The sequence below is a fragment of the Proteiniphilum sp. genome (genome assembly GCF_040307845.1).
Lineage (GTDB): Bacteria > Bacteroidota > Bacteroidia > Bacteroidales > Dysgonomonadaceae > Proteiniphilum.
This window is the reverse complement of sequence record NZ_JAWRIS010000004.1, coordinates 114,154-156,051: the sequence shown is the minus strand read 5'-3', so window position 1 is coordinate 156,051 and position 41,898 is coordinate 114,154. Positions and strand designations below refer to the sequence as shown.

General features: G+C 44.7%; 31 protein-coding genes (1 of these 31 only partly in view). 17 read left to right on the top strand and 14 right to left on the bottom strand.

Annotated elements, in window-relative coordinates; all coding sequences use genetic code 11:
* Positions 1-45 precede the first annotated feature (45 nt).
* On the top strand, positions 46-255 hold the full coding sequence (locus tag ABV001_RS00890; protein WP_352421062.1) for a hypothetical protein: 210 nt from the start codon (positions 46-48) through the stop codon (positions 253-255).
* A 143-nt stretch (positions 256-398) separates the two neighbouring features.
* Here the strand turns inward: ABV001_RS00890 and ABV001_RS00885 are convergent, their stop codons facing one another.
* The 3 genes from ABV001_RS00885 to ABV001_RS00875 form a co-directional block, all read right to left on the bottom strand.
* Positions 399-1,211 carry a KilA-N domain-containing protein gene (locus tag ABV001_RS00885; RefSeq protein ID WP_352421061.1) on the bottom strand — a complete coding sequence of 271 codons (813 nt, stop codon included), beginning with the start codon at positions 1,209-1,211 and terminating at the stop codon, positions 399-401.
* A gap of 155 nt (positions 1,212-1,366) precedes the next feature.
* Entirely contained in the window at positions 1,367-1,837 is a 471-nt protein-coding gene (locus ABV001_RS00880; RefSeq protein ID WP_352421060.1) for a helix-turn-helix domain-containing protein, read from the bottom strand.
* 462 nt (positions 1,838-2,299) lie between these two features.
* Entirely contained in the window at positions 2,300-2,557 is a 258-nt protein-coding gene (locus ABV001_RS00875; RefSeq protein ID WP_352421059.1) for a hypothetical protein, read from the bottom strand.
* Here ABV001_RS00875 and ABV001_RS00870 point away from each other — a divergent pair.
* From ABV001_RS00870 to ABV001_RS00860, 3 genes are read left to right on the top strand one after another with little or no spacing between them, the layout of a single operon-like run.
* Complete coding sequence (locus ABV001_RS00870) at positions 2,535-5,495, top strand: SusC/RagA family TonB-linked outer membrane protein (protein ID WP_352421058.1); 2,961 nt, start codon at positions 2,535-2,537, stop codon at positions 5,493-5,495. The two genes, ABV001_RS00875 and ABV001_RS00870, sit on opposite strands and share 23 nt — an antisense overlap.
* Before the next feature lie 10 nt (positions 5,496-5,505).
* Positions 5,506-6,873 (top strand): RagB/SusD family nutrient uptake outer membrane protein, encoded by a 1,368-nt coding sequence (locus ABV001_RS00865; protein ID WP_352421057.1) that lies wholly within the window; start codon positions 5,506-5,508, stop codon positions 6,871-6,873.
* Positions 6,873-9,368, top strand: coding sequence for an alpha/beta hydrolase family protein (locus ABV001_RS00860; protein ID WP_352421056.1), 2,496 nt, complete (start codon positions 6,873-6,875; stop codon positions 9,366-9,368). The genes ABV001_RS00865 and ABV001_RS00860 overlap by 1 nt, the downstream gene beginning before the upstream one ends.
* A 57-nt stretch (positions 9,369-9,425) precedes the next feature.
* Here the strand turns inward: ABV001_RS00860 and ABV001_RS00855 are convergent, their stop codons facing one another.
* The 3 genes from ABV001_RS00855 to ABV001_RS00845 form a co-directional block, all read right to left on the bottom strand.
* Positions 9,426-9,701 carry a DUF6520 family protein gene (locus ABV001_RS00855; RefSeq protein ID WP_352421055.1) on the bottom strand — a complete coding sequence of 92 codons (276 nt, stop codon included), beginning with the start codon at positions 9,699-9,701 and terminating at the stop codon, positions 9,426-9,428.
* A gap of 28 nt (positions 9,702-9,729) precedes the next feature.
* Positions 9,730-11,253, bottom strand: a complete 1,524-nt coding sequence (locus ABV001_RS00850; protein ID WP_352421054.1) for a DoxX family protein — start codon at positions 11,251-11,253, stop codon at positions 9,730-9,732.
* Positions 11,254-11,586: 333 nt separating this feature from the next.
* Positions 11,587-11,820 carry a hypothetical protein gene (locus tag ABV001_RS00845; protein WP_352421053.1) on the bottom strand — a complete coding sequence of 78 codons (234 nt, stop codon included), beginning with the start codon at positions 11,818-11,820 and terminating at the stop codon, positions 11,587-11,589.
* A 260-nt stretch (positions 11,821-12,080) separates the two neighbouring features.
* On the opposite strand from ABV001_RS00845, the gene gmd reads away from it, so the two are divergent.
* The 9 genes from gmd (at position 12,081) to ABV001_RS00800 (ending at position 21,621) form a co-directional block, all read left to right on the top strand.
* Positions 12,081-13,127 (top strand): GDP-mannose 4,6-dehydratase, encoded by a 1,047-nt coding sequence (gene gmd, locus ABV001_RS00840; protein ID WP_352421067.1) that lies wholly within the window; start codon positions 12,081-12,083, stop codon positions 13,125-13,127.
* 287 nt (positions 13,128-13,414) lie between these two features.
* Positions 13,415-14,716 (top strand): DNA translocase FtsK, encoded by a 1,302-nt coding sequence (locus tag ABV001_RS00835; protein WP_352421052.1) that lies wholly within the window; start codon positions 13,415-13,417, stop codon positions 14,714-14,716.
* 56 nt (positions 14,717-14,772) lie between these two features.
* Complete coding sequence (locus ABV001_RS00830; RefSeq protein ID WP_352421051.1) at positions 14,773-17,640, top strand: bifunctional fucokinase/fucose-1-phosphate guanylyltransferase; 2,868 nt, start codon at positions 14,773-14,775, stop codon at positions 17,638-17,640.
* Between the two features lie 117 nt (positions 17,641-17,757).
* A complete protein-coding gene (gene rpmI / locus ABV001_RS00825; RefSeq protein ID WP_294082979.1) occupies positions 17,758-17,955 on the top strand; it encodes a 50S ribosomal protein L35 in 198 nt (65 codons plus the stop codon).
* A 101-nt stretch (positions 17,956-18,056) separates the two neighbouring features.
* A complete protein-coding gene (gene rplT, locus ABV001_RS00820; protein ID WP_076928400.1) occupies positions 18,057-18,401 on the top strand; it encodes a 50S ribosomal protein L20 in 345 nt (114 codons plus the stop codon).
* Between the two features lie 294 nt (positions 18,402-18,695).
* Positions 18,696-19,802 (top strand): glycoside hydrolase family 43 protein, encoded by a 1,107-nt coding sequence (locus ABV001_RS00815; RefSeq protein ID WP_502929813.1) that lies wholly within the window; start codon positions 18,696-18,698, stop codon positions 19,800-19,802.
* Between the two features lie 3 nt (positions 19,803-19,805).
* On the top strand, positions 19,806-20,279 hold the full coding sequence (locus tag ABV001_RS00810) for a pyridoxamine 5'-phosphate oxidase family protein (protein ID WP_352421049.1): 474 nt from the start codon (positions 19,806-19,808) through the stop codon (positions 20,277-20,279).
* Between the two features lie 32 nt (positions 20,280-20,311).
* Positions 20,312-20,764 (top strand): thioredoxin family protein, encoded by a 453-nt coding sequence (locus tag ABV001_RS00805; protein ID WP_352421048.1) that lies wholly within the window; start codon positions 20,312-20,314, stop codon positions 20,762-20,764.
* A 71-nt stretch (positions 20,765-20,835) separates the two neighbouring features.
* Positions 20,836-21,621 carry a TrmH family RNA methyltransferase gene (locus tag ABV001_RS00800; protein ID WP_352421047.1) on the top strand — a complete coding sequence of 262 codons (786 nt, stop codon included), beginning with the start codon at positions 20,836-20,838 and terminating at the stop codon, positions 21,619-21,621.
* Here the strand turns inward: ABV001_RS00800 and ABV001_RS00795 are convergent.
* From ABV001_RS00795 to ABV001_RS00770, 6 genes are all read right to left on the bottom strand, one after another.
* Positions 21,618-23,045 (bottom strand): Gfo/Idh/MocA family protein, encoded by a 1,428-nt coding sequence (locus ABV001_RS00795; RefSeq protein WP_352421046.1) that lies wholly within the window; start codon positions 23,043-23,045, stop codon positions 21,618-21,620. The genes ABV001_RS00800 and ABV001_RS00795 overlap by 4 nt on opposite strands.
* Positions 23,046-23,101: 56 nt before the next feature.
* Entirely contained in the window at positions 23,102-24,820 is a 1,719-nt protein-coding gene (locus ABV001_RS00790; RefSeq protein WP_352421045.1) for a RagB/SusD family nutrient uptake outer membrane protein, read from the bottom strand.
* A 14-nt stretch (positions 24,821-24,834) separates the two neighbouring features.
* Positions 24,835-28,134: a TonB-dependent receptor gene (locus tag ABV001_RS00785; protein WP_352421044.1), complete on the bottom strand. Its 3,300-nt coding sequence runs from the start codon at positions 28,132-28,134 to the stop codon at positions 24,835-24,837.
* A gap of 303 nt (positions 28,135-28,437) precedes the next feature.
* Positions 28,438-29,412, bottom strand: coding sequence for a FecR family protein (locus ABV001_RS00780; RefSeq protein WP_352421043.1), 975 nt, complete (start codon positions 29,410-29,412; stop codon positions 28,438-28,440).
* 70 nt (positions 29,413-29,482) lie between these two features.
* Complete coding sequence (locus ABV001_RS00775) at positions 29,483-30,061, bottom strand: RNA polymerase sigma-70 factor (protein WP_352421066.1); 579 nt, start codon at positions 30,059-30,061, stop codon at positions 29,483-29,485.
* Positions 30,062-30,113: 52 nt separating this feature from the next.
* Positions 30,114-32,897 (bottom strand): alpha/beta hydrolase family protein, encoded by a 2,784-nt coding sequence (locus tag ABV001_RS00770; RefSeq protein WP_352421042.1) that lies wholly within the window; start codon positions 32,895-32,897, stop codon positions 30,114-30,116.
* A gap of 294 nt (positions 32,898-33,191) precedes the next feature.
* On the opposite strand from ABV001_RS00770, the gene ABV001_RS00765 reads away from it, so the two are divergent.
* Positions 33,192-34,268 (top strand): metallophosphoesterase, encoded by a 1,077-nt coding sequence (locus ABV001_RS00765; RefSeq protein ID WP_352421041.1) that lies wholly within the window; start codon positions 33,192-33,194, stop codon positions 34,266-34,268.
* 22 nt (positions 34,269-34,290) lie between these two features.
* Here ABV001_RS00765 and ABV001_RS00760 read toward each other — a convergent pair whose 3' ends face one another.
* Entirely contained in the window at positions 34,291-34,635 is a 345-nt protein-coding gene (locus tag ABV001_RS00760) for a type II toxin-antitoxin system HicB family antitoxin (RefSeq protein WP_352421040.1), read from the bottom strand.
* 612 nt (positions 34,636-35,247) lie between these two features.
* The gene (locus ABV001_RS00755; protein ID WP_352421039.1) at positions 35,248-35,469 is read right to left on the bottom strand and encodes a helix-turn-helix domain-containing protein; all 222 of its coding nucleotides are present in this window, start codon (positions 35,467-35,469) and stop codon (positions 35,248-35,250) included.
* 410 nt (positions 35,470-35,879) lie between these two features.
* Here ABV001_RS00755 and ABV001_RS00750 point away from each other — a divergent pair, with 410 nt between their 5' ends.
* The 3 genes from ABV001_RS00750 to trpB all read left to right on the top strand — a co-directional run.
* The gene (locus ABV001_RS00750; protein WP_352421038.1) at positions 35,880-38,951 is read left to right on the top strand and encodes a SusC/RagA family TonB-linked outer membrane protein; all 3,072 of its coding nucleotides are present in this window, start codon (positions 35,880-35,882) and stop codon (positions 38,949-38,951) included.
* Between the two features lie 28 nt (positions 38,952-38,979).
* A complete protein-coding gene (locus ABV001_RS00745; RefSeq protein ID WP_352421037.1) occupies positions 38,980-40,848 on the top strand; it encodes a RagB/SusD family nutrient uptake outer membrane protein in 1,869 nt (622 codons plus the stop codon).
* 426 nt (positions 40,849-41,274) lie between these two features.
* Positions 41,275-41,898, top strand: the 5' portion of a protein-coding gene (gene trpB / locus ABV001_RS00740; protein ID WP_352421036.1) for a tryptophan synthase subunit beta. Its footprint extends 573 nt past the window's final position; 624 of the gene's 1,197 nt are visible here — the first part of the coding sequence; its start codon is at positions 41,275-41,277; the stop codon falls past the right edge of the window.

Sequence of the window (41,898 nt, the reverse complement as noted above, 5' to 3'; positions counted from 1 at the left end):
CCCGGCGGGGCGAACCCGGGAAACTAACTTATCTTTGAATAATAATTGTCTAAGAAAGGGGAGAAGTTAATCGCGCTTGTTGGAAAATCTGATTGCCATTTTCTTAAAGAAAAAGTACGGCGAGAAAGTTTTTTATTACAAAAAAACATAGAAGTTGATTTTTATGTTCCGAAAGAAAAACTCGGTATTCAGGTGTCATATTCGGTTTTTGATATGGCAACCCGTGAGCGTGAATGTAATGTAATGCCTTGCTAAAATTGCACAATGCTTCTCGACTTGATACACTTCAAATTATCACGTATAATCAAGAAGGAACAATTGAAATGGAGGGCATATTGATAAACGCAATTCCAGCGTGGAAATATTTGGTGGAAGATAAGCAAAGCTGTGCTATCACCTTATTTCAAATATTTACGATTCTCAACTTCCTGTAGCACCCGCATCTGTTGAATGGCTATCTGGTTAAGTTTTTGTAGCCGTTCTGATTGTGGAATTTTATCGTTGATGAGAACGGCGTTGATATTCTCCATATTCGACAGGCATATCAGTTCGTTGATGGTTGCGTAATCACGGATATTGCCTTTCAGGTCGGGATTGGCTCCACGCCATTGTCTTGCCGTTATCCCGAAAAGAGCCATATTCAACACGTCTGCTTCATTGGCATACATGATTGATATTTGTTGTGGAGTGAGCTCTGCCGGGATCAGATTATGCTTTACAGCATCAGTATGGATATGGTAATTGATTTTCGACAGTTCCCGTTTGGCTGACCAGCCTAGAGCCTTTTGCTCCTCAATTTTTAGGCGCTTATATTCGGTTACGAGATAGAGTTCAAACTCTGCAGAAATCCATGCTGCAAATTTAAATGCAATATCCGAATGGGCATACGTGCCTCCTCCGTAGCGACCCGATTTTGAGGTTATTCCTATCGCGTTTGTTTCGGAAATCCATTTTTGAGAAGACATCCAGAAATGAGGTTTTGCTGATTCGTTTTTAAACCCCTCATAAATGTGGGGTTTAAAATCCGGATTATTCAGCATTTCCCATAATCCGATATATTCGATTGTGCTGTAAGTTCTTAACCATAAGCTGATTATTTGTGAAGGATTGTCTTTATCCCGAATTTTTGCAATGTCTGTCAGTGAAATATAGTCCTCTTCTGATTTTTTGTAAAAGACTATATCTGTTCCCTTTACTATTATTTTAGCCATAATCTATATTCGGTATAATTAAAATTAGGTTTGTACAAGATTTCACACTCTCCAAGGTATTCGATACTACTTTTCAAACTAAGCCATTTATAATTATAGCTTCATACATCTGGCTTAAAACCAGGCCGGTAAATGAGATATAATCTTCTTGTTGCCTATTTCTGATCCTTCAATAACTTCTCCAGAAGAGCACTTTTTTCTTTTTCCAGTTCAAGCATCCGTTTCTCCAGCTCGAGCATCCGTTCGTATAATGTAGTTTTTTCCTTAGTCAATTCGAGAATTTGTTCGATGGGATTATTGGTAATAGTGTTATTATTGCCTTCTGATATATTAGAAATATTGGCAATACTTCCTTCTTCAAAAGTATTATTTTCAATAATCAAAGTTACCGGATCTTCTTCGAGTTCCTTGATCAGTTCTGGGGCTACGTTCAAAGCTTTGGCAAATTTATCGATCATCTCATCCTCGATTACCTGTTTCTTCTCATAAAAAGAGACAAGAGTCTGACTGATTCCCATATCGGCGGCCAGCGCTTCTTGCTTCTTTCCCAATGTAGTCCGGAAACGTTTGATGGCGTGCCCATGATGCGTATTTTTATTCTTTGTTTTTTGTTCAACTGTTTCCATACCAGTACATTTTATAGGGTTTTATAGAATATCTTCAAAGATAGTCAAAATTTTTCTTAGTAATAAATAAGAACCCCAAATTAATAAATATGAACTCCCTATATTCTTCATTCTCCTTGTATATCCTATATCTTTGTCTGATGATTATAATACTTTAAAGAAAAGGATATGAAAACATAACAGCATTTATAACGAATTATTATCTTTGTATCGCATTTATGGTATGAAGTAATATAGCGCTTTTTTTGGTCTAACAACATTCGAATCCGCAAAATTCAAAACCAGAGACCAAAGAATGGAAGCGCCCTTAGCAATAAGGGCGTGGACATTGTATTATTCTCTGGTGAGGGCCCCTGCGGAGCCTGAATGTTGGAATAATGGCAATCGTCCGCGCCTCTTTTTTATATCCCCGCATATATATTTTACGCCCGCACGATTGTCTAATACCGCACCGGGTTTCAGCTATCTGTTAACTCTCTCCTCTCTCAGTCGGCATTCGCCGGAAATACCTTTTAATTTTTTACTAAACGCCGACAAGGTATTTGCCGCTTGTAATGGATCAAATCTTTTGTCGGCCTGTAATATAAACAGATACACCATGATGATAAATGATAAATCTAAATATCCTGAGCGTTGCCTGTCGTTATTAACCGTCTTACGGGATATATGCACACGGTACCGGTTGTTGTTCCTGCTGATGGCAGGGTTCTTTCTTTTCATAAACTCTACTACTTATTCGCAAACGGTCACCGTCACCGGGCGGGTTACCGAATCGTCAGGTAACCCGCTGCCGGGTGTCACCATAGTGATCAGAGGAACGTCCCCGACCGGCACGACCACCGGGGACGACGGTCGCTATACATTGGCCGGTGTGCCGACGGATGGGGTACTTTCCTTTTCCTTTGTCGGTTTTAAAACGCAGGAGATACCGGTGAACGGAAGAACACGGATAGATGTGCAATTGCAGGAAGAGGCCACCGCACTGTCCGAAGTGATTGTGAATGCCGGATATTATACCGTAAAAGACCAGCTCCGTACCGGCAGTATTGCCAGGGTGACATCCAAAGAGATCGAGAACCAGCCGGTAAGCAATGTGCTTTCGGCCATCCAGGGGCGCATGGCCGGGGTGAACATTACCCAGGGCACCGGCACAGGCGGGGGCGGTTACGACATCCAGATCCGCGGCACGAACAGTTTAAGAAGGGTGGGGAACTACCCGATGTATATTATCGACGGAGTACCGGTAAGCGCGGAAACATCTTCAAACAGTATTTCCGCATCCATACTTCCCTATACGGAAATCAACCCGCTGAACGCCATCCACCCGAATGATATCGAGAGCATCGAAATCCTGAAAGACGCGGATGCCACGGCCATTTACGGTTCCCGTGGCGCCAACGGCGTAATACTGGTCACCACGAAAAAAGGAAAGGTAGGTAGAAAGATGGCTGTCAACGTCAGCAGCAGCTATGGCCTTAGCCGGGTGACCAGCAAACTGGAGATGATGGATACCCCGCAATACCTGGAAATGCGCAGGCAGGCGTATGCCAATGACGGCATCACGCAATACCCGGCCAACGCATATGATATCAACGGCACCTGGGATCAGGAGCGTTATACCGACTGGCAGGACGAACTGACCGGACGGACGGCTGCCAACTCCAGCGTGCAGCTCTCAATAAGCGGGGGCAGCGATAATACAAGTTTCCTGGTCAGCGGCAGCCACAACGAACAAACCACCGTCTTCGGCAAAGATTTCAAATACAAGACCAATAACCTCTCCCTGAACCTGAACCATCGCTCGGCAGACAATCGGTTTACAATGAACGTATCGGGAACATTTTCCGAACAAACTAACAATTTGATACGGACAGATATCACCAAGCAGTCGCTCCTGCTCAGCCCCAATGCACCGGCACTCTATAAGGAGGACGGCAGCCTGAACTGGGAGAACAATACCTTCACCAATCCCATGGCATCGTACGAAAGTACCTACGACAACAGGAACAAGTCGCTTAATGCCAATATCAACCTGGGTTATGAACTGTTCCGCTCCTTTTATCTGAAACTGAACGGCGGAATCAACCAGCAGGTTTTTGAAGAGAAAATTTTGTCACCCAGTACGATGTATAATCCCGCTTTCGGGATTACACCCGCCAACTCCAATATCAGGAAAGCGAACCAAAACCAGTTTTCCTATTTGCTGGAACCCCAGTTAAATTACAAACGAGTATTTAATGAACATCAAATCGATATATTGATAGGAGGCACTTTCCAGCACAGGCAAACGTCTGCTTTGGGTGTATCCGGTCTGGGGTTTGAAAGTAATGCATTGATCGCAAACATGGCAGCGGCAGCGAATGTGACTGTCATATACGATACTGAAACCGAATACAAGTACGCCGCTGTATTCGGAAGGATCAATTACCAGTACAGGGACAGGTATATCCTCAATCTAACCGGGCGGAGGGACGGTTCCAGCCGTTTCGGGACGGATAACAAGTTTGCCAACTTCGGGGCGGTTGGCGCCGCATGGCTATTCACCGAAGAAGAATTTTTCAATGATATCCGGTGGCTCAGCTTCGGGAAACTGCGTACAAGCTACGGGGTGACCGGAAGTGATGCCATCGGCGACTACCAGTACCTGGATACCTATACCGTGAGTAGCAGGAGTTATGGCGGTATCAAGGCGGTGTATCCTTCACGGTTGTACAATCCCTATTTCAGTTGGGAGAAAACAACCAAACTGGAAATAGCATTGGAATTCGGATTCCTCAACGACCGGATACGTCTGAATACCTCCTGGTTCCGTAACCGTTCCGGCAACCAGCTGGTGGGTATTCCCTTGCCGAGAACTACCGGTTTCAGCAGTATCCAGGCCAACCTGCCGGCCACGGTGGAAAACAAAGGGCTGGAGTTCGAACTGAATACCAATCCCGTAAAAACAAACAGGTTCAACTGGAACAGTGATCTCAATATCAGTTTCCCTAAAAACAAACTGGTATCGTTTCCGGGACTGGAAGGCTCCACCTATGCAAACCAATACGTCATCGGTTATCCTGTGTCTATCGCGAAAGTGTATAACTATGAGGGAATCGACCCGGAAACCGGCCTCTATACCTTTACGGATTACAATGACGATGGCAATATCTCTTCACCGGACGACAACCAGGTAATCAAAAAAATAGGTACCAGGTATTATGGCGGCTGGTCGAACCTCTTATCCTATAAACAATGGGAATTCTCCTTTTTATTCCAGTTTGTGGACCAGGTACAGAAAAATATTATTGGTACGATGCCGGTGCCGGGGACGATGAATAACCAACCGGTGGAAATCCTGAATGTCTGGTCGAAGGATAATCCCGGCGGACAATATATGCCTTATACATCCGGCGCGTATGCACAGAAAAACCAGTCATATACACGTTTCGTGAATAGTACGGCGATCATCGGTGATGCCTCTTTTATCCGCCTGAAGAATATCCAATTAAGTTACAGGCTTCCAGTAAACAAGCACGTGCGGGATATACGGTTCTATGTGCAGGGGCAGAATGTTTTGACGTTTACCGATTATTTCGGTATGGATCCCGAGTTTGTGTTGACCGGGTTTTTACCACCGCTGAAGACTTGGTCTTTCGGCGTCCAGTTTAATTTTTAAAAATAAAAAAATGAAAACAATATCATATCTATTCTTTTGCTGGGGATTGCTCCTGTTCACGGCGTGTGAATCCCTGATCGACGTGAAGTATCCCACCAACCAGTTGGGTACCCCGCAGGTATTCGAAGATGTACAAACCGCCAACGCCGCACTGGCGAATATATATTCACTGTTACGGGACCAGTCCCTTCTGTCCGGTGGAAGTTTTAACGGAGTCGGTTCCCGGTTGGGATCGTATGCCGATGAGTTGGACTATTATACTTTTGACCAGAACGGGAATATGGATATATATCAAAATCAGGTACAGGAGTCAAATACGTCCATTTCAAATGTCTGGAATTTTTCTTATCAGCAAATTTATTATGCCAACGCCGTTATTTATGGTGTGGAACAATCGACCGCCTTGTCCGGTAACGACAAAAACCGGATCAAAGGGGAAGCATTACTGTTGCGTTCGTTGCTTTATTTTTACCTGCAACAGCTTTTTGGCGACATTCCCTATACGACCAGCCTGGATTACGAATACAACCGGACGATTGCCAAAACGGAAGATGCTGCATTGCTGACACTGTTAGAGAGGGATGTGACGGAAGCTGTCACTTTGTTAGGGGATGATTACCGCAATGAAGAAAGGATCTATCCCAACCGGAAAGTGGCACAACTGCTATTGGCCCGTATTTACCTGTTACAGGAGGAATGGCTGTTGGGCGAAGAGGTATTGGAAAATATCCTTCAGTCTCCGCTCTATCAATATGAGCCGGATATCAATGAGGTATTCCATAAGTCGGGCAAACATATCCTCTGGCAGCTCAAACCACAGAACAGCGGGGATGCGACAAGCGAAGTGCCGTTCTATTATTTTGTCAATTCGGCTCCCCCGAATTATGCGCTGACACAGGACCTGGTGGATGCCTTTGCCAGCAATGATCTCCGCAAACAGGAATGGATCGCGGAAATAACTGTTAACGGCCAGTCATGGTACCGGCCAGATAAATATAAAAACAGGCAGAACAACACGAATGAATATTCCATCGTCTTTCGTCTGGAAGAGGTTTACTTTATGATGGCGGAGGTACTGGCCAGACAAAACAGGATGGATAATGCAATCCCTTACCTCAATGCCTCACGGGAAAGGGCGGGGTTAACCCCATTCACATCCTTACCGGAAGAGGAATTCTATAACGAGTTAATGGCTGAAAAACGGCGGGAATTCTTTGTCGAATTCGGACATCGATTCTTTGACCTGAAACGGTGGGGCAGGTTGGGTGAGTTAAGTGTCATGAAACCGAATTGGGAAGACTACAAACAGGTGTGGCCTCTTCCTCAAAGCGAACTATTAATGAATCCCAATTTATACCCTCAAAACAGCGGATATTAATGATGAGAACCCCATTTATATTATTATCCCTGTGCCTGTTGACATTTTCAGGCACGGAATTGAAAGCACAAAACAAGTGGGAAGAGCTGCAACGGCTTGTGGACAGACATTACAATATGAGATTTTCGAAAATGAGTGAGAATGGCAGATGGTCCGTTGTCAGCAAATTGTATGAGCGGAATCGTGATACGATCCTGATCTTTGATAGCCACCATCCCGAAAAGGAGATAGGGCAAAGAGTAAGCATAGGCGAACCCTTTTTTCCCGGTAACAATCATTTGCTTACCCGAAACCGGCAGTCGGCGGAGTTATGGAACCTGAAGAGACAAACCGGTATCTATTTCGAGCATGTAAAAAATATGAATATCCTGAAAGATGAAGGATTGTTCGTATTACACTACAACGAAGAAGCCGATAACAGGGTAGGGGTGTATGACACTTCGGGCAGATTGTTGCAATCCGTCGATCACGCAACCAAATTTATGATTGCAGAAAATGACTGTGTATATGTTATTACCAAAGAGGAAGAAGGGGATTATCACCTTGTACGGCTGAGCGATAAAGGCAAGGAACAGCTATACAACTCTCCCTGCGAAATCAAGTTGTTGGACATATATCCCGGGCAACAAGGCATCATGATCCATGAACAGGAACGGGAAAGTACAGCTTTGAACGCCACCTATCTCGATCTAAAAACTAAGATAGCCTATCCTTTGCAGGAAGTATTGCCCATAAACCTTCAACGGGTTTTTCCGGAGGCAATCGCAGAAGGAGGGAACTATTTCCTCAGGATAGTAGTCGATTACGAAAAACAGGATACATCGCTTGTCGATATCTGGTACGGGAATGATTACCAGTTGGAGAAAAAATTCTATCCTCATCCTGTTTATGCCTATTATCTCTGGAGACCCGCAACAAAACAGATAACGCGGATAGGTACCGATCAATCGGCGGAGAAAGTGAGCCTGGGCAATGAACGTTATTTCCTGAGCTTTGACCGTTTCCTTCTACAGGATTATATCACTGCTTCCCCCAGATTGAAGTTCGATATTTATGACCTTCAGGAGAATACTTATTCCCTGATGGATACCACAAGGGCGCTGTATCCTTCACCCGGTGGGGAATATGTTTTATATCCGAAGGACAATAACTGGTATGCATACCATGTTACCACAGGCACTAAAAAGAATATTGTTTCGGATAAGTTGCGAAATCCTTATTTTACACCGGACGGGAAGAAAGCTTTTTTTGACGGGGATGACGGATGGTGGGTCTATAATTTGGAGGAAGACAATTTATCGAAACTGGATGATTTTGAAGGATACAAGGTAACTATCCTTAACGGAACTTCCAAAGGTATCAACACAGGGATTGGATTTAGACACCAAACAATCGATCCGGAAAAACCGGTGCTGCTTAACCTCTATGATCCCGGGGAAAATAAAAGCACTTACCTCTTATACGAAAACGGACGGAATGAAATGCTCGTGCCATTTACAGATATGAATATACGGGAGTTGAAGTATGACGGGGATTACAAACATTTCTATTATATTGAAGAAAATTATAATTGCCCTCCGCGGCTTGTGCATTCAGCACCGGGCAAGGGAAAAAACATAGTGTTTCAAAGCAACCAAACCGACAAAGCTGTCTTATCCCTCAAACAGGAAACGGTCTCTTATGCTAATAGCGACGGCATTCCCTTGAAAGGTATCCTTTATTACCCGTTAAATTACAATCCTTCCGGGAAATATCCGATGGTGGTAAAAATTTACCAGATACAAAGCCACAAGCACAATCGATATCCCTTATCGGAATCCAGCACACCAAACAGTGACGGGTTCAATCTACGGTTATTACTGGAAAAAGGATATTGTGTCTATTTCCCTGACATTGTTTTCGGGGAAAAAGGTACCGGTTTATCGGCGCTGGACTGTGTACACCATTCCCTGGATGCTTTGGAAAGCAATCAAAGTATCGATAAAGATAGAATCGGCCTTTACGGACATTCACACGGTGGGTATGAAACCAATTTTATCGCCACCCATTCCGACCGGTTCGCTGCCTATATTGCCGGAGCCGGTAACAGTGATATTGTCCGTTCCTATTTTTCGTATAACTACAATTTTGCACGACCTTTTTACTGGCAATTCGAGACCGGGCAATACCGGATGAAAAAGAGTTTCAGTGAAGACAAGGAACTTTATTTTCAAAACAACCCTATCCACTATGCAGATAGGGTGAATGCTCCCATTTTATTGTGGACCGGAAAAAAGGATCAGAATATTTACTGGGAACAGACCATGGAGTTCTATATCGGGCTGAAAAGGAACAAGAAAAAAGCGGTCGCCCTCTTTTATCCCGACGAGGGGCATACTATGTATTCACAGGAAGCATGCAACGATATCTCTTTAAGGATATTGGAATGGTATGACTACTTTCTGAAAGGAGAAAAAAAGATAGATTGGATTGAAAAGATAGACTCCCCAGATTGAAAATAAATAAGGCGCCCAAAGAGCGCTTCTTCTCTTTGGACGCCTTCTCTCGAATACCTATGGTTCAGGTTCAAATAACATCAGGACACAACTGGTTCCACTTAGCTCGTAAAGATCGTGAGATAATTTGTTATTATCCTCCCATGTACAAGCATTAGTCCCCGAGCGGCTGCATTGTTTATCAGCTGCTATACATTGGCTTGTGGAACTATCTATATAGTATCCGGTTACCAAGTCACTGTTGCTGTCTTTTGCTGCATTGGTCGCAAAAGCCGCGCCGGCTCCCATTAATATGATCACAGCCGGCACAAGAAGTTGTTTAAATTTCTTCATAATGAAAAAATTTAGAATGATGCCTACTCTAATTTAGGTTTTCGGCGTCTCCTGTTTTGATGAAATGCCGCGTCACCGACTGCGCAAAACGGTAACGCACGATTTCATTGCCGGACAAAACAAACAAATGCTCATCCGTGACGATCATCCGGGCCATTTTATGGCCACCGCGATTCGGCACATAAAAACTGCCCAGATACTCCTGCCTGTCGGTCCGGTACATGTCGATAATGGCTGTCTGGTTCCACATCTCACGGGATTCGTATTTTCCCATAAGGTTGGATTCATTGAACAGCAACCGGTTATGTACGACCGACCTCTTATTGACCTGCAACGGGGGCGCTCCCATTTTATGCCGTCCGTCCGACAATGAACGGACCTGCACCTGCGCCCTGAATATGGTGTCGATGGTGTGCAGCCTCCGGGAAAGGTGCAGGCTGCTGTCCACCACCATGAATTGATTGCGATAAAAATAGATATAGACCAGTTCACCGGTTATGTCGTCCCGGAGCAACTGCCCGTCCGTATCGAATACGCCATCGATTTGTTTTTCCAACAGTTCGTGGTTGAGTATAATCTTTGGGTCTTGCTCCAATGCGAGTTTTCCCAATACCTGCGCCCTGGTTTCAGTGCTTTGCGTCCTGAAGACGAAATGTACGGAGTCTATCACTTCCAGTTGGGAGAAATAACAATCTGCATAACTGATGGTACGGGCAAGCGAATCATCCAACCGGCCCCGGTAAATCACCGGCACACTCCCGTCATACATATAGAAATGGGGAGATTTTACCTTTATTTGGATGGAACGGAACGGATGTTCGGTATCATCGGGTTGTATCCTCTTTTCAGTTTTTGTGGTCAATGCTGTATCCACAGTAGTGAGAATAAAAGGTGCAGTAATATTCCCCAGGTAGACCTGTCCGTCAGCAATACCTGCGAAGTAATAGGAATTCACTCCTAAGTCGAACGCTATCTTATCCCTTATGGGATGTTGACCAAATCGCCTTATGAAGTTGTTCTCTTTTTTAATGATGTGCTCTGACGACAGGAACAATGCCACCACTACGCCCACAGCCGCAAGGGAATGCAACACGCTTTTCAGCACAACAGCAACGGTAGGCGTACCTTTTTCCTTTTCTGTCAATACGATGGCGATCAATGCCAATGCTGCAAAAACAAGGTTAAATACCAGGTGTTCCGTCCAGCTTAGTTCTTCAATGATCCCGCCGCAGGAACAGGGAATAAAATCGCTGTAATTGAGTATCAAATAGATATAGACGGTAAAGGCGATCATTAAAAAGAAAGAGGCGTACAAGCCGATGAGCCGGGTGGCTTTAAAGCATAAAAGCACGACAATAAGCAGTTCGACGATGATGACGGACGGGGCTATCAATCCGGCATAGGCACTCAACAGGGGAGACTGTGCCAGCTCTATCCCGAAGTTCTCAAAATCTAGCAGTTTACTGATGGCCGTATATACAAAAAGGAGCACGTACAAGTAGGAGATTATTTGTACAATTGCATGCTGCCATTTCGACAGATTTTTTTGCATGGTGATTCTCTCCTGCGTTTATTTTCCTACCGGAAAATGCATCGTATTTTCTTTGGATTTACATAAGCCGAATAAACAGATCGGGTAATCTCGATATTGCTTCGCTAATGCAGGAGCAACTTCAGCAAATATTTAGAAAGAATCTAAAACCTAAAGCATCAAAATATACATTTCACTCTCTGCAAATATAAGGTATGAACACTCAATTTCAAAACTTTTTTTCAAAAAATAATATAATTAACTGTCTTATGCTCTGGATATTTATTATTACTGCATATAAATTTATACCAATAAATAGGATTTAAAATAAAAATAGAATGAAAATCGGGATTATTAGGAGAAGTTGTTTTCGGCTTCCTCCGTACTGAAATGGCGTGTTATAGATTGCGCAAAACGGTAACGCACGATTTCATTGCCGGATAAAACAAACAAATGCTCGTCCATGACGATCATCCGGGTCATTTTATGGCCACCGCGGTGGTGCACATAAAAACTGCCCAGATACTCCTGCCTGTCGGTCCGGTACATGTCGATGACGCATATCTCACGGAATTCGAATTTCCCCATAAGGTTGATATTTTTTCCCATAAGAGATAGGTGTGGATATTGCTGATTTTTATGAAATGAATCCGGAAAAAGTGAAGGACGCCTTACTCTGTTCATTCAGGATGGAAGACTTGTCTGATGAGGATCTAAAGGAAATATCCTCTTTTAAAGAAGTCGTCAAATCATATCTGAAAATGGATAGATGGAATAAACCGGAACTCATGAAAAAAGATGTACCTTTGGCTGGATTAAACAGTGACATGGAAGTAAATAATAATATGATGAAAGTAGCATTAATAACAGGAATTACCGGACAGGACGGATCGTTTCTGGCCGAGTTGTTGATAGAAAAAGGATATGAAGTACACGGGATTATCCGTCGTTCATCCTCATTTAATACCGCCCGTATTGAACATCTATATTTTGATGAGTGGGTAAGGGACATGCACCGGGACAGGCTCGTCAACCTGCATTATGCCGATATGACCGATTCCAGCTCGCTCATCCGTATCATCCAAACCACACAACCGGATGAGATTTATAACCTGGCGGCCCAGAGCCATGTGAAGGTAAGTTTTGACGTGCCGGAATATACGGCGGAGACCGATGCCGTAGGTACGCTCCGCCTGTTGGAGGCCGTCCGTATCCTTGGGCTGGAAAAGAAAACCAGAATATACCAGGCATCTACATCCGAACTTTACGGGTTGGTGCAGGAAGTGCCCCAGAAAGAGACCACTCCCTTTTATCCGCGTAGCCCGTATGGTGTGGCAAAGTTATATGGCTTCTGGATCACGAAGAATTACCGGGAGTCTTATGGCATGTTTGCCGTAAATGGTATCCTTTTCAATCATGAGAGTGAACGCCGGGGAGAAACCTTCGTCACCCGGAAAATCACGATTGCCGTGGCCCGTATCGCCCAGGGCGAACAGGACAAACTCTATCTCGGTAATTTAAATGCATTGAGGGACTGGGGTTACGCCAAGGATTATGTGGAGTGTATGTGGCTGATGCTTCAGCATGATACGCCTGAAGATTTTGTGGTGGCTACCGGCGAGATGCACACCGTGCGTGAATTCTGTACGCTTGCCTTTGCCGAAGCCGGTATCACGTTGCGTTGGGAAGGTGAGGGTATCAATGAAAAAGGAATAGACACTGTTACCGGAAAAGTGCTGGTAGAGGTAGATCCCAAATATTTCCGCCCGGCCGAAGTGGAACAGCTCCTGGGTGATCCCTCCAAAGCCAGAACCTTGCTGGGTTGGAATCCCCGCAAGACATCATTTGAAGAACTGGTAAGATTGATGGTGCGACACGACATGAAATCGTGCTGATAAAAAAACTACATTATCAAGACAATAATACAAAAAAAATGATAATTTTGTATGTCCGTTAAATAATATATAGTTGGCAGGAATGTTAAACTTATCTCATGACAGTAAGGGTAGATTGTATATCTGATTAAATCGAATTCTCAAAATGCAATAAAAATAGGTAGATAATAGGGGATACAGTGCAAGTTGCTTATTTATAAATAGGTAGCAGGAAATTTTTTACCAAATAGTACCAAATTGTGACATTTAAAGAAACATACATCCCCGCAACTAAAAAGAGAATGAAGATGAAAATAAAATATGATATCCTTAATGATTATGACCCGAAAGAAAATTTGCCGGCATATATCTTTCCCACTATCGATTTGCTGGAAGATGCGAACCTTGTATTCCCAATACATAACGTTATCGAAATAAAAGAGAAGTTGATAAGTATATTACAGGCAAATAACATAGATGTCTGGTCTCTTGATGCAACAGTTGGTTATACAAACACATTATACGAAATCACTCCTTTAAAAGGATTACGCTTAGACCAACTGAAAAGCTTATATGCAGATCTTTCATTCAATTTAAGTACCCCTAATATATCCATCGAGCCCATTTTTGATAAAACTACTATTGGCCTGGTTGTGCCGAATAAAGAACATATAATATTACCCATTAAGTCCGTGATTGATTCTGATGAATTTTCTGAAACTCATTATGAATTGCCATTGATTATCGGGCAAACGCTGACACATAAGAATATTATTGTTGACCTGAGTGAAAAAAAACATATCTTGATATCAGGTGCTACGGGACAGGGGAAATCTGTGTTGCTAAACGTGATTATAGCTTCTTTACTCTATAAAAAACACCCGGCTGAACTTAAGTTCGTGCTGTTTGATCCGTTGCGAATAGAACTAAATTTATATTCCACAATAGAAAAACATTTTCTGGCAAAATTAACTTACGGGGAGACTAATGTGGTTTCTGACATTCAGGATGTTATAGAAACATTACGGTCATTAACCTATGAGGTGGATAAACGGTTTGAGATGCTGCTAAAGGCAAATGTGAGGAATATAAAAGAATATAATGCCATGTTTCGGAAGCGTGAACTGAATCCTTCAAAAGGACACCGGTTTATGACTTATATTGTGGTGATAATGGATAAATATTGTGATATAGCGACGAGCGAGGGGGAAACATACATAAGAAGGCTTGTCAAAAATGCCCATCTGGTAGGCATACACCTTATACTTTCGATACAATGTCCATCACAGGATATTATAGGTGAAGATGTCAAGAATAACTTTCCCGTTCATATTGCATTTCGGGCGGTAAGCCGGCAAGACTCGAAGATAATACTTGATGACGAAGGTGCTGAAAGATTGTGCGGAAACGGTGACGCAATCTATAAAGACGAGTTGTCAAAGATAAGATTGCAGGTCCCTTTTATTTCGACCGGTGAAGTGAAAAAAATCATCCGGCACATTGGAAGGCAACAAGGATATGACTATGCCTATCTATTGCCTTTACCTGATGATTCCCCATTACTAAAATATTCATTGAATGATTTAAATATGCCAGACGGCTTTGTGTGAAGGGAGTTTTTTTATTATTTTTGATCTTAATTTATTCCATTTATCGATAGCGTAAGATGAAAAAGCTCCTTTCACTGCCCCATAATGCGACAAAAGATTACCACACGCTTCATCGCAGGAGCGAACAAGAGTGGTTCTGCACTTCCGACCCGAAAGAGAAACGACTGGGTTCGGGAAGTGGTACAACATGGCTCCTGGAAGAGTGTTGGCGGAACGAAAACCCGGACATGGACTTCGACGCATGGCTCTCTAACGAAAAACGAATCCTGATCCATGCGGGAGGACAGAGCAGGCGTCTCCCCTCTTATGCGGTGACGGGCAAGACGGGGCTGCCGGTTCCGGTGTTCCGCTGGGCAAGGGGACAACAATTACGCCAGGATTTGATTGCGTTACAACTCCCTCTTTATGAGCAGATCCTGAAACAGGCGCCGGATTCGCTGCGTACCTTTATCGCCAGCGGTGATGTGTTGATCCGCTCTGAAGAACCGTTGCAGGAGATACCGGAGGCGGATGTGGTGTGTTACGGCCTATGGGTCGACTCGTCGCAGGCAACCCGGCACGGCGTGTTTGCCGCCCACCGGGATACACCTGATGTGCTGGACAGGGTGATGCAGAAGCCTTCGCTGCAGGAGCTGGAGGAACTATCCCGGTCGCATCTGATGCTGATGGATATAGGCATGTGGCTGCTGAGCGACCGGGCGGTGCAATTGCTCAGGGAGCGGTCGTATGGCAAAGCGGGCTCTTTGGAATTCTATGACCTGTACAGCGATTTTGGCCTGGCGCTGGGAACCCACCCGAGGAAAACTGACAGTGAGATCAACCAGCTGACCGTAAAAATACTTCCCTTGCCGGGAGGCGAGTTCTACCACTATGGTACCACCCACGAGGTGATTACATCCACCCTGGCGCTCCAGAACAAGGTGTTCGACCAGCGACTGATCATGCACCGGAAAATTAAACCGAACCCGGCGATCTTTACCCAGAATGCTATTATCGATTTTCAGTTTAGCGAGAAAAACCGGAATATATGGATCGAGAATGCCTGCCTGGGCGGTGGATGGAGGGTGGCGACGGATAGTGTGGTCACCGGAGTGCCGGAAAACGACTGGCAGTTGAATGTGCCGGAGGGAATATGTGTGGATATCGTGCCTGTGGATGACCGTTTATATGCGATCCGTCCTTACGGAATGAACGATTGGTTCAGGGGAAAAGTCGATGATCCGCAAACGCGCTGGATGGGACAACCGGTGGTGGAATGGCTGAAGGAGCGGGGATTGGACACGGATGTGTTGTCAGATGGCGCAGGAGATGACGCGGTAGGGGATATCCAGCAATGTAAATTGTTTCCCTGCCTTGAGCGGTCGGATGAGATGGAGGCAGTGCTGAAATGGATGATCGGCGACGGTCTCCCGCCAGATGGGAAGAGGATTTGGATGGAGTCGGAGCGCCTTTCGGCGGACGAGTTGATGGAGAGGGCATCCATTGCCAGGTTATATGCGCAACGCAAGGACTTCCGGCGGAAGAATTACAAGATGCTGGAGAAAAACTACGAAAAAAGTGTCTTCTATCAATTGGATTTGAGTGATGTTGCAGAAGAATATCATCGCATGGATCTCGACCTGCCCGTGTTGTTGCCCCATGAAGCCGATAAGATGCAGCGTATCCATAACAGGATGTTCCGGTCGCGCCTCCTGGCTTTGCGAGGGGACGTTGAAGAAGCGGACAGGGAAGAGAAGGCGGCTTTCTCCCTCTTACGGAACGGGATGATCGAGGTGCTGTCCGACAAAAAACGGTCACCCAAATTGTCGGCATTCCCCGACCAGATCATATGGGGCAGGAGCCCGGTGAGGATCGACCTGGCCGGAGGATGGACGGATACCCCTCCTTTCTCGCTCTATTCGGGCGGGAATGTAGTGAACGTGGCGATAGAACTGAACGGACAGCCTCCCCTGCAGGTATATGTGAAGCCGTCTAAAGAATGCCGGATCGTGCTGCGTTCTATTGATATGGGAGCTACCGAAGTGGTAGAGTCTTTTGATGATCTGAGGGCATTCCATCAGTTGGGATCGCCCTTCTCCATTCCGAAAGCGGCATTGGCGTTGTGTGGCTTCCTGCCGGAATTCTCGGCGGAGCGATGGAATACCCTGGCAGGGCAGTTGCAGGCATTCGGCGGGGGCATTGAGTTGACGTTGCTGGCGGCCATACCTGCCGGATCGGGATTGGGGACAAGCTCTATCCTGGCTTCAACCGTGCTGGGGGCACTCAATGATTTCTGCGGGTTACAGTGGAACAAGCAGGATATCAGCACGAACACGTTGATACTGGAGCAATTGCTGACCAGCGGAGGGGGATGGCAGGACCAGTATGGGGGTATCTTCCACGGGGTGAAATTGTTGGAATCGGGACGAGGATTCCTGCAGACGCCACAAATCAGTTGGCTTCCCGATTTCCTGTTTGCCGATCCCTCCTATAAACCCTTTCACCTGTTGTACTATACGGGTATTACCCGCATGGCAAAAAATATCCTGGGTGAGATTGTAAGGGGTATGTTCCTTAATTCGGCACAACACCTCTCGATATTGCATGAGATGAAAGTGCACGCGTTGGATATGGCTAACGCTATCCAGCGGGGTGATTTTGAACGGTACGGGCAGTTGATCAGGAAAACATGGGAGCAGAAGAAGATGATCGACAGGGGAACCAATCCTCCGGAAGTGGAAAGGATCATCGATCTGGTGAAAGATTATACCCTGGGCTATAAACTGCCGGGCGCCGGCGGCGGAGGATATCTCTACATGGTAGCCAAGGATGAAGAGGCTGTATTACGCATCCGTAAAGTGTTGAATGAGCATCCGCTGAACGGGAAATCCCGGTTCGTGGAGATGGAGCTGTCGAAAAAAGGGTTTCAGGTATCGAGATCATGAAAATAAAAAATCACTGAAAACCTTGTGTAAGGAGAATAAAATCATTACCTTTGCAAACTTTTTCCCGGATAACGGGGCAAAAGGGGTAATAGTAATCACAAATTCAAAAAGAGCAAAATGCCAAAAATGAAGACTAATTCCGGTGCCAAAAAGAGGTTCGCCCTTACCGGAACAGGAAAAATCAAACGGAAACATGCTTATAAGAGTCATATCTTGACGAAGAAGACCAAAAAGCAAAAGAGAAATCTGACACAAACCGGTCTGGTTCACAAATCTGACTTAAACAGTGTAAAGACACTGTTGGGGATGAAATAATTCATACCCGAGAGAGTTTCCAAAAAGAGATTTAGTAACAGGATGTATGCCATCAAGAGCTCTGCACGACAGGGACGCTATCATTCAAAACAAGTAACATTATGCCAAGGTCAGTCAATCATGTTGCCTCGCGCAACCGCAGAAAAAAAGTTCTGAAATTAACAAGAGGCTATATCGGCGCACGCAAGAATGTGTGGACAGTAGCCAAGAACACGTGGGAAAAAGGTCTTACCTATGCCTATCGTGACCGTAAAAACAAAAAACGCAACTTCCGCGCTTTGTGGATCCAGCGTATCAATGCTGCCGCCCGTGAACACGGTATGTCTTATTCGCGTTTGATGGGTGCGCTGCACAAAAATGAAATCGAAATCAACCGCAAGGTACTTGCCGATTTGGCAATGAACCATCCCGAAGCATTCAAGGCGATCGTGGATAAAGTGAAATAGTAACACACTCTTCATGCCGGGTTGATCCGGAATGAAATAGATAGGGGGAATCTGAAAAGGTTCTCCTTTTTTGTTGACCTTCCTCTGTAAAAAACAGTTTTGCATACCTTTGCGTTTGGATATGGATTCTTTTTCATCTATTTTTGTATCATTATGGAAGAGACAGGCGCCAATCTCTCCGTCAAAAAACGTGACTGACCGAAGTCCTGTCTCTCAATAGCAATAAGACCCTGTCGATGCGACCGGGCCGGGAATGAAAATCAAAAAATACATCAAATGAAACTGCTTACAAGAATGAGTGCTGTCCTGCTGGTGGCAGTTGCGCTGACCGGACCACTCTCCGGCTGCCACAACAAGGGAAAATCCCCGGTGGAAACGATCACCTATGCAAATCCCTTGCCGGTGGCCTTTGGTGATCCGTTTATCCTCTCCGCATCCGACGGGAAGTATTATATGTACGGCACGGGCGGTGTGGAGAAAGGATTCGGTGCATATAGTTCCGACAACCTTGCCGATTGGCATTTCGAGGGGCAGGTCTATTTTGGTGACCAGCCCGGTTCCTGGACGGTAAAGAACTATTGGGCACCCGAAGTGTATGAGATGGATGGACGGTATTATATGTTCTTTAGCGCCGATTGGAAGGAGAACCCGACCCATGAACTGGAAAACTTCCGTATCGGGGTGGCGGTGGCCGATCAACCTACAGGGCCGTTCACAGAGATATCCGATGAACCGCTGTTCGATCCGGGATATCCCATCATCGATGCCAATATCCTGCAACACGGCGGAAAGACTTATCTCTATTACTCCCGCTGTTGTTATAAGAACCCGGTGGAAAGCGAGGTGGCCGAATGGGCCCGTGCGCAGGATCTTTTTGAGGAGATAGAAGAGAGTTGGGTATATGGGGTGGAGATATCCAATGATTTCACTTCTGTAATTGGAGAACCGGTATTACTGCTGCAACCCCCAACTACCATGGATGATCCGCAAACGGGGTGGGAGAGCCGTTCCGTGACTTCCGGGGAGGTCAACCGCCGCTGGACGGAAGGGTCGTTCGCCTTTGAGTATAACGGGAAGATCTACATGATGTACTCTGCCAACTTCTTCGGAGGTGAGAATTACGCGGTGGGATACGCTGTGGGCGATAATCCGTTGGGGCCGTTTGTGAAGGCCGCGAATAATCCTGTACTGGAGAAAAATGTAGCCACAGGCGGAGAGGTGACCGGCACCGGGCACAATATGATGTTCAGGTCGAAAGACGGGGAAAAGATGTACACTGTCTATCATGGCCGTACCCAAAAGACGGGTGATGAGCGTGTGGTCTTTATTGATGGGATGAGGATTGATGCGAACGGGATATTGACCGTGGATGGACCGTCCACTTCAGAAAAAGAATTGTAACCCATGCGTACCTATTCCATTGAAGAGAACCATCGGATTGAGCATGTTATAACCGGCTGCCGGCTTTGCTATGTGGGAATGGCGGATGAAAACGGCAAGCCTTACGTGTTACCCATGAATTTCGGGTATGAAAAGGGAATGGTGTATCTGCATTCGGCACAAGAAGGACATTCTATTTCCATCTTGGAGAAAAATCCGCAGGTTTGCCTTACTTTTTGTACCGATCCCGCCCTGGTGTGGCAGGACGAAGAGGTGGCCTGTAGTTATCGGATGCGTGCCGAGAGCGTGATTTGCTACGGCAAAGTGATGTTTGAGGAGGATCTCGATGAAAAGGTGAAGGCGTTGAATTGTATCATGCGCCAGTATTCCGATCGCGAGTTCAGCTATTCTGCCCCTGCCGTGAGGAATGTGAAGATATGGAAAGTGGCACTGGATGAGATTTCTGCCAGGGAACTCGGCGTGCCGAAAAAGATGTAAGAGGAGCTAAAAAAAGAGATTAAATCATGGTAATGAAAAAAATATCAATATTTTTTGCTGCGTTGATGATGATTGTTTCTGTATCAGCGGGTGAGCCGAAAGAGAAGGAAACAGCCAGGCCGATAGAGTTGACAAAAGCGACTTTCCTGGAGAAGGTGTTCGATTTCGAGAACAATTCCGAGTCGTGGAACTATAAAGGTGATAAGCCGGCCATCATTGATTTTTATGCGGACTGGTGCGGTCCCTGCCGGATAGTATCTCCGGTACTGAAGGACCTGGCAGCAGAATATGGTGACGAGATTTATGTCTATAAGATCAATGTAGATCGTGAAAGAGAATTGGCCAGCCTGTTCGGTGCCAGAAGTATTCCTATGTTCCTGTTTATTCCCATGGACGAAGACCCGCAGATAGGAATGGGAGCCCTTCCTAAAAAGTCGTTCAAGGAGGTGATTGATACTTTTCTGTTGAAAAAGGAGAATCTTTGATGATAGTGCGCTGAGTGCGATAATTGCTTCGCTGATAAATGATATATGCTTCACACGATAGAGGGAAGGGGATGATTACAAGTTTACAGAATCCGGCAGTAAAGAATATTGTAAAGTTATCGAAAAGTAAAGAACGGAAGGAACAACAGCTTTTCGTGATCGAAGGGGCACGGGAGCTCTCGTTGGCATTGCAGAGCGGTTATTTCCCTGAAGCGGTGTATGTGTGCCGGGAAATGTTTGAAAAGACAAAATATCCCGATCTGTTGGATGTGCTGCCCCCGGAGATTGTGTGTGATATCTCACCGGCGGTATTCAGCAAAATCGCCTACCGGGAGAATTCCGACGGAGTAGTGGCATTGGCCAAGCCGAAGCGGCATGGGCTGTCCGATCTGAGACTTTCCCCTAACCCCTTTCTTATACTGATTGAAGCGGTGGAGAAGCCGGGTAACCTGGGTGCTATCCTCCGTACTGCCGATGCCGCGGCAGTGGATGCGGTAATCGTATGCGACCCGCAGACCGACCTCTATAATCCCAACGTGGTGCGCTCGAGCGTGGGAGGACTTTTTACCGTACAGACCGCAGTCTGCTCTTCCGACGAAGCCTTTGCATGGCTGCAAAACCTTGATATCACGTCTTATGCGGCAGAACTGCAGGCGGCTGAATTTTATCAGCAGACAGACTTTACCCACCCTTCGGCAATAGTAATGGGTACCGAAGCGGACGGTTTGTCCGACTTCTGGCTCCGGCATGCAACAAAGCGAATCAAAATCCCCATGCGCGGGAAAATTGATTCGCTTAACGTGTCGGTATCTACTGCCGTGCTTACCTTCGAAGCAATGCGGCAGCGCGGGTTTTAATCCACAAAAGCATGCCTGAATCCCTGTATTTTATTCCAGTTACCACGGGTAAAGTCGGGCACCTCCACTGAAGAGTTGTTGTTCTCCATCGAGATGCGGCTCAACTCCCCTAGGCAACACCATTCCGCCAGGTCATACACATCCATGTCCAGTGGCAAACCGTTCCGAAGGCAATACACCAAACGGTAATCCATGATAAAGTCCATGCCGCCGTGGCCACCCACTTCCTTCGCTTTTTCTTCCAATTCGCGATGGATGCGGTGCTTGTACTTGTCCATCAGCATATCACGCACCTCCCTCGGCATATAACTGTGGGCACTCAGGTTCTCATGGTCGGGCATACCCTCCCCCGGCACCATATTCTCTTCGAGGGCGTACCCCTGGTTCGGGTATTTGTTCGCGAACCCTTTCGTGCCGCTCACCTGATACATACGGCTGTAGGGGCGAGGTGAAGCCACGTCGTGCTGGATAAGGATCGTTTTACCCTTTTCCGTGCGGATCATCGTCATCGTGTTCTGCCCGTTGGCGAAAAGATAGGCGCTGTCGCGGTCCACCCCCCTCTTCTCAATCAGGTATTCGGGAATATTCACCGGTTTGGTATCCATCGACACCAGGGTGGTCATCCTGTCACCACGGTGTATGTCCAGCACTTGGGCAGCAGGGCCCAAACCATGCGTGGCATACACGTCTCCACGGAATTCCCTGTTGAACTGCATCCGCCAGTCCCCTTCATACGCATCCCAAAAATCGCTCAGGTTGTGGATATAGGCTCCCTCGGTATGGAGCACCTCGCCGAAAAGGCCCTGTTGCGCCATATTAAGTGTGGTAAGTTCAAAAAAATCATACACGCAGTTTTCCAACTGTATGCAATGTTTTTGTGTCCGTTCGGCGGTATTCACCACCTCCCAGATTTCGTCCAAATTCATCGCCGCCGGTACTTCGCAAGCCACATGTTTGCCCTGCTTCATGGCATAAACCATCATCGGGACGTGGTGTTTCCAGTCGGTAGCAATATACACCAGGTCGATATCCTCACGCTGGCACAGTTCTTTCCAGGCATCTTCGCTGCCGCTGTAGGAAGCAGCCTGTGGCAAACCCGCCCTCTCGAGGATACTCTGCGCCTTCTCCACTCTGTCTCCATGTTTATCGCACAGGGCCACAATCTTCGTCCCCGGGATATGGGTGAAACGTTGCACTGCGCCCGGGCCACGCATCCCTAATCCGATAAAGCCGACTCGCACCGTGTCGATCTTCTCGGCAACTAAACCCAATACGTCTTTTTGTCCCGCGGGACGTTCGGGTACTTCCGTGCGGATAGGTTGCCTCTTCTCATCTCCTTCTTTCGTCCTCTGTGTGGCGCTTGTACAGCCGAGCAGGAACAATACAGCCACTAATATGGCCAATGTCATCGTTTTTTTGTGCATAATAATTTCGAGTAACATAGCAGAAGGCAACCCAATGGAGCCTTCTGCTTATTGTGTTATTTTGTTGGATTCTGAGTCAGTTGGTTACCTGTACCCACGTATGCGTTGATCGCGTCTTGAGGTATATAGTATACGACACGGTAGTCGGTGGGTGCTACTTCTTCCATCGCATTGTGCGGTCCGGGATAATGACGCGTGAGCGGTTTGCCATTACGGAATACATCATAGCTGCGTTCTGCCTGGAAGGCAAGTTCCAATTGACGTTCTTTGTCGATCATCTCATCTGCATTGGCTGCGGTGAGTGTGGTGTATCCCTGGCCGGGGAGTGAGCGTTCGCGTACTATATTCAATGCAGTACGTGCAGTTTCATAATCACCTTTCTTGGCGGCAGCTTCCGCTTTATTCAGATACATTTCCGCCAACCGGGTGATTATGGGAGAGTGGAGATGGGAGTCTTCCCCTTCGCGTGAGCACTTCACGATATAAAACATAGGATGGGAACGGTTCAGTTTCATTAATTTATCGATTACACCTGTATAAGTGTTGCCGTCTTCATAATTGATAGAATAGATACCCTGTTCTGCATCTACCGGTGTCAATGTATAGTTTTTTTCATTATCTATACATGTGATGGTATTCCCTGACCTTGTAATGGGTGCTTGGATGTATGTGTAATTGGTCTGTACACCGGCATCATTATAAAGATTCCTGATAAACCGGAATACATCTACATTATCATCTGAATACTGTGGTTCGATAAAGGCAGCGCGGGCGTCTACCAATTTGTTGTTTGCCCAGTCGTTACGTCCTGTTTCATCGAGAAGACTCAGGTATTTGCCACTGGCATACATTTCACCCCAACCCATACCGCCAATCACAGCATACATTCCCCCGACACCGTAGTAGTGGTCAAAACCCGAAAATTCCGAAGCAACACGTTTAATGGCGAAGATGGTCTCGCTGTTATTTTCAGGAGTGAATTCGTTATAACGCATAAAATTGTCGCGTGACAACAGTGAATATTCTCCCGAATTGATTACTGCGTCAGTATATTCAATGGCTTTCTCAGCGTATTGTACGTTCGGATTTTCATAGGTTCCACTCATATAAAGATAGATACGGGATAATAAGGCCTGTGCTGCCATTTTGGATGCATATACGGGTCCTTTGTCGATAGTCAGCAAAGTCGTAGCCTTCTCCAGATCGGCAATAGATTGCTTGTAAGTATCTTCCACTGTAGCACGATCAGGAAAATCTCCGAAAACATTCTCAGGTGTACCATTTACGATGGGAACACCAAGGTTTTTGTCGGGATTCTGGAAATAGGGTCTTCCATACGCACGGCAGAGATAGAAATACATTAAACCGCGAAGGAAATAAGCTTCTCCAATCTGGTTGTCTACTTCGGGACTCTGTCCCTCCTCAATCATCGAAATGATATTGGACGTCTGGGCAATGGCTTTGTAGCTGTTGTCCCAGAATGATTGAAGACGATAATTATTAGGAGTTCGAGAGTAGGAGATAAATTCATAGAAGGCATCGGTGGATGAACCCCGAATCATGATATTATCACCGGCATATTCACCACAGCGGTGCATTACATCCGACCATGTTTTCATTTGTGCATAAGCACCATTAAGCAGGGTTGAAAGCGATCCGTCGGGATCCTGTTTTATTCTTTCATCCGGCATGGAGCCGTAGGGCAATCTGTCTATATCGCAAGCAGTAAAACCAATCCCCGCGAAAAGTAAAATGTATATAACAAATTTCTTCATATGATTATTCTCCTTTAAAATGTTATGTTGATGCCAAATAAGAATTTACGCGTAGTGGGATATACGGTAGTGGTGACACCCACGACTTTAAGTGTTCCATTGTCATTATGTGAAGGCAGTTCCGGATCAATACCTGAATAATCGGTGATGGTAAAGAGGTTTTCACCTGTAACGAAAAGCCTTACATTGGACAGGTTGTATTGCGGTAACCCGAAATTATATCCTAAGGAGAGTGTACGCATCTTGAAATAGGACCCATCTTCCAGATAGCGTGATGAAACCTTGTTGGACTGGGATTTGTTCTCATAGACAGCCTTGGGGTGTGTAGCGATATCACCCGGTTTTTGCCAGCGGCTCCATCCTTTCAACAGGCGCATCTGGTTACGATCGGTATAGGTTCCATCGGAATCATATTCGGTACGGGTATAGTTGTAAATCTTTCCTCCTACCGAGTAGCCAAAAACAGCATTCATATCGAAGTTCTTCCAATAGAGGCTTGTGGAGAACCCACCGAAGAATTTCGGGGTATAAGCTCCCATTTCTACCTGATCGGCCTGTTCGTACTTGTCAGTTATTTCCCTTGTTTTATTGCCATTGGCATCGGTTACGGTTTTGTACCACTGCGGTGCCCCGTTTTCCGGGTTTACACCCGCCCATTCGGGAAGATACCATGTGTCGGCATCAATTCCTTCACGCAGGATAGTCTGTGCTGAACCGGCAATATTTACACCGCTACCACCGATGACAGGCGGCACCTGCCCTGTTTTCGGGTCGCGTACACCATAGAGTTCGGTCACCTTGTTGCGGTTCAGGCCGATATTGGCATCTATGCTCCAAAGTAAATCCCTGTTTTTGATAATATCTACACTTGCGGTAGCTTCAAAACCTTTGTTCCGTACTGCCCCTATATTACGCCATACACGGGTTACACCCACAACACCCGGAACCGGAACCTGGTAGAGTAGGTCGCTGGTATTTTTGTCGTAGTAGTCGAATGTCATCCGTAGACGGTCGAATAAAGCGATGTCGAGTCCCAGACCGGTCGTATATGATTTTTCCCAGGTGAGATCCCTGTTTCCTATTTGAGAGATCAATGCTCCGGAATTGCCGTTATAGCTTGCACTGGTAGCTACAGCGTATAAATCGTACTGCGGATACAGAGAGGTCGGGCGGTTTCCTACAGAACCGTAAGCAGCTCTTAGTTTTAGCTCATTTACCACATCGCTATTGAAAAATTCTTCCCGATGGATATTCCAGCCTCCGCTGATGGAGAAGAAGTTACCATACTTTGCGTTGTCACCGAAGTTGGATGCTCCGTCGCGACGCAATGAAAGTTGCGCCAGATACTTGTTGTCGTAAGCATAGTTGATATTGGAGAAAACAGATTGTACTGCCCATTCCGATATCCCTCCTTTGGTGTATTCAGGCTTGGCAACAACATCGAGTATTTCGAATCCGGGTACAAATCCGGTTCCCCTGGCTGTGATATTTCTTCCTGAATAGTCATTGAATTCGTACGCTAACAGGGCATTGATGGAGTGTTTCCCGAAATATTTGTTGATACGAAACATTTGGTTGGTATAGCGGCGAATCATATCGGAGCGGTACTCCTCAATGCGTCCGCTAACCCCCTCGCCAGCATTTGAACGTGGATCGGTATATGCTTTTGAACTGTAATTCTGATACTTAATATTATTGACAGAGGAGAAGGTCAGCCAGTCGGTCAACTTGATATCAAAATCGAAATTTCCCATAAACTCATAGGTGAGAGAATTGGAGAAATCATATTGCAGGTCGTACAAATAATTGGTACTATTGCTGTTTACCCACAGAGGAGATCTATGACCAATGATATTTCCATCCTTATCGTAAGGGCTATCCCATGGTAAATTAGAATACATAGCGCTTACTGAATACTGGCGATCGTCGATATCACGTCTCGAACCGGAAAGGAATGGCTTGATGGTAAGCCAGTCGAAAGGACGGTAATCGGTTTTGTACAACAGATTATAACGCCTGTAGTCGTATCCTTTTACAGCCCCGGTTTCATCGTACACACCAACAGAAACCATTGAACGCATCTTTTCGGTTCCACCGGAAAGGGTTAGGTTATATTCCTGTATAAATCCGGTTTGTGAAGCCAGATCCCACCAGCTGAAATCACTGTCTCTCAGTTCAGGACTCCAGCGAGGAAACAAAATTTCCTCCTGGTTACTGAATGACTTGAAGTAGTCATACATCTCAGCGCCATTCATCACCTTTAGGTTTCCTCTCATCAAATTGCTGACACCTGCTTTGGCAGTAAGATCGATAGTCAGTGTGTCGACTTTGGGGTTTTTGGTGGTGACCACGATTACGCCATTGGCTCCCTGAGAACCGTAGATGGCGGTGGAAGCCGCATCTTTCAGGATGGTGATTGATTCGATATCGGCAGGGTTCAAAGAACCGGAGCTGCTACCCACTATCACACCGTCAATTACCCAAAGGGGATCGGTACTTCCGTTTACAGTCGACTTACCACGTATAATAATGGTTCCTGTTGAACCGGGTTGTCCTGATCCGGGAGCTACATATACACCCGGAGCTTTTGAATTAAGCATGTTTTCGGTAGAGGGGGAAGTGATATTCCTTAATTTTTCGCTGGAAACAGTTTGCAGCGAACCCGTCAAACTTTCACGACGTTGCACGGTATAACCCACAACCACCAATTCATCCAATTGACGGGTATCTTCTTGCAATATGATATCGACAAATGTTTTTCCTGCAGTCGATATTTCCACGTCCTGATAACCGATGTAAGAAACTAACAAGATTGCTCCACTCGGAACATCAAGTGAAAAGTTTCCGTCGAAATCGGTCACCGTCCCCACCGTAGGATTATTCTTATCCACTACGGTGGCGCCGATAACCGGTTCTCCATAAGCATCCACAATATTTCCCTTCACGGTGCTTCCTTTTCTCTGGTCTGATGTAGGAGGCTGTTGTTCCGGTACTTCCTTGTGGAATAGCGCGATAATGTTATTATCACTTTTGCTGTAATCGATATTCGTACCTGCGAGTATTTGGCGCATCGCATTATCGATATCAGAATCAGTTAACCGCACAGTGGTGCTCTTTTTCAGCTCCGGAAGTGTTTCGTTATAGAAGAATCTGTAATCACTAGCACGTTCAATTGCTTTCAATGCTTCTACTAACGGTTGGTTTTGCACATTAATGGTAATTTGTGAAAAGACCTGACTTGTGATGAGCCATAACAGCAAACATAACATGGTTTTTGCGGATAGGCCTTTTTCTCGAAATAAAGTTTTCCTCATAGATAATTAATTTAAAAAATTAAAAAATTGCCTGCTCTCTGCAGTGGAGGTAGAGTTTGTTTCCTTACCCTGCTCAACATAGAAAACTGAGCTTTTTAGTAGCGGAGTAGATGAAATTTTTCATTCTACTTGTTATATTATTACAGGACAACATAAAAAATCCGCTAATTGGTTAACTTTTATTATCATTATTTAATGGTGTGGCGTTGTGAAACGTCATGAGTGACAAAAAGAAAGTTTCTTCTTACTGTTGATAAAAAAGAAGGATGATTTTAAGGCGTAATGTCTGAGAAATGTATACGATCACTTTTTGTAGTACAGTTCGATGGTTGTACCGTTCATTTTATAGTACATTGGGGAGGTAAGGGTGAGTAAGTCTAAAGTATTGATGATACTACTGCTGCAGAGTGTTCCCGAGAAACGGAGAGCACGCAGTTCATCTGATGCAAAACGGATATCTACGTTGAATACACGTGACAGGGTAATGGCAATTTCCTCAAGTGAATTATTTTGAAAGTAAAGATTCCCATTTTTCCATTCTGTGAAATAGGAAGCATATACCATGTCGGTAGTAAGTGTTCCATCTATTTTGTTATATATTGCACGTTCATTTTTTTCTAAGACGTGCTCTAAGCCGTGGGCTGTTACTCTTACTTTCCCTTCCAGTAACACAGAAGAAAAGAGTTGGCTATTGTCATAAGCTGTCACGTTGAAAGAGGTTCCCAATGCTTCAATATCCATCTCTTTTGTTTTCACAGTAAACGGATATTTTGTGTCTTTTGCCACTTCAAAGAAAGCTTCCCCCGATAGATATACATTCCGATTTTTACGGCTGAAAGTCTCGTTATAGGAAAGCGTCGATTCGGAATTGAGCCATGCCCTACTCCCATCGGCAAGCACGATGGAGGCTTTTTCCCCTTTATCTGCTGTAATAGTGATAAGGGCGGGCTCTTCGATATGATTGGTCATCAAAAAATATACCGAAAAGGCTGAGATAAAGGGAAGCATGATCACTGCCGCCCATCGCAACGTTTTTTTCCAGTCCATTACCGGGAAAAAAGGCCTTTTTTTGTGGGAGATGGAGGCGTGGATAGAGGCAAACAGAAGTTTAGACATTTCTTCGTCCATTTCCGGACTGGCATTCATCAGTTCGTTGTCTAAAATAGATTGAATCCGGGCGTTATTCCGGAGTGCGCCTGCGAGTAATTGCAATTCCGGCTCCGAAATTTCTTTCCGCAGGTATTTTTCAAATAAGCGTATGTACTGGTTATCCTCCATTATTTTTTTCCTGTGTATTAAGAATACAGTTTAGGCCTCACTTCCCTCTATTTACCCATTATTAATTATATTAAATTAACGACATCAAGCAGAGAATAAATAGTTTGTCATAATTTTTTTCGAACTGCCTCTTTATGAATTTTGTAGCCAGTGAAAGTTGTGTTTCCACTGTGCTTATGGATATTTGCATTATATCGGCAATCTCTTTCGTCGAAAACTCTTCTTTTCGTCGCAAGATGAAAATTCTTTTGCGCGAGGGGGGTAGTTGTTCTATCAATTCATCTACATAGTTCTCAAGCCATTTTTTATCGATTTCGTTTTCGGTAAATTCGTCATATGCAGGTTGTTCTTTTAATAAAAACTGTTGGTATAGAAACTCAACAGTTTGGTGCTGGTACTTATTGAATAGACTATTTTTAGCGATGGAGGAAAGGTAAGATAATATCGATTTTCTTGTGTCAACTTGCTCCCGCACTTCCCATAATTTGATAAATGTGGATTGCACGATCTCTTCCGCAATATAATGGTCACCATGTGAAATTGCCATAATGAAGTTGTACAGCTTTCCGGAATATTGTTTGTAAATATTCTCGAACGCTTTATCCGAACCTTTACTCAATGCCCTGAGTTCTTTTACTTCATCAAACATCTTGTTCATTAGATCTAAATTTTCATCACAGCATACCGAATCATCACATTCATCAATCAGTCTCATATCCCCATGTTTTCCCTTTTTCCGTGGCGGGCAGGCCTTTTGTCATCCAGACGGGAGCCGGGCTGCCTTTCAGGTAATGATCGAAGAACTGTTGCAGGCGGATGGAGAGATCCTTGGCATTGCGGCGTTCCTTCAGATTATGGGCCTCGTTATTGTATTGGAGCATCCAGACCGGTTTTCCCAGTCGACGGAGCGTCATGAAATATTCTACTCCCTGATACCAGGGGACTGCCCCGTCTTTGTCGTTGTGCATGATCAATAACGGCGTATTGACTTTATCGGCATAAAAAACAGGAGAATTTTCGATATAGAGTTGTAGCGAATCGCTCATGGGTACTCCGATACGCGACTGGGTCTGTTCATACTGGAACTGGCGGCTCCTGCCCGATTCCCAGCGGATTCCTCCATAGGCGCTGGTCATGTTCGATACCGGTGCACCGGCACCTGCTGCTTTGAACATATCGGTTTTCGTCACTAAATAAGCCACCTGATATCCTCCCCAGCTTTGCCCTTGTATGGCCATGTTGGCTTTGTCCACCCAACTGTTTTCTGCCAGTGCCTGGGCACCTGCCACTACGGAGTTATAGGCATCCATCCCCGGCTGTCCTGTTGTGTAATGGATGTCGGGCGTAAAGACAATATATCCCCGGCTCACAAAGAAAGGAATATTGATTGTGGAGCGGCTGGGAGCCGGTGTGAAGTAACGATACAACTCATCGGAGTGCTGTTCGTAAAAATAAATCATTACCGGATATTTTTTCGAAGGATCGAAATCTTCAGGTTTATACACGATGCCTTGGAGTGGTATGCCGGTAAACGAAGTCCAGGAGAAGAGTTCGGCTGTTCCCCAGTTATAATCCCGCATCTGCGGATTGATGTCAGTCAGTTTCTCAGTCGATTGCCAAAATGTTTGAGTGACATGCAGGTCGGGTGATGTCTGGAAATTGCTTTTCTGGAACGCGTACACCTCTTTGTCTTTTGCTTTGGAGATGGACGTGAACGAGAATGAATCCATCGTTCTTTTCTTTAGTGGATTGCGTCCTTTTTGCGCCAGGGTGTAATAACCCGACTGTTTGGTTTTCCTGTCAAAAGCCGATAGGAGAAGCAGGTCGCCGGGTTCGATAAATCGTTTTTCAGGATCGGTTCTCACGTAACGGAATGTGATGGAGTCGTTCCGCCCGGTATGGCCGGTGAAGTTCTCCGGGTTCTTTGCACCTTTGGGATCTATCTTCCAGATGTCGAATGCGTCGTTGACAAGGATATACCCGTCGTTTTCCGTCCATGCGGCAATTCCGTAGGAGCCGGGAGTAGAGGGGACATCGTTCTTCTCATCCCAGAAGTTGACAGGGATATCTCTGGTAATATTCCTGGTCAATTTGTCATGGTTGTCATATACGAACCACTGGCGTTCATTAGCATCCCACCAATAGACAAAATTGCCTTGCGGTGAGATCATGGGCCTGCCCTGTACGGGAGTGTCAACAGTTTGCAGTTGTCCTGTACGGGAATCCCACACCCATACGTCGTTTTTTGAAGAAATGTCCCATTGGCTTTCGAGTTGGTAAGGTTCATCCGACCAAAGCAATGCGAAACGGCCGTTCCCTTCATCCGAAATGTTACAAAACGGCATCTCCTCATTGGCGATGGCGATAAACCGGTTCGGTTGGCCGGGAAGGATTATCCCTGTATAAGTCCGGTGTTGTTTGTTTTTTAATTCCACCAACTGTTGGGGTTGGATCAGTGGTTCCTGCCAGTGCCAGATATCAAGTGCGGCTGTTTCGAAATCGACTATGGTGGTATCTTTGGGCGCTTGTTTTGGGGCAGCTCCGAGGATAATCCGCTCCCCATTTTTGCTGAATCCGGGAGCAGAGAATTCATTGAAAATCCATTTTTCGGGAAGCCCTGAAGCGTTTCTGTCGGCGAGTACTACTGCCGAATCGTTTCCATTTCGGAAATAACGGACATCGAATACCTTTTGTTCGACTTTCGAGATATCTCTTGTGGCCAGGTAAATAAGTTGCTTCCCTTCTTCATCAAAAGCGAGTGATTTATATTCTGCGTTTTCATTGGAGATACGCATTGAGTTATTCTTTTCCAGGTCGTAAAACAGGACACCGGGTGTATCGGTGGAATCTTTTTTGTCAGGTTCAATGATAATCGCCAGCGAGTTGCCGAATTTGCTGAACAGGTGTTCTTTTGCATTGGGTATGGTATCTTCATGTTGGGTGGTGATATTCCGGATCACGACCCACTCTTTTGGTTTTGCCGTTTTATTCTTTTTATCTGTCGTGTCGGCTTTTTGCGTGATGGTGTAAGCAATATGCGAACCCATCTTTTCCGCTGTCCTGAATGATTTTACAGCAGCTATCTTTTCAATGCCGAATGAATCATTATGGATGATTGCCAAGGAATCTTCCGGCATTTCGTCCGCTTTTTTCTTTTTGATCCGTGCTTCCCGCCTTTCGGTAAACGGAGCTTTTATCAATCCTACCGTATATTTTCCATCCGGGGCCAACGCGTATTTGTTTACTCCTTTCAGTGTCAGACTTTTATTTTTTTTCAAGTCATGGATGAAAAGGAGGCTATCACCTTCCTGTGGGCTGATAATGGCGCCGACAAAATTACCGTTGTCACTTACAGTAATATTTTGGAGACTTTTCCAGTCGTCATATACCGAATGGTCGAGAGGTTTCTTTTGGGCGGACACCGTTGTGCTTAAAAAAATGAAAAAGAGGGGGACAACGGGTTTCAGGAAAGAGGTAAAGCGCATAAGCTGGGAGTTATAAGTTAGAATTTAGAAGTCAAGAAGTCAAGAAATTGAGAAGTTAAGAAGTTGAGAAGTCAAGAAGTAGCGGAAACTGATTTGTTGATTTAACGATGTGTTGATGTGCTGATCGTTTAATACATGACGACTTCATCAATTTATATAATTCCCAAATTCCAAATCCAAAGCGAAAGTACAAGAAATTTTTGTTTTTTACAAACTTTGAAATCAATGTTGTTTAATTATGTTATATTTGTAAATCTACTTACCTTTTATTATATAATTAAAAACTGAATAATTATGCGTAGAAAATCATTGTTACTCCTTCTGATCGCTTTCATCTTATGCTACACGCTACCGGCACAGCAGAGCGATTACGTGAAACCATCGCTGAGCGATGAAAATTCGTGGAGCCTCGTTCTTTTTCCCGATGTACAGACCTATATGAAGTTCGATTACAACCAGCCGATCCTGGATCTGATGCTGTCCTGGGTATCGAATAATGCGGAAATATTGAATACGAAGATGGTGATGTGTACCGGTGACCTGGTGGAACAGAACGATCTCTTCAATCCCGATGGAAAGAGGGCTAATCAGACAAGTGTCTCCCAGTGGGAAGCCGTGTCCGCTGCTTTCGGGCGTTTGGACGGGATACTGCCTTATATCCTGACTACCGGCAACCATGATTATGGCATTCTGAGTGCGGAAAATCGCTTCACCCATTTCGACGAGTATTTTCCGTCTAATAAAAACCGGTTGACCCAGAGGATGCTTCGGGAAGTAGGACTGAATGTGGAAGGGAGGCCTACACTCGCCAATGCAACTTATGAGTTTGTAAGCCCTCATGGAAGAAAATTCCTGGTGCTCGTGTTGGAGTTCGCCCCACGTGATGAGACCCTGGAATGGGCGAAGAGTGTGATTGAAAAAGAACAGTATAATGACCATACTGTGATCCTGCTTACCCATTCCTATATGGATAGCAATAACAACCATATCGTGAAGGAGGGGTACAAGCTATCTAATCCGAATTATGGAGAAGCCATCTGGCAGAAACTGGTACAACCGTCGAAGAACATACAGATGGTGCTTGCCGGCCATATCGCGATACCGGACAACCCGCAAGGCCATATCGCTTTCAGGGTGGATGAGAATGCCGCAGGAAAGAAAGTGAGCCAGATGGTGTTCAATGCGCAGGCGCTCGGTGGCGGCTGGCATGGTAACGGTGGCGACGGCTGGCTGCGTATCCTCGAATTCCTGCCCGATGGAAAAACGGTGAAGGTGAAAACTTTCTCACCCCTGTTTGCCATCTCGCCAACCACCCAAAAATACGCATGGAGAACCGAACCCTATGATGAATTCACTTTTGAATTGGATTGAATAGGAGTTTTTTGAATAATAATCACAACATCACTTTTTGTAAGGCTTTTTTTATAAAACTATTCAGGGTTTCTCCTTCTTTTCTTGCTTCAAGGGCAATGTTTTTGTGTAATTCTGATCCTATACGAATATTCAGTGTGCCGCTGAACGGTTTCTGTGGTTTTACTTCCTCTTGTTCGCAATCGGACAGATAATCATCTATACATCCCTTGAAGTCTTCTTCCAGCTCATCAAATGTGTTGCCTTCATACGTAAACAAGTGGGTTATACCCAATACACGTCCGTGAAAACATTTATCTGGAACACTAAACTCTACCGTGCCGGTGTATCCTTTATATTCTAATGTATCAATATTTATTGTTTTCATTTTTAATCAATTAAGTTGCAGTCTTGAAGTAAAGTCTTTATATCATTCAATTGATATTGTTTTAGAATCTTATCGGGATGAGGTTTGTGCGAAGGCGACCGCTTCATCAAAAGAAAAATCTTTAGGTGAAGATAAAAAATGTTTCAAAAGTTTCTCTTTTCTCCCCATGATGCAAAGATATAAAATATTTTAATTGCAACTAAAAAAAGAATATTTAGTTGCAAATATTAATTGACTTAAAAAGTTATATTTCTTTATTTTTCAAGAGGAATCTTATTGTAAAATCCTATAATAGAGAGAAATAAATATTGAAATGACTTAATTGTTGTGTATGTTTCTATGAGATAGTATTTGATTTGATAATAATTGAGATGTTGTTCTATTCACATTTGGTCTTGACTCTTACTTATAAATATTTTTATCAGTATAGGCGTTTAGGTCGCCCATTGTTTATTACTATCACTTAGCCATTTGGTAGAAGTTGGTACAGTCCTCGGAGAACATCCAAATGGTTCTTGCCGGGCGTATCGTAATTTTTTCCAGCCACCAAAAAATAAGCCTGGAGAAACCGAACCCCACGATGAATTTATTTTTTGAACTGGATTGAAGAAATTACATTCCTTCAAAAAAGTCAGATAATGTCGTATCAAAGTATTGGCATATAGCTGACAATGTACTTAAAGTTATATTAGATTTTCCGGATTCAATTCGGCCAATATGGATATCCGTATCAATATAAAATACTTCTTGAGAAATACCTTTCTTTTCTCTGAGTTGTTTTATACGTCCTGCAACTTCTGCTAATAATATGTCATCTTTCCTTTGCGTGCCCACTTTATTCTATTTTCAACAAACAAAATTCGGGTAATTGGGGAATAAAATCAATGACATATTTGTCATTTTGGAATAATCTTTATATCTTTGTAATAACTAAGAGATATCCAAATACTCTTGAGTGGAGAATAAACTCATCGGCTGAGATTTATATGATTTCACATTCATCCGCTCGTTGAACTGTTATGATCAATAAATACAGTATATAGGGCGAAGTATGAAAAATATGAATATTTAATTGTGCACGAACACAAAAAAATACCGGGTTTCAAATGACTTAATGTATAACTATAAATAACAAATGAAGAGAAACATCTTTCTAATTTAGATTAAGTGGAATCGGATTTAAGATAATACCGACTCTTTTACCAGAGAATTAATGGCTTGTTAATAAACTAAAATCATTTATTATGCAAAAAGGAAAGTACTTCTATTTGTTGTTATTGAGCATTGTGATGCATGCTTCAATAGCAACCAGTGCATATTCGCAACATACAGTTTCGGGTATTGTGAAAGACATTGCAGGAGAGCTCATTATCGGAGCTAATATTGTAGAAGAAGGAACCAATACCGGGACTGTAAGTGATGTGGATGGACACTTCTCTTTTACAGTTTCCGATTCGTATGTTTCTCTTCATATTTCTTTTATCGGTTACCAGAGTCTTATCTATCCTTTGAACGGGCAGACCAAAATAACCATCGAGTTGAGAGAAGACTTGCAGAGTTTAGATGAAGTGGTCGTAGTGGGTTATGGAACAGTAAGGAAACGTGATCTTACAGGAGCCGTGGCGTCCGTGAAAGGGGATAAATTAAAGGAGACAGCCTCTTTCAGTACGACAGAAGCATTACAAGGGCGGGCAGCAGGTGTGAATGTTATGCGGACCAACGCCACACCGGGAGGAAGCAGTTCGGTACGGATCAGGGGGAATCGATCCCTCAAAGCGACAAATGAACCGTTGTATGTGGTGGACGGCATTCCCATTGTGGTGGGATTGAATGAGATGAGTGCGTCGGATATCGAATCTATTGAGATACTTAAGGATGCTTCGGCCACTGCCATCTACGGTTCCCGCGGTGCAAACGGGGTTATCCTTATCACCACCAAAAAAGGCAGATCGAGCAAAACCCAGATCGATTACAACGGGTATTATGGGATACAACAAGCTACCCGTACGATTGACATGATGAACGGCGCGGAATGGGTTGAGCTGGTACGCGAAGCCAATCGCGCAACCACCAGGACAACCCCTTATCCGCTGGTCCCGACATTGGAGTGGGATAGGAGGATCGGATACTTTACCGCTGATCCGAATGTGATCGGTAAGATAGAAATGGGTTACGATGAAAATGGGAACTGGCATCCCGAGAGAGTCCCCTATACGGACTGGATGGATGAGGCACTCCGACTGGCTCCTATCCAGAATCATGAAATAAGTGTGCGTGGAGGTTCGGACAATATTAAAATGCTTGCGTCAGCGACTTATTTTAATCAGGACGGTGTGGTGAAAGGGCAGGATTATTCACGCTATTCCATCAGGGTGAATTTTGACTGGGTATTAAATGACCGTGTAACGATCGGTGGAAATACCCAATTTTCCCATTTCGACAGGAATGCAGGCAATAACCTGTACCATGATGTGAGGGGTATTTATCCTCTTGCCGATATTTACGACGAAAACGGAAATTACATCACAGAGCGCCCGGGTAACGACCCCCAGTTATGGAACCAGTTCCTGAATCTCGATCACAGGAAAAGAGAGCAGAAGAAAGACCGCTTTGTAGGGAGTTATTATCTGGAAGCAAAATTGCCGTTGGATATCACTTTCCGGTCGAATGTCGGTCTGGATACAGGACCCTATTACGACAATGAATTTTATGGAGCACTCAGTTCAGACCGTTCGGGGAGTCCGGCAAGGGCAATAAACAGAACCGATACCCGGCGTATGTACACATGGGAAAACCTGCTGTTTTATAATAAACAACTTAATCCCGACAATCATATCGGCCTCACTTTTCTCCAGTCCATACAGGAGGAAACTCAGGAGACAAATGAGATAAAGGTGAGGGAGTTACCTTATGAAAACCAACTCTGGTACAATGTGGGTTCCGCCCAGGACATAGAGTCTGTCGGGAGTAATTATATCCGCTGGCGCCTGGCTTCTTTTATGGGACGTATCAATTATAATTATAAAGATAAATATCTTTTGACAATGTCTGCCCGTTACGACGGATCTTCCAGATTAGCTCCCGACCATAAATGGGTACTGTTTCCCTCGGTAGCATTGGCATGGCGTATCAATGAGGAATCTTTCCTGAAAGAAGCGGAAGTGCTGAGCAATCTGAAACTAAGGCTCGGCTATGGAGTGACCGGAAATACGGCTATTGATCCCTATAAGACGCAGGGTAGCCTTGAGTATGGACGATATATGTATGGCTCCCAGGGAGTCCTTTCCTTTTATCAGAAAGAAATGCCGAATCCTTATCTTAGCTGGGAAAAAACAGGGCAATGGAATCTGGGTATCGATTTCGGATTCTTTGACGGACGGATCAGTGGGGTGATCGATGTTTATATTCAAGAGACGAAAGACCTGTTGATGGAGCGGCAGTTACCTATTGTTTCCGGATTTCCTAATGTGGTGTCGAATATCGGAAAGATCAAAAATAGGGGATTGGAAATCACACTCAATACCATCAATGTGGATCGGAAGGACTTCAAGTGGAACACCGATATTATATTCGCGACGAATAAAGAGGAGATCAGTGAATTGTACAACGGAAAAGTGGATGACGTAGGTAACAAATGGTTCATTGGTAAACCGATAAGGGTTTTCTATGATTACAAGGCGGATGGAATATGGCAACTCGAAGACCAGGCGGAACTGGAAAAATGGGGTGGTGCATTCAAACCGGGCGACATTAAAGTGGTAGACCGTAACAATGATTACAATATAACTTCCGAAGACCGGTTCATTCTTGGGCAGGTAGAGCCTAAGTTTACCCTTAGCATGAGCAATTATTTCAATTTCAAAAATGTCGATTTCAATTTTTTCCTGAATGGAGCATTCGGACAAATGCGCGCCTTCGACAGGAACTGGAGTTTTAACGGAAGGTATAACGGCGCGAAGGTCAATTACTGGCGGATTATCGGTGAAGACGAGAACGGAAATCCCATCAGTAATAAAAGCAACGAAGCACCCCGGCCAAACAGTGACTTTGAAAATCCAAACTATATCTGGTCACTCTACTATAGTAAGTCTTCTTATCTGCGTATAGGACAGGCTACTTTAGGATACACGGTGCCTGCTTCAGTGACAAAGAGGTTGGGTATAAGTAATCTCAGGATATACGGTACGGTACAGAATCTTCATGTCTTTACGAATTTCCCCGGCATTGATCCTGAATTAGGGAACGATACAGATAACAGGGGGTACAACGAACCTGTTCCGAGGACTTATCTTGTAGGATTAAATCTTAGTTTCTAATTATGTCATACTTTAAAAGAATACGAATATGAAGAATAAAAAATATAGTATAAACCATTTCCTGTTTATACTCACTTTTACAGTTGTAATTTCCTGCGACTCTTTCCTTGAAGAGAAGGTGATCAGTGGAGTATCCTACGATTTTTTTGAAACAAAAACAGGAATAGAAAGTGCGGTGAATGGGGCATATACAACCATGCGCTGGTATGTGGGGGGTGAGCGTTATTATTGCCTGACGGAGTATGGCGTCGATTATGTATGGGAAGGTGCGGACGGAGGAAAAAAGGACGCGTTCAATAAATACAGTGTGCAGATGAACTCCGGGGAAAGCCTTTTGTATGAATTCTGGGAGAACAATTACAAAGGGATAAACCGTATCAATACGGCGCTCATGTATCTTCCCAAGGTCCAAGATATGACTGAAGAGGAAAAAAGAGAGCGGGAAGGAGAATTGAGGTTTATGCGCGCTTACTTCTACTTTGATCTTGTGCAGCATTTTGGGCCGATTCCACTCATTATGGAAGGCAATGTATCCGAAATTGTTACAGATTTTCAAAGAGTCCCCGTAGCTGGTATCTATGAAGCGATCCTGGCTGACCTGGTGTTTGCTTACGATGCGCTTCCGGATATTTCTCAACAGAGCCAGCGGGGTAGGGCTACAAAGTGGGCTGCCGGGCATCTTATGGCAAAAGCCTATCTCACAAGAGGAAGTGCAGTGAAAGATCAGCGTGGACAACAGACAACCGATATACAAAACGCCCTGATGTACGCAAAGGCGGTGATTGAATCAGGAAAATTCTCCCTGGAAGAAGATTATGAGTCTACTTTTGATATGCAATTGCAAAAAAACTCTCGTGAGACAATCTTTGGTATTGAATTTACCCAGGACGTATTGTTTAACGGTGACGGAAACAGAATGCACCTTTACTGGGTTCCCACTTACGAAAATCTTCCCGGATTGCAGCGCGACTTGCTGCAAGGACGTGCCTGGAAACGGGTTCGTCCGACGCCTTATTTCCAAACACAGTTATTCGACCATCTGAACGATTCACGTATATATAAGATGTTCAAATGGGTATTCTGGGCGAACCGGGAGTCATCTATCCCGGTATGGAACGATAAATATTACTATGTAGACGAGGAGGGGAGAACAACAAGTGATCTTTTGTATGCACCGCCGATCGAACTGGTAGGAAAGAAAAAGTTTGCTCTCGGAGATACTGCTGCTTACTTTATCCCAAAGGACTACGGTGCTAAAGATTATACAAATAAAGTAATTGATGTGGCTAAAGACAGGCAGATGCAGTTGGATATTGCCAGAAGCCGGTATACATTGATTCCGGTAGATAACAATACCAACCATTTCTTCCCGTGCCTTCTTAAGTGGATCGATCCGGAACGTCCCGATATGAACTATGAACAGGGTTCGCGTAATTTTATCCGTATGCGGTTGGCAGAGACATATCTGATTGCTGCGGAAGCGGCAGGTAGAATGGGTAATACGGAGATTGCCGCAGAATATATCAATGCCGTCCGCAGGCGTGCCGCTTATAAATCGGGGGAGGTCAAACCGGGGCAATGGATCACAGTGGAAGGTGGAAATGAGTCTGGACTGTATAATTCCACAGAGGAAGCGATGCTGGTCACCGCCGATGACATAAGTGCCAATTTTGTGAATTTCATGCTGGATGAGCGGTGCCGTGAAATGTTCGGGGAAATGAACCGATGGGAAGATCTGGTACGTACAGAAACATTGGTTGATCGTGTCAAGCAATTCAATCCCGATGCGGCTGCTAATATAAAAGAGTACCATAAGCTGCGCCCAATCCCCCAGCAACATATCGACCGGTTGTCGCCCAAACCATCGATAGAGGAAGCACAAAATGAGGGATATTAATGGAAGTTGATTAAATTCAAAAAGCAAACAAATGGTGAGATTGCAGTCATAATAGATAATAAAATCGTGATAATCAAACCTGAATAAGTTTGCGGTGAAAATCTGTGTTCTTTGGTAGTAGCTTTATATGTGTAATGTTAAAATCGAAGAAATAGTTGCATTATATTCATAAAACACTTTTCTTTGCAAACAAAATTAAGGGAAAATGAACAATTTACTTTTAAACGGATATTGGTGGCGCTTCTTACAACTCAAAAAGTCGTAAGGAAGAGCATCATGCGTTTATAGTGAAATCAGAAATATAAAGAGCCTGTCGCAATCCTGCGACAGGCTCTTTTCGTAATAGGCCGGTCGATAAGGGTTGTATTGAGTAACGAAGAAAGTAGAGCCGGACATTAATTGGAGAATAATTAAACAACTGGAAATATGCAAAAATATGCAATAGACGAGAGAGGGTATTACGGTGAATTCGGCGGAGCTTATATTCCCGAGATCCTGCATAAATGCGTGACTGATTTGAAAGAGACATACCTCCGCATCATGGAAAGTGACCGGTTTCAGCAGGATTTTGAGAAATTGCTTCGCGATTATGTGGGACGTCCTTCACCACTATACCATTCGAAACAGCTTTCCGAGCGTTATGGTTGCAAGATATACCTGAAGCGGGAAGACTTGAACCATACCGGTGCGCATAAGATCAATAACACCGTAGGGCAGATATTGATCGCCCGCGAAATGGGTAAAACGCGTATCATAGCCGAGACGGGTGCCGGCCAGCATGGCGTGGCCACTGCTACGGTTTGTGCACTGATGCAGATGCCTTGTACCGTCTATATGGGAAAGACCGATGTGGAGCGGCAAGAGGTGAATGTGAAAAAGATGGAGATGCTGGGAGCGACGGTCGTGCCGGTCACGTCTGGTAATATGACACTCAAAGATGCTACCAATGAGGCGATACGTGACTGGTGCACACACCCGGGCGATACCCATTACATCATCGGTTCCACGATAGGCCCGGATCCTTATCCCGATATGGTGGCACGGCTGCAG

Excerpts from the sequence above, each read along its gene's own strand:
- ABV001_RS00885 (WP_352421061.1), bottom strand. The coding sequence starts at position 1,211 with ATGGCTAAAATAATAGTAAAGGGAACAGATATAGTCTTTTACAAAAAA.
- ABV001_RS00880 (WP_352421060.1), bottom strand. The coding sequence starts at position 1,837 with ATGGAAACAGTTGAACAAAAAACAAAGAATAAAAATACGCATCATGGG.
- ABV001_RS00870 (WP_352421058.1), top strand. The coding sequence starts at position 2,535 with ATGGCAGGGTTCTTTCTTTTCATAAACTCTACTACTTATTCGCAAACG.
- ABV001_RS00875 (WP_352421059.1), bottom strand. The coding sequence starts at position 2,557 with ATGAAAAGAAAGAACCCTGCCATCAGCAGGAACAACAACCGGTACCGT.
- ABV001_RS00865 (WP_352421057.1), top strand. The coding sequence starts at position 5,506 with ATGAAAACAATATCATATCTATTCTTTTGCTGGGGATTGCTCCTGTTC.
- ABV001_RS00860 (WP_352421056.1), top strand. The coding sequence starts at position 6,873 with ATGATGAGAACCCCATTTATATTATTATCCCTGTGCCTGTTGACATTT.
- ABV001_RS00855 (WP_352421055.1), bottom strand. The coding sequence starts at position 9,701 with ATGAAGAAATTTAAACAACTTCTTGTGCCGGCTGTGATCATATTAATG.
- ABV001_RS00850 (WP_352421054.1), bottom strand. The coding sequence starts at position 11,253 with ATGCAAAAAAATCTGTCGAAATGGCAGCATGCAATTGTACAAATAATC.
- ABV001_RS00845 (WP_352421053.1), bottom strand. The coding sequence starts at position 11,820 with ATGGGGAAATTCGAATTCCGTGAGATATGCGTCATCGACATGTACCGG.
- gmd (WP_352421067.1), top strand. The coding sequence starts at position 12,081 with ATGAAAGTAGCATTAATAACAGGAATTACCGGACAGGACGGATCGTTT.
- ABV001_RS00835 (WP_352421052.1), top strand. The coding sequence starts at position 13,415 with ATGAAAATAAAATATGATATCCTTAATGATTATGACCCGAAAGAAAAT.
- ABV001_RS00830 (WP_352421051.1), top strand. The coding sequence starts at position 14,773 with ATGAAAAAGCTCCTTTCACTGCCCCATAATGCGACAAAAGATTACCAC.
- rpmI (WP_294082979.1), top strand. The coding sequence starts at position 17,758 with ATGCCAAAAATGAAGACTAATTCCGGTGCCAAAAAGAGGTTCGCCCTT.
- rplT (WP_076928400.1), top strand. The coding sequence starts at position 18,057 with ATGCCAAGGTCAGTCAATCATGTTGCCTCGCGCAACCGCAGAAAAAAA.
- ABV001_RS00815 (WP_502929813.1), top strand. The coding sequence starts at position 18,696 with ATGAGTGCTGTCCTGCTGGTGGCAGTTGCGCTGACCGGACCACTCTCC.
- ABV001_RS00810 (WP_352421049.1), top strand. The coding sequence starts at position 19,806 with ATGCGTACCTATTCCATTGAAGAGAACCATCGGATTGAGCATGTTATA.
- ABV001_RS00805 (WP_352421048.1), top strand. The coding sequence starts at position 20,312 with ATGAAAAAAATATCAATATTTTTTGCTGCGTTGATGATGATTGTTTCT.
- ABV001_RS00800 (WP_352421047.1), top strand. The coding sequence starts at position 20,836 with ATGATTACAAGTTTACAGAATCCGGCAGTAAAGAATATTGTAAAGTTA.
- ABV001_RS00795 (WP_352421046.1), bottom strand. The coding sequence starts at position 23,045 with ATGCACAAAAAAACGATGACATTGGCCATATTAGTGGCTGTATTGTTC.
- ABV001_RS00790 (WP_352421045.1), bottom strand. The coding sequence starts at position 24,820 with ATGAAGAAATTTGTTATATACATTTTACTTTTCGCGGGGATTGGTTTT.
- ABV001_RS00785 (WP_352421044.1), bottom strand. The coding sequence starts at position 28,134 with ATGAGGAAAACTTTATTTCGAGAAAAAGGCCTATCCGCAAAAACCATG.
- ABV001_RS00780 (WP_352421043.1), bottom strand. The coding sequence starts at position 29,412 with ATGGAGGATAACCAGTACATACGCTTATTTGAAAAATACCTGCGGAAA.
- ABV001_RS00775 (WP_352421066.1), bottom strand. The coding sequence starts at position 30,061 with ATGTTTGATGAAGTAAAAGAACTCAGGGCATTGAGTAAAGGTTCGGAT.
- ABV001_RS00770 (WP_352421042.1), bottom strand. The coding sequence starts at position 32,897 with ATGCGCTTTACCTCTTTCCTGAAACCCGTTGTCCCCCTCTTTTTCATT.
- ABV001_RS00765 (WP_352421041.1), top strand. The coding sequence starts at position 33,192 with ATGCGTAGAAAATCATTGTTACTCCTTCTGATCGCTTTCATCTTATGC.
- ABV001_RS00760 (WP_352421040.1), bottom strand. The coding sequence starts at position 34,635 with ATGAAAACAATAAATATTGATACATTAGAATATAAAGGATACACCGGC.
- ABV001_RS00750 (WP_352421038.1), top strand. The coding sequence starts at position 35,880 with ATGCAAAAAGGAAAGTACTTCTATTTGTTGTTATTGAGCATTGTGATG.
- ABV001_RS00745 (WP_352421037.1), top strand. The coding sequence starts at position 38,980 with ATGAAGAATAAAAAATATAGTATAAACCATTTCCTGTTTATACTCACT.